26 protein-coding genes and 4 pseudogenes are annotated in these 50,544 nt (G+C 69.4%); 17 read left to right on the top strand and 13 right to left on the bottom strand.

Annotation, left to right across the window (positions count from 1 at the left end):
- Nucleotides 1–112 precede the first annotated feature (112 nt).
- Entirely contained in the window at nt 113–1,135 is a 1,023-nt protein-coding gene (locus ACZ470_RS36230; protein WP_468434194.1) for a LacI family DNA-binding transcriptional regulator, read from the bottom strand.
- Between the two features lie 200 nt (nt 1,136–1,335).
- Here ACZ470_RS36230 and ACZ470_RS36225 point away from each other — a divergent pair.
- Nucleotides 1,336–1,674: pseudogene (locus ACZ470_RS36225) on the top strand (ATP-binding protein); the annotation flags it as partial.
- A gap of 487 nt (nt 1,675–2,161) precedes the next feature.
- Nucleotides 2,162–3,278 (top strand): annotated as a pseudogene (locus ACZ470_RS36220) (IS630 family transposase).
- Nucleotides 3,279–3,987: 709 nt separating this feature from the next.
- On the opposite strand, the pseudogene ACZ470_RS36215 reads toward ACZ470_RS36220, so the two are convergent.
- A pseudogene (locus ACZ470_RS36215) lies at nt 3,988–4,162 on the bottom strand (IS256 family transposase); the annotation flags it as partial.
- Between the two features lie 494 nt (nt 4,163–4,656).
- On the opposite strand from ACZ470_RS36215, the gene ACZ470_RS36210 reads away from it, so the two are divergent.
- The gene (locus ACZ470_RS36210) at nt 4,657–6,255 is read left to right on the top strand and encodes a hypothetical protein (RefSeq protein WP_468434193.1); all 1,599 of its coding nucleotides are present in this window, start codon (nt 4,657–4,659) and stop codon (nt 6,253–6,255) included.
- A gap of 65 nt (nt 6,256–6,320) precedes the next feature.
- Here the strand turns inward: ACZ470_RS36210 and ACZ470_RS36205 are convergent, their stop codons facing one another.
- From ACZ470_RS36205 to ACZ470_RS36185, 5 genes are all read right to left on the bottom strand, one after another.
- Nucleotides 6,321–9,611: an AAA domain-containing protein gene (locus tag ACZ470_RS36205; protein WP_468434192.1), complete on the bottom strand. Its 3,291-nt coding sequence runs from the start codon at nt 9,609–9,611 to the stop codon at nt 6,321–6,323.
- Nucleotides 9,612–10,010: 399 nt separating this feature from the next.
- Entirely contained in the window at nt 10,011–10,679 is a 669-nt protein-coding gene (locus tag ACZ470_RS36200) for a nucleotidyl transferase AbiEii/AbiGii toxin family protein (protein ID WP_290007681.1), read from the bottom strand.
- 5 nt (nt 10,680–10,684) lie between these two features.
- Entirely contained in the window at nt 10,685–11,077 is a 393-nt protein-coding gene (locus ACZ470_RS36195; RefSeq protein WP_468434191.1) for a hypothetical protein, read from the bottom strand.
- A 190-nt stretch (nt 11,078–11,267) separates the two neighbouring features.
- Complete coding sequence (locus ACZ470_RS36190; protein ID WP_468434190.1) at nt 11,268–12,797, bottom strand: UDP-N-acetylglucosamine 1-carboxyvinyltransferase; 1,530 nt, start codon at nt 12,795–12,797, stop codon at nt 11,268–11,270.
- A 64-nt stretch (nt 12,798–12,861) separates the two neighbouring features.
- The gene (locus ACZ470_RS36185) at nt 12,862–13,068 is read right to left on the bottom strand and encodes a DUF4236 domain-containing protein (RefSeq protein WP_468434189.1); all 207 of its coding nucleotides are present in this window, start codon (nt 13,066–13,068) and stop codon (nt 12,862–12,864) included.
- A gap of 307 nt (nt 13,069–13,375) precedes the next feature.
- Between ACZ470_RS36185 and acnA the strand changes: the two genes are divergently transcribed.
- A complete protein-coding gene (acnA, locus tag ACZ470_RS36180) occupies nt 13,376–16,099 on the top strand; it encodes an aconitate hydratase AcnA (protein WP_468434188.1) in 2,724 nt (907 codons plus the stop codon).
- Between the two features lie 126 nt (nt 16,100–16,225).
- On the opposite strand, the gene ACZ470_RS36175 is transcribed toward acnA, so the two are convergent.
- Nucleotides 16,226–16,804 carry a hypothetical protein gene (locus ACZ470_RS36175; RefSeq protein WP_468434187.1) on the bottom strand — a complete coding sequence of 193 codons (579 nt, stop codon included), beginning with the start codon at nt 16,802–16,804 and terminating at the stop codon, nt 16,226–16,228.
- 369 nt (nt 16,805–17,173) lie between these two features.
- On the opposite strand from ACZ470_RS36175, the gene ACZ470_RS36170 reads away from it, so the two are divergent.
- Nucleotides 17,174–26,206: a golvesin C-terminal-like domain-containing protein gene (locus ACZ470_RS36170; protein WP_468434186.1), complete on the top strand. Its 9,033-nt coding sequence runs from the start codon at nt 17,174–17,176 to the stop codon at nt 26,204–26,206.
- A gap of 98 nt (nt 26,207–26,304) precedes the next feature.
- On the opposite strand, the gene ACZ470_RS36165 is transcribed toward ACZ470_RS36170, so the two are convergent.
- Nucleotides 26,305–27,396: a hypothetical protein gene (locus tag ACZ470_RS36165; protein WP_468434185.1), complete on the bottom strand. Its 1,092-nt coding sequence runs from the start codon at nt 27,394–27,396 to the stop codon at nt 26,305–26,307.
- A gap of 226 nt (nt 27,397–27,622) precedes the next feature.
- On the opposite strand from ACZ470_RS36165, the gene ACZ470_RS36160 reads away from it, so the two are divergent.
- The 3 genes from ACZ470_RS36160 (at nt 27,623) to ACZ470_RS36150 (ending at nt 30,870) form a co-directional block, all read left to right on the top strand.
- The gene (locus ACZ470_RS36160) at nt 27,623–28,027 is read left to right on the top strand and encodes a hypothetical protein (protein WP_468434184.1); all 405 of its coding nucleotides are present in this window, start codon (nt 27,623–27,625) and stop codon (nt 28,025–28,027) included.
- 14 nt (nt 28,028–28,041) lie between these two features.
- Nucleotides 28,042–29,586, top strand: coding sequence for a caspase, EACC1-associated type (locus ACZ470_RS36155; RefSeq protein WP_468434183.1), 1,545 nt, complete (start codon nt 28,042–28,044; stop codon nt 29,584–29,586).
- 189 nt (nt 29,587–29,775) lie between these two features.
- A complete protein-coding gene (locus ACZ470_RS36150) occupies nt 29,776–30,870 on the top strand; it encodes a lytic polysaccharide monooxygenase (protein ID WP_468434182.1) in 1,095 nt (364 codons plus the stop codon).
- 61 nt (nt 30,871–30,931) lie between these two features.
- On the opposite strand, the gene ACZ470_RS36145 is transcribed toward ACZ470_RS36150, so the two are convergent.
- The gene (locus ACZ470_RS36145) at nt 30,932–31,924 is read right to left on the bottom strand and encodes an acetylxylan esterase (RefSeq protein ID WP_468434181.1); all 993 of its coding nucleotides are present in this window, start codon (nt 31,922–31,924) and stop codon (nt 30,932–30,934) included.
- Nucleotides 31,925–32,191: 267 nt separating this feature from the next.
- Here ACZ470_RS36145 and ACZ470_RS36140 point away from each other — a divergent pair, with 267 nt between their 5' ends.
- From ACZ470_RS36140 to ACZ470_RS36115, 6 genes are read left to right on the top strand one after another with little or no spacing between them, the layout of a single operon-like run.
- The gene (locus ACZ470_RS36140) at nt 32,192–33,184 is read left to right on the top strand and encodes an ABC transporter permease (RefSeq protein WP_468434180.1); all 993 of its coding nucleotides are present in this window, start codon (nt 32,192–32,194) and stop codon (nt 33,182–33,184) included.
- The gene (locus ACZ470_RS36135) at nt 33,178–34,059 is read left to right on the top strand and encodes a carbohydrate ABC transporter permease (protein ID WP_468434179.1); all 882 of its coding nucleotides are present in this window, start codon (nt 33,178–33,180) and stop codon (nt 34,057–34,059) included. Before ACZ470_RS36140 ends, ACZ470_RS36135 begins: the two co-directional genes overlap by 7 nt.
- Before the next feature lie 51 nt (nt 34,060–34,110).
- Nucleotides 34,111–35,772, top strand: a complete 1,662-nt coding sequence (locus ACZ470_RS36130; RefSeq protein ID WP_468434178.1) for an ABC transporter substrate-binding protein — start codon at nt 34,111–34,113, stop codon at nt 35,770–35,772.
- Nucleotides 35,769–37,286, top strand: a complete 1,518-nt coding sequence (locus ACZ470_RS36125; protein ID WP_468434177.1) for a GH39 family glycosyl hydrolase — start codon at nt 35,769–35,771, stop codon at nt 37,284–37,286. Before ACZ470_RS36130 ends, ACZ470_RS36125 begins: the two co-directional genes overlap by 4 nt.
- Nucleotides 37,283–37,966, top strand: coding sequence for a hypothetical protein (locus tag ACZ470_RS36120; RefSeq protein ID WP_468434176.1), 684 nt, complete (start codon nt 37,283–37,285; stop codon nt 37,964–37,966). The genes ACZ470_RS36125 and ACZ470_RS36120 overlap by 4 nt, the downstream gene beginning before the upstream one ends.
- Entirely contained in the window at nt 37,963–40,074 is a 2,112-nt protein-coding gene (locus ACZ470_RS36115; protein ID WP_468434175.1) for a beta-galactosidase, read from the top strand. The genes ACZ470_RS36120 and ACZ470_RS36115 overlap by 4 nt, the downstream gene beginning before the upstream one ends.
- On the opposite strand, the pseudogene ACZ470_RS36110 reads toward ACZ470_RS36115, so the two are convergent.
- The 3 genes and pseudogenes from ACZ470_RS36110 to ACZ470_RS36100 all read right to left on the bottom strand — a co-directional run.
- Nucleotides 39,989–40,471: pseudogene (locus ACZ470_RS36110) on the bottom strand (NUDIX hydrolase); the annotation flags it as partial. The gene ACZ470_RS36115 and the pseudogene ACZ470_RS36110 sit on opposite strands and share 86 nt — an antisense overlap.
- Before the next feature lie 20 nt (nt 40,472–40,491).
- Nucleotides 40,492–42,456: an alpha-glucuronidase gene (locus ACZ470_RS36105; RefSeq protein ID WP_468434174.1), complete on the bottom strand. Its 1,965-nt coding sequence runs from the start codon at nt 42,454–42,456 to the stop codon at nt 40,492–40,494.
- Nucleotides 42,457–42,612: 156 nt separating this feature from the next.
- A complete protein-coding gene (locus ACZ470_RS36100; RefSeq protein ID WP_468434173.1) occupies nt 42,613–46,410 on the bottom strand; it encodes a GH92 family glycosyl hydrolase in 3,798 nt (1,265 codons plus the stop codon).
- A gap of 673 nt (nt 46,411–47,083) precedes the next feature.
- On the opposite strand from ACZ470_RS36100, the gene ngcE reads away from it, so the two are divergent.
- The 3 genes from ngcE to ACZ470_RS36085 are packed head-to-tail and all read left to right on the top strand — an operon-like array spanning nt 47,084 to nt 50,401.
- On the top strand, nt 47,084–48,427 hold the full coding sequence (gene ngcE, locus ACZ470_RS36095; RefSeq protein ID WP_468434228.1) for an N-acetylglucosamine/diacetylchitobiose ABC transporter substrate-binding protein: 1,344 nt from the start codon (nt 47,084–47,086) through the stop codon (nt 48,425–48,427).
- A 7-nt stretch (nt 48,428–48,434) separates the two neighbouring features.
- Nucleotides 48,435–49,496 carry a carbohydrate ABC transporter permease gene (locus tag ACZ470_RS36090; protein WP_468434172.1) on the top strand — a complete coding sequence of 354 codons (1,062 nt, stop codon included), beginning with the start codon at nt 48,435–48,437 and terminating at the stop codon, nt 49,494–49,496.
- On the top strand, nt 49,493–50,401 hold the full coding sequence (locus tag ACZ470_RS36085) for a carbohydrate ABC transporter permease (protein WP_468434171.1): 909 nt from the start codon (nt 49,493–49,495) through the stop codon (nt 50,399–50,401). The genes ACZ470_RS36090 and ACZ470_RS36085 overlap by 4 nt, the downstream gene beginning before the upstream one ends.
- Nucleotides 50,402–50,544: the final 143 nt, after the last annotated feature.

Raw genomic sequence — 50,544 nt, 5'->3', positions numbered from 1 at the left:
CCCCCCCTCTCCTCCCCCCCCCCCCCCCCCAACACCCCCCCCCCCCCCCCCCCCCCCCCCCCCCCCCCCTCCCCCCCCCCCCCCCCCCCCCCGGGCCTGCCCTTGCCGCCGGTCAGGCCGTGGCCCGGCGGACCAGCGTCGTCGGGGTGATCACGGAGGCCGGCACCTCCTCGCCGGGCGCGTCGAGCAGACGCATCAGCAGCTTGACCATGATCCGGCCCATGTCCTCGATGTCCTGGCGGACCGTGGTGAGGGGCGGCTCCGCGGCCCGGACCACGGAGGCGATGTCGTCGAAGCCGACCACGGCGACGTCCTGCGGCACCCGCATCCCGCGCTCGCGCAGCGTGCGCAGCGCGCCCAGGGCCATCGTGTCGTTGGAGGCGAAGACCGCGTCGACGTCGGGACGGCGGTCCAGCAGCTCCGCCATCGCGCGGGCCCCGCTCTCCGCGGTGAAGTCGCCCTCGCACAGCAGCAGCGGATCGGCGTCGACCAGGACATCGCGGTAGCCGTGGATCCGGTCCATCGCCGAGGTCTGGTCGCGCGGACCGGTGATGTGCGCGATGTGCCGGCGGCCCAGGCCGACCAGATGACGCACCGCGTCCCGGGCACCGCCGCGGTTGTCGCAGTCCACGAAGGGAATGCCCAGGTCCTCGCCCCCCGCCGGACGGCCCCCGAGCACCGCCGGCACCCCGGTCCGGGCGATCAGGGACGGCAGCCGGTCGTCGTGCAGGGAGAAGGCGAGCGCGCCGTCGACGTGCCCGCCCCCCAGATAGCGTGCGATCCGCTCGTGGTCGCCGGAGCCCTCCGCCCACAGCAGCACCAGCTGCGCGTCGTGCGCGGTCAGCTCCCGGCTGATCCCCCGTATCTGCTGCTCGAAGAACGGATCGGCGAACACCCGGAACTCGGGCTCCGCGATGATCACCGCCACCGCGCCGTTGCGCCGGGTGACCAGGGTGCGGGCCGCGTGATTGGGCACGTAGTCCAGTTCCTCGACCGCCCGGCGCACCTTGTCGACCAGCGCGGGCCGCACTCCCGCTCCGCCGTTGACGACCCGGGAGGCCGTCGCACGGGAGACACCGGCGCGCGCCGCGACGGCCTCCAGCGTGGGCCGAGGCCTCACGGTCTGCTCCGGCACGACGTGCGCTCCTCCGGTTGTGCGTCTGCGATGGATCAGGCATCCGAACCGCCACGAATGCGTGCACTCCACAATAGACGCACGTCGGCAGCGATGCCTGAGAGCGCTTCCACGACGACGCGCCGCGGACTTCCTGGCGAAGTCGGGTTGCACGATTCTTGTCCAACTGGACTTGGACGAGCTGCCCCCGTAATCCAGGCCCCGGCCCGGTCGGCACCACCGAGGTGGCCGACCGGGCAGCCCGCGCCAAGCACGAGGTCGACGTCATCGCCCTGGCCCTGGGCGAGCGCCCGCAGGCCCCCCGCGCCCGGATCGCCCTCCTCGGCGAGGCCAAGGCCACCGCCGCCCGCCGCGGCACCGGCGACCTGCGACGCCTGGAACACATCCGCACCCTGCTCACCGACCAGGGCCACGACACCACGGGCACCACCCTGGCCCTGTTCTCCCCGCACGGCTTCCACCCGGACCTGATCGAGTCCGCGACCGACCGCGAAGATCTGCTCCTCGTCGACCTGCCGACCCTTTACGGGCTCGGGTAGCCGTCGGCCCTCAGCGAGGAGAGCGAGGCGAGCGCCTTCACGGCAGGATCCGCCCTATGCGCCGGTCACTTGTTCGCTCCGCCCCCGGATGGCCTGCTGTGCCGGTACTTCAGCGGCGGGGCTCGCGTAGGCGGGAAGTCGCACAGGTGCCGCCGCACCCGCCCCTGACCGCACAGCCGTAGGTCAGGAAAGGCACGACGGCACCGTCGCGTCAGATGTCCCGGGAGAGACCGGCCAGCGCGGTGACCTGCGGCGATGAGAGGGATTCGGTCGCTGACCTGGGAGAATGGTCTTTCAGTTGTTTCACGTTCGTGCCGGTTGATGAAGTCGAAAGTCCCAGAAAAGTCCCAGAGGGCTACCACTGCTCGTAGGGACTCTTTCGGCTAGTGCTGTGACTGGATAGGTTCACCGGGTTGCTGGTGGCTTTCTGGGGATCTGGCGCGCTTGGATGTCTGGGGACGTGCAAGTGCGGTGCCGGGAGGCGGGAATGGCGGAGCCGGTCAGGGTCTGGAGGTTGACCGACCAGGAGGGCCAGCAGTTACAGCGGATCGTGCGCCGGGGCAGCACCAGCTCGGTGCGTTACCGGCGGGCGATGATGCTGCTGGCGTCGGCCGGCGGGAACCGCGTGCCGGTGATCGCGAAGCTGGTCCAGGCCGACGAGGACACCGTCCGCGACGTGATCCATCGGTTCAACGAGATTGGCCTGGCCTGCTTGGACCCTCGGTGGGCGGGAGGCCGTCCCCGCCTGCTCAGCGATGACGACGAGGACTTCGTCATCCAGACGGCCACCACCCGCCCGCGCAAACTCGGCCAGCCCTTCACCCGCTGGTCCATCCGCAAGCTCGCCGCCTACCTGCGGAAAGTCCACGACCGGGTGATCCGCATCGGCCGTGAGACCCTGCGCCTGCTGCTCGCCCGCCGCGGAATTCCAGCGCACCAAGACCTGGAAGGAGTCCACCGACCCCGACCGCGACGCCAAGCTGGACCGCATCGAGCACGTCCTGGAACACTTCCCCGACCGGGTCTTCACCTTCGACGAGTTCGGCCCCCTGGGCATCCGCCCCACCGCAGGATCCTGCTGGGCCGAACGCGGCCGTCCCGACCGCATCCCGGCGACCTTCCACCGCACCCACGGCGTGAGGTACTTCCACGGTTGCTACTCCGTCGGCGACGACACCCTGTGGGGCGTCAACCGCCGTCGCAAAGGCACCACCAACACGCTCGCGGCACTGAAGTCGATCCGCGCCGCCCGCCCGGACGGGACCCCTATCTACATCATCCTGGACAACCTCTCCGCCCACACCGGCAACAAGATCCGCCGCTGGGCGAAGAAGAACAAGGTCGAGCTGTGCTTCACCCCGACCAACGCCTCCTGGGCCAACCCGATCGAGGCGCACTTCGGGCCACTGCGGCAGTTCACCCTGGCCAACTCCCACCACCCCAACCACACCGTCCAGACCCGCGAACTCCATCGTTACCTGCGCTGGCGCAACGCCCACGCCCGCCACCCTGACGTCCTGGCCGCCCAACGCCGCGAACGCACCCGCATCCGCAGCGAGAGAGGCATCCGCTGGGGAGGCCGCCCTGGCCCTCGGGCAGCCTGAACCGCACCTCATCCCTCGGGCAGCAACCGCCCTTGACAGCGACGAACCGCATCATCAACCTCCGAGGTCAACAGCGTCGGCAGCAGCCGACGCAGAGCCTCCGCCTGCTGCCGCAACCGCTTCGCCATGGTCCTTCCGTTGACGGCTGACGTGGGCACATCCTGAAGCGTCCCGCACTCGAAGGCCACCCAGAGGCAGTCAAGTGACGCCGAGCGCGGAGTGTCGCAGTCCCTCGACACGCGAATTCTCGTGGTCACTTCCGGTTCACGCGGTCCCAGGTAAGAGATTGCGATCTGGAGCCCTGAGCGGTGGTGGTAAACCAAGCCGGACTCAAGCACATCAGGCCCAACGAACCCCCCGTCCGAGACCAAGAACGCGAACAGATCGCTACCCTCACGCCGCACTATCTCCCGCGGATCAACACGCCGCCCCATCCTGCGAGTGTGCACCCCCGGCCACTCGCACGGAACAACGCCAGCCCCAAGACCCCGGCGAATCTATGCGGTCACAGCACTAGCGCACGGCGTACGAGCGCGGTGTGGGCTGATGCGCGCGTATCGGTGGTCTGCCCTGTGTGAAGGGAAACGCGCGTTTCACGAGCGGGTTCGCGGCCAGTGAGGATCACGCGGCTTGGAAGCCGGGTGACTGGCGTCGGCCTATGATCTACGCGGCCGTGGGCTGGGTGATGTCCTTCTGGTGGTGTAGGCGATCAGTCGTTGGATGTGGTCGGCAGGACGGTCGGGGTGTCGGGTGTAGAGGGCGTTCATGCTCTCGTTGGAGACGTAACGGCGGGGGAAGGCGATCCATTCGTCGTGGAGTTCGGCGAGGCCCGCGGTCGCGAGGCGGAGGACTGCGGGTGGGTTTGGGAACGCGAGTACCAGCTCACCGAGTGGGGCCACCCGCACGGCACCGAGGCACACGACACCGTCATCCTCGTCGTTGCCGAACTCGCGGCGAACGCCGTACTCCACGGCCGCGTTCCCGGGCGGGACTTCGCCCTCTTCCTCTCCCACGACGAGAACCGGGGCGTCGTCCGGATCGAGGTGACCGACACCCATTCCGCCCAGCCGACGGAGCCGCACCCCCGATACGGACGACAACAGCGGTCGCGGCCTGCTCCTCGTCGACGCGCTCGCTGCGGACTGGGGCGTACGCGACCGCCTCGGCCCCGGCAAGACGGTCTGGGCCGAGTGCGCGACAGCTCCCCGGACCTGACGGCACAAGATCGGCCGCCGGGGCCGTCTGAACCTGAACAGGCAGCGTTCGGCTGCCCACTTCGTCGGGGCGGTATTACGGTGGCTCTCCGAGCGGTGCCCTGACCGTGTTCGGTGGGGGACCCGGTCCGCTGCACAGGGCATCCGGGGTGAGGGGAGCCACCGTGCAGCCGCTGTATGCCGTCAGTTTCGACGTCCAATCCGCCCAGGAGCAACCGGACCACGTCTATCAGCGTCTGCGTCGTCATCTCGCCGACTGGCTCTGTGACCGCGGACGCGTCCCGGCACCGTCCTCGGCCGATCTCGACCGGGATGGCCGGGCGGTGCTCCCCGGAAGGATCCCCGGCCACGGTGATCGCACGGTGAGCTGGGAGGTGCTGGGGGATGAGCGCACACACGCCCTGCGCACGACCATCCGCCAGCCGCTGTCCGACGGCAGCCCGGCCGAGTTCGTTACGCGCATCACGGTCTCCCGGGCGGAGGAGGGCGGTGGCGGACTCAGGGTCGTCATGGGCCGGGAGATACCCGACGGCTGGATCGCTCCGGTGCGGGACCCGCGGCTCAAGCGCCCCAACCTGCTGCGGGAGGTGCTCAGGGATCCCGAACTCGAGGTACGGGTGCTGGGCCAGGTGGCCACCGGGCGGTACGAGCGAATCCGGGACGAACAGAGCGCGGTCGTGCTCCTCGACTCTCTCGCGCTGAGCACGCGCCTGCCCATCCTCCTGGTACAGCCCCGGGACCAGGCGACGTGGAACACGGCGGCCGACGCCTCGGGCCAACTCGCCGGACTCGCCCAGGTGGTGACCCTGAACTACCTGACCGTGCAAGCGGTCCGCCGGGTGCACGGCCAGCTGGCCGTCCCCAGCGGTGGCGCACTGCTGGTCTGGCCCGACCTTGGTCTCGAGCATCCCGCGTACTCGCGTGAGGAGGTGTGCGAAGCGTCCTTCGTGGAAGGTCGGCTGATGTCCTCGCTCGGTCACCTCTCCGTGATCGCCCGGGGCACCGACAGCGCGTGGGAGCGGGCCCGGCAGGCCTCGTACCGGGCGGCTGCACGCCGGGCGGCGGAGCAGCTGTCCCGCGCGCAGGCCGCCGACGACAAGGCCGGTCAGCTCAGCGTGCTGAACGACCGGGTGCAGGATCTTCTGAAGCAGGTCAAGACCTGGCAGGACCTCGCGCAGAGCTACGTGGAGGAGCGCGACAAGGCCCAGTCCGAGGCCGCTGACGCCAAGACACTGCGCCAGGACCGCGACTACTGGAAGGGCCAGTACCTGGACCTGTCGAAGGGCGGGAGCGGACAGAAGGCGACGCTCGACGTCTGGAGCGCAATCCCGGTCCTGGGGGCCACGGACGCGCTGCCCACGTTCGAGGCCCTCACCGAGGCGTCGGAGCAGCACATCGTGTTCACGGCGAGAGCGGCGCGCGCGTGGAAGGAGTCCCGTTATCCGTACCGCCAGGAGATGACCGACCAGTTGACCGCTCTCGCGCAGGCCGCGATGGCTCTCTACACCAAGCCCGGCAGGATGCCGAGGCTGACCCAATGGTTCTGCGACAACCACGGGCTGAAGTACGCGCCCAACGACGAGAAGCTCAGCAAGGACAAAGATAAGCGCTACTTCGCGTTCGATGGCAACCCGCGCTGGGATGGACTGGGGCACATCAAAGTCCGGGACAACGTGCCGCCCAACGAGGTCGGACGGATCTACTTCGCCCTCGATCCCGACGGGAAGCGGTTCATCGTGAACCACGTCGGACTTCACCTGTAGCCGGCTGCGCTGTTCACCCGCCCGCGGACTGCGCGTCCGCGCAGTGCCGCCAAAACGCGCAAGCCTCAGCCTCTCCCCCCACCCACCCTGATGTCCTGGTTCCAGGCGTTGCTCCGGCCGTTCCGTCCCGTCTTGCAGACCGTGTCGTAGCAGCGCCAAAACCAGATCCCGTTCCTGCGGCGACGCAGTTCGATGCTCGTGCCGCCGCAGCGGCCGCACTTCGGCGGGCGGGTGAACAGCTCGGCGTGCTCGTGCTCCAGGAGCTTGCGGGCGAAGTGGCCGCCGCGGATCGTCAGCATGACCTCGCGGGTCCACGACTGGGACAGAGTGTTGAGGCTGCCGAGCATCACCGTCCGCTCGTCGATCACCGCGATCTTCTGGTGCATGACGTTGACGGGAATGACCGTGTGGACGACGGCCCGGAGGTCCGCGATGAGGCTCTGACTGTCCGGGCGGGCCTGGAGATGGTCCGTGTCGTCGCGGATGAACACGCTCACGCGCACGCCGCGACCGGCAGCCTCGCGCAGCAACGGAAGGATGCCGCGCACCCGGTTCGCGACCCACGGCGCCCACAACCAGACCGAGGTGCGGGCCGTGCGGATCTCGTCCTCGAAGGTGCTGAAGAACGTCGTCTCGTCGTCGATGCCCGTGATCTCGACATGCCGGGCGAGTACGTCGGCGAGGGCGGCACCGAACTCCCCGCGGCTCGGCGCGTCCTCGTGCGGCGGCGTGATCAGATGGCCGGCCCGTAGACGCCGTACGCCCGGCGTGCCGACCAGGGCGGCCAGGTGGGAGAAGGCCGTGCCCTTCTTCGCGGAGCTGACGCGCTCCCAGCTGCCGATGACGTACAGGCGGGTCTGGACGCGGGTGGCCGCCACGTTGAACAGGCGCACGCCGCTGCGCGCCCAGTCCGACGCGCCCGGCTCCCGGTGCGCCAACGACATCCACAGTTCCCTGCCGTCGGCGCCCTCGACCGTGTCGAAGACGACGATGGGGAACTCGCGGCCCTGGAAGCGGTGCGCCGTGCCCACCTCCGCGAGCGGGCCGCCACCGCTCTCCACGTCCCGCAGCGCCTCCAAGGTCGCCTCCGCCTGGACGCCGTAGGGGGTGACGATGCCGGTGTCCTCGCCACTCGCGCGGTGGTAGTCCACCAGCGCCCTGGCGATCAGGGACCCGGCCGGCCACCAGCCGCTGCGGCTTCCGGTCAGGTGGGGCCTGGCCAGTTCGTGCAGGCCGTCGGTGTCGACGAGGACGATCTCCGGGTCGTCGAGGGGCCGCGGTGCCGCGGCCTGCTTGCCGCCCCGCAGCATTCCCCCGTACGCCAGCGAGTTCGCCAGGCCCATGACCGCCGGACCGAAGCGGTGCTGCTCGGTCAGGGTGACGCAGGCCGGGTGCCGTCGGGCGTCCTCGGGGTCCTGGATGCCGCAGTGCTGGAAGACGTCCGGGAGGAGCCAGCGTTTGACGTCCGGGCGGTCGAGATCCTTCAGCCGCTCCTCGACGACCGGGCCGAGCTGCATGAAGTCGCCGAGCAGGACAGCCGTCCGGGTCGCCTTCGCCGTCGCGAGGATCACTTCGGGCAGCGTCGCCGCACCCGCCTCGTCGACCAGGACCACGTCGTACGGGCCCTCGAAGACCGCCTTGTTGGTGCGGAACCGGGCGAGGGTGGTGGCGACCAGTTTCGCGCTCTTGACGATCTCGCCCTCGGCGTTGCGGGCGAGGCGTTCGTACTCCTCCTGGACCTGCTGGAACTCCTCCTCCAGCGCGGCACGGCGGGCGGTGTCGGCCGTCACCCGGGGCCGTAATCGTTCGGCGTGGGCATGGCGGGCGGGCCAGTCCTGCTGTTCGGCGCGGGCGGTGAGTTCCGCGGCGTCCAGAGCGCGGACGACGGCCCGTTCCAGCCGGGCGGTCTCCTCGCGACGGTCGGCCACGAGGTCCAGGGCCGACCTGTACACGGACTGTGCCGAGGCCAGCGCCTGTTGCAGGGTCGCGATCTCCTCGGGAGTGTGGGTGACGCCGGCAACGAGGTCCGCCACTTCCCGCTCCAGCGCGACGACGTGTGCCTCAGCCGTGGCGAGTGCGGCCTGGGCCGCCCGGCGGGTACGGGCGACGTCCTCCTCAGTGTCGGCCAGCCGCTCACGCAGCTCCTGTCGTTTCTCCCGGGCGCGCCACCGGGCCACCGACCGTTGGGCGTCCAGTTCCTCCAGTTCTTCGCGCAGGTCGCGAAGGTGGTCCTCGGCCGTCAGGGCGTCGGCCTGCTTGCGCTCCGCGGCCTTGAGGACGCGGGACTGCTCCTGGCGCAGCCGTTCGACTTCGGCCCACTTCCGGAGCGACTCCTCCGCCGCGTCCCGGCGACGCTGGGCCGCCACGGCGGCTTGCTGCACCGCGTCCCGGGCCGCCACGGCCTCCTCCAGCAGGGCCGCCGCAGTCTCCGCCCGCGTCCGCACGGACACCGGATCCTGGCCGGGCGTGCGCAGCAGCTTCAGCGCGTCGAAGTACGCGGCAGGATCGAAGCGGACGAGGGAGGCTTCCAGCGCGGCCAGCTCCGCCGTGCGGGCCCGGACGCCGACCAGCGCAGCCTCGATCCCGCGCCTGCGCTCCGCCGTCTCGGCCAGGCGCTCGCGCACCATGAGCGGCAGTGACACCCCGGGGTCGTCGGCGACCTCCCGCAACTGGGGCGGCCCCACCCGGACGATGTCACCCGGACCGTGCCTGCTCTCCTTCATCACCCCCAACAGGGCGTTGTCCACGGCGATGTTGGTGGCGGACACCAGCAGCACCCGGTCGCCGCGTGCGATCAGGTCGCCGATGGCACGCTTCAGTACCGTCGTCTTGCCGGTGCCCGGCGGACCCCACACCAGATGCGTGCCCTGGCCCAGGCACGCACGGTAGGCGTCCCCCTGCGCCGGGTGGAACCCCGGAGGGTCCGGGAGGGGAGCGGACGTGCCGCCGATCGAACCCGCGGCCAGAGCACCCGCCAGCGGCGCCTCGCCCAGTCCGGCGATGCCGTCGCGCAGAGCGGTGACGAGGAAGGTCGGCGGCTGCTTGAGCAGCCACAGATACGCGTCCGAGAGGTCGGCGAACTCGGCGACCTTCAACGTGAGCAGGGAGCCGTTCTGCACCGTCTCCGAGACGGTGAAGCCCTCCGTCTCGATACCGCCGGACTCGGGCCCCGCGAGACGCAGCGCGTCCAGCTGGTCCGGCCCGATGTCGGAGCCGCGCAGGTCCACCGCGTACCAGCCGGCCTCCTTGGTGCGGGTTGCCCTCCCCACCCGGTGCCAGCGCGGCTGCCTGCTGGTGCCGCCCATGATCGTCACCAGTTCGCCCAAGGCCGCGGCGATCTCCTCGCGCCACCCCACCCGTCGTCGCCCCCGCTCCCCGTACCGCCGACAGAACCCGCGCCGACCCTACCCAGCGGAAGCTGTCGGTGATCCTGTGGGCACCGTGCGGTACGGAAGATTCCGCACCGAGGGACATACGTGTCGGTGCCGCCTGGCAGGATGGGGAGGCACTGAGAAGGGCGCGCGTCGTGCGGCTGGGCCGCGAGCCGAGAGAGGGAATGACCGCCTGATGCCCACGAGTGAGCTCCTGCTGAAGGACGTCATCGAGATCAAGGAAGACGTCCACGCCAGCGACTTCAACGTCCTCGTCGACCTCTCGGGCGCCCTCCAGCGCGAGCGCACCGGCCTCAAACTCGCCCAGGAACTGCTGCGCCGCCGCCGCGTTCACCCCCCGGCTGCGGACGGACTCGAACCCGACTATTCGATGTCCACATCGTTGGCCCCTTCGAGGAGGCGGGCCGCGAGGTCATCGGCCCACTTCAAGGCCCAGGCGCGGAGGGCGGTGATGGCGGCGTCATCGAGGCCGTAGGCCGAGAAGGCTTCGTCGTCGGTCCACTCGGCGCCCGTGAGGTTCGCTTGCAGGTCCTCGCGCTCGAAGCGGCCGCGGGCGTGGCGGTGGCCGAACTCCTCGAGCTCGGCATTGGTCCAGCGGCGGGAGGCGGCGAACACGTCGATCAGATCGCGGGGCGCTCCGCGGTCGGCGAGGGCACGGACCTTGGTTCCGACCACGTCCTCCTCCGCGAGGACGGGCCCGTACGGGCTCTGGGCGACGGGCCGCCAGAAGTTCTCCTTGAGGATGTCGACCTCGCAGTCCTGCCCGGTGGCCGGGTCGGACACGGTGAAGCGGGCGGACAGCGGGGCAATTTCCAACGCGTGCACTTCCCAGCCGCGGGCTTCCAGGCCGGCGCGGAGCGTGGTGGCGATGTCGGCCATCGGCGCCGGGTTCTCAGTGGCGACGTCGAGGTCCTGGCTGGGGCGGTTGACAAGGTGGTGCGCCCGCACGGCGTACCCGCCGGTGAGAACCAGCGGGTACCGGGAGCCGAGGGCGATCACATCCGCCAGAAGCCGCGTGTGCAGCTCGGGCATGTCCGTCACGCGGCTGCCCGGGTGCGGGAGGCAAGCTGAGGGAAGGCGTCTTCCCATACGGCGCGCACGCTGCGGCCGACGAGGGTTCGCAGTACCGGCCACAGCTCGAGGAGCAGGTCCTGGTTGAGGTAGCGGGGCAGGTCGTCGTCCAGGCCCTCGTGTAGGACGGTGCGGTACAGGCCCATGCGCTGGCGCGGTTTACCCAGGTCGTACGAGGTTATCCCCGACCAGGCCACGTGCAGCGGCAGATCCACGACACCGTGCGTCGGCCCGCGCAGCTCGTCCAGCGACTTCGGCAGACGGCGGCGGAACTTCTCCCGGTACAGCGCGAGATCCTCGGCGACCGCGTCCGAGAGGCCGCTCGGCGCGGGTGCCGGGTGCTGTGGGCTGGAGGACATGCCTCCATTATGACGGCCGGGGAGCGGTAAGGGGCAGTGCCGGGGAATTCGCCCGCCTGCCCCTTACGTCGGCAGTATCCCGGCCTGGCCTAAATGCCCCTGAGAAGTCCCACAGGCGAAGCCGAGTCCCCTCCTGGCTCGCATGCGTGCAGGTCAGGAAGGGGATTCGCGTTACCTTTTCTTAGAGCTTTCAGATGTCCCGGAAGATCTCGATCTGTGCCCCGATCGAGTTCAGCCGTTCCGCCAGGTCCTCGTAACCGCGGTTGATGACGTACACGTTGCGCAGTACCGACGTGCCCTCGGCGGCCATCATGGCCAGGAGGACGACCACCGCGGGGCGGAGGGCCGGTGGGCACATCATCTCGGCGGCGCGCCAGCGGGTCGGGCCCTCGACCAGGACGCGGTGCGGGTCGAGGAGCTGGAGGCGGCCGCCGAGGCGGTTGAGGTCGGTCAGGTAGATCGCGCGGTTGTCGTAGACCCAGTCGTGGATGAGGGTCTTGCCCTGGGCCACCGCCGCGATCGCCGCGAAGAACGGGACGTTGTCGATGTTCAGCCCCGGGAACGGCATCGGGTGGATCTTGTCGATCGGCGCCTCCAGCTTGGAGGGGCGGACGGTCAGGTCCACCAGGCGCGTGCGGCCGTTGTCGGCGAAGTACTCCGGAGTGCGGTCGTGGTCGAGGCCCATCTCCTCCAGGACCGCCAGCTCGATCTCCAGGAACTCGATGGGGACGCGGCGGACGGTCAGTTCCGACTCCGTCACCACGGCCGCGGCCACCAGGCTCATCGCCTCGACCGGGTCCTCGGAGGGGGAGTAGTCCACGTCGACGTCGATGGTGGGCACGCCGTGCACGGTGAGCGTGGTGGTGCCGATGCCGTCGACCTTGACGCCCAGCGCCTCCAGGAAGAAGCACAGGTCCTGGACCATGTAGTTGGAGGACGCGTTGCGGATGACGGTGGTGCCGTCGTGCCGCGCGGCGGCGAGCAGCGCGTTCTCGGTGACGGTGTCCCCGCGCTCGGTCAGCACGATCGGACGGTCGGGCGCGACCGAGCGGTCGACGACCGCGTGGTACTGGCCCTCCGTGGCGGCGATGTCCAGGCCGAACCGGCGCAGCGCGATCATGTGCGGCTCGACGGTGCGCGTCCCGAGGTCGCAGCCGCCGGCGTACGGCAGCATGAAGCGGTCCAAACGGTGCAGCAGCGGGCCGAGGAACATGATGATGGAGCGGGTGCGGCGGGCGGCGTCCGCGTCGATGGCCGGGAGGTTCAGCTCCGCGGGCGGCACGATCTCAAGGTCGACGCCGTCGTTGATCCAGCGGGTGCGCACGCCGATGGAGTTCAGCACCTCCAGGAGGCGGTAGACCTCCTCGATGCGGGCGACGCGGCGCAGCACGGTGCGGCCCTTGTTGAGCAGCGAGGCGCACAGCAGTGCCACGCACGCGTTCTTGCTCGTCTTGACGTCGATGGCGCCGGAGAGCCGGCGGCCGCCCACCACACGCAGATGCATCGGACCGGCGTAGCCCAGCGAGACGATCTCGCTGTCGAGGGCCTCGCCGATCCGGGCGATCATCTCAAGGCTGATGTTCTGGTTGCCGCGCTCGATCCGATTGACGGCGCTCTGGCTGGTATTGAGCGCCTCGGCGAGCTGCGTCTGCGTCCAGCCGCGGTGCTGCCGGGCGTCGCGGATGAGCTTGCCGATGCGTACGAGGTAGTCGTCTGACATGAGGTTGAGGCTATCTCAGATATGAGATGGCGCCTCCCGGGGGGCCCGTTCGAGTGACGTGACGTCAGTGTCCCCTGGTGCGGCGGGTTCCGCGAGTCCGGCGCCATCCGAAAGGTCCCGGCAAATCCACCGATGTCGTACGACGTCCCGTACTGCTACGGGTGTACCGGGGGCCCTTCCCGCCGCCGGTGGTGATGGACCACGACCGCTTGTTGATGTTCAGTCGCACCCCCGGAAGGATCCGAAAGCTCTTGCGAAACGTGAGCGGCATCCCTGTCTCCCTGTCGGCCGTACCTGGAACTGACTCCGTATCAGTCGGTTACCCCGCTCGGGCGCCCTGATGGCATCCGTGACGGCATGGCGGGAGGGTGGAGGGGAGAGGAGGGCGCGCCGGGGCCCGGGCATGACCATTCGGGGCCGGTGTACTAGAGTTATCTCGACATCGAGATATCTGCCGAGGCGCACCGCAGCCGCCACCCTGGTGAGGGTTACCTAACTTAGCCTTACCTTAGCGGATCGGCCAGGGCGGCGTGGCGGCAGGATGCGGTGGTACGCGCACATCAATGAAGGAGACTGTCGTGTCGGCGAACAGCTTCGACGCCCGCAGCACGCTGCAGGTGGGCGACGAGTCGTACGAGATCTTCCGGCTGGACAAGGTCGAGGGCTCCGCGCGCCTTCCCTACAGCCTGAAGGTGCTGCTGGAGAACCTGCTCCGCACCGAGGACGGCGCGAACATCACCGCCGACCACATCCGCGCCCTGGGCGGCTGGGACTCCCAGGCCCAGCCGTCGCAGGAGATCCAGTTCACGCCGGCCCGCGTGATCATGCAGGACTTCACCGGCGTGCCCTGTGTCGTGGACCTCGCCACCATGCGTGAGGCCGTCAAGGCGCTGGGCGGCGACCCGAACAAGATCAACCCGCTCTCCCCGGCCGAGATGGTCATCGACCACTCCGTCATCGCCGACAAGTTCGGCACCCCCGACGCCTTCAAGCAGAACGTCGACCTGGAGTACGGCCGCAACCGCGAGCGCTACCAGTTCCTGCGCTGGGGCCAGACCGCCTTCGACGACTTCAAGGTCGTCCCGCCCGGCACCGGCATCGTCCACCAGGTGAACATCGAGCACCTGGCCCGCGTCGTCATGACCCGTGACGGCAAGGCCTACCCCGACACCCTGGTCGGCACCGACTCGCACACCACCATGGTCAACGGCCTCGGCGTCCTCGGCTGGGGCGTCGGCGGCATCGAGGCCGAGGCCGCCATGCTCGGCCAGCCGGTCTCCATGCTGATCCCGCGCGTCGTCGGCTTCAAGCTCACCGGTGAGCTCAAGCCCGGCACCACCGCCACCGACCTGGTGCTCACCATCACCGAGATGCTGCGCAAGCACGGCGTCGTCGGCAAGTTCGTCGAGTTCTACGGCGAGGGCGTCGCCGCCACCTCGCTGGCCAACCGCGCCACCATCGGCAACATGTCGCCGGAGTTCGGCTCCACCGCCGCGATCTTCCCGATCGACGACGAGACGCTGAACTACATGCGCCTGACCGGCCGCAGCGACCAGCAGGTCGCCCTGGTCGAGGCGTACGCCAAGGAGCAGGGCCTCTGGCTGGACCCGAAGGCCGAGCCGGACTTCTCCGAGAAGCTCGAGCTGGACCTCTCCACGGTCGTCCCGTCCATCGCCGGCCCGAAGCGCCCGCAGGACCGAATCGTCCTCGCCGACGCCAAGGCCCAGTTCGCCCAGGACGTGCGCAACTACGTCAAGGACGGCGGCGACATCGACGAGGCCGGCCAGGAGTCCTTCCCGGCCTCCGACGCCCCGGCCATCTCCAACGGCGCCCCCTCCCACCCGGTCGAGGTCACCGCCCCCGACGGCACGACCTACACCCTCGACCACGGCGCCGTGACGGTCGCCGCCATCACCTCCTGCACCAACACCTCCAACCCGTACGTCATGGTCGCCGCCGCGCTGGTGGCCAAGAAGGCGGTGGAGAAGGGCCTGACCCGCAAGCCGTGGGTCAAGACCACCCTCGCCCCGGGCTCCAAGGTCGTCACCGACTACTTCGAGAAGGCGGGCCTCACCCCGTACCTCGACAAGGTCGGCTTCAACCTCGTCGGCTACGGCTGCACCACCTGCATCGGCAACTCCGGCCCGCTGCCGGAGGAGGTCTCCAAGGCGGTCAACGAGCACGACCTCGCGGTCACCTCGGTGCTCTCCGGCAACCGCAACTTCGAGGGCCGGATCAACCCCGACGTCAAGATGAACTACCTGGCGTCCCCGCCGCTGGTCGTCGCCTACGCGATCGCCGGTTCCATGAAGGTGGACATCACCCGCGAGGCCCTCGGGTACGACCAGGACAACAACCCGGTCTTCCTGAAGGACATCTGGCCCTCCGAGGCCGAGGTCAACGACGTCGTCGCCAACGCCATCGGCGAGGACATGTTCTCCAAGTCCTACTCCGACGTCTTCGCCGGTGACGCCCAGTGGCAGGCGCTGCCGATCCCGACCGGTGACACCTTCGAGTGGGACGCCGAGTCCACCTACGTCCGCAAGCCCCCGTACTTCGAGGGCATGGGCATGGAGCCGGCCCCGGTCGAGGACATCTCCGGCGCCCGCGTGCTGGCCAAGCTGGGCGACTCGGTCACCACCGACCACATCTCCCCGGCCGGCGCCATCAAGGCCGACACCCCGGCCGGCAAGTACCTCACGGAGCACGGCATCGAGCGCCGCGACTTCAACAGCTACGGCTCGCGCCGCGGCAACCACGAGGTCATGATCCGCGGCACGTTCGCCAACATCCGCCTGCGCAACCAGATCGCGCCGGGCACCGAGGGCGGCTACACCCGCGACTTCACGCAGGACGGCGGCCCGGTGGCGTTCATCTACGACGCCTCCCGCAACTACATCGAGCAGGGCATCCCGCTGGTCGTCCTGGCCGGCAAGGAGTACGGCTCCGGCTCGTCCCGCGACTGGGCCGCCAAGGGCACCGCGCTGCTCGGCGTCAAGGCCGTCATCGCCGAGTCCTACGAGCGCATCCACCGCTCGAACCTCATCGGCATGGGCGTCCTGCCGCTCCAGTTCCCCGAGGGCCACACCGCCGAGTCCCTCGGCCTGACCGGCGAGGAGACCTTCTCCGTCGCCGGCGTCACCGAGCTGAACGAGGGCACCACCCCGCGCACGGTGAAGGTCACCACCGACACGGGCGTCGAGTTCGACGCGGTCGTCCGCATCGACACCCCCGGTGAGGCCGACTACTACCGCAACGGCGGCATCCTGCACTACGTGCTGCGCCAGCTTGCCGGTTCCTGACCTGATGTGAACGAGCGCCCCGCCCCCGCGTCTCGCGCGGGGGCGGGGCACTGGCGCTCGACGGCGCCTACGACGACGAAGAACCCCGCACCTGGGACCAGGTGCGGGGTTCTTCCGTGGGGAAGGTCAGTCGGACGCCTCGGGTGCCGGCGCGGGCAGGGGCGCGGAGCAGGTCGCCCGGCCGAACTCACCGCTGGCCGTGGCGCTCTGCACGTGCCGCCCGCGCACGGCGACCGCGCAGCGGGCCTGACCGCCCCGCTCACCCAGAGTGATGCTGATGACGGGGTTCTGACCGAGAGGCACCTCGACCGTCTTCTTCCAGGGCAGGCGGGCGCCGGAGACGGTCTCCGCCGTGCCCTGCTCGCTCGCCCCCTGGTAGCTGAGGTTGGCGGTCCCCTCGCCGGTCACCTCGTACGTCACCGGGGCGGTGGGGACCTCGGGCTCGGCCTTGTCCTCGTCGCCGCCGCGCACCACACCGAACAGCACCACGCCGAGGCAGAGCACGAGGAAGCCGACGGCCGCGATCAGAACGGGGCGGTCGGAGGAGATCCTGCGGTTGCCGTCCTCGGTGCCGGCCGGGGGAGCCCCGCCGTCTCCGTCGCTCCCGGCGTCGTCCGTCCCGGTCGTCTCCGGAGCGTCCGCGCCCGCCTCCGCCTGCTCGAGGGCAGGCGTGGAAGGCCCCGCCTCGCGCGTCTCGCCGCTCATCCGAACTCCCCTCAACCGTAGGCCCGGACGGGCCCCGCCCGATCCAAGAGCCGTGGGGAATCCTCTGTCAAGCGATCTTGGCGCAACGGTCAGGGTTGGCCTGATCCATCGCGTCGCTTTGCGGGACGATTCCGCGACGAAGAGGGAAAGGCGCAGCTCAGGCGCAACTGACTGCTCTTATGGGTGAGTTGTGTAAATAGTCCGTGCGGTTGACATGGACAGGTCGCCCTCTGTTAGGAATCTCGGCTGCCAACTGCCGTCCGGCAGCTGGTTATTGGTTCCTCCGAAGGGAAACCGATGTACAGACCACGGGCCGTAAGGCTCTTGGCCTCGAGTGCGGCGCTGGCGGTCCTCGCGACCGTCGCACCGATGACACCGGCATTCGCGGCACCACCCGACACCGGACGGCTCGCCGACAGCCTCCGCGGTCTCTTCGGCGACGGGGACGCCGAACCGGCCGACCCGCCACAGCTCCCCGACACCGACGTCCCGGCCAGTGACAAGCTCGCCAAGGCGCGGAACGCGCCGAAGGCCAAGCGCGTCAAGGAGCTGACGGACCGGCGGACACCGTACTCCCGTCACTGGCGCATGTCGGACGGGCGGGTCCAGTCCGAGGTCTCGGCCATGCCCACCGCCTACGAGACGGGCAAGGGCAAGGACGCCGAGTGGAAGCCGATCGACACCGCGGTCACCGACACCGACCGCAAGGGCTTCGAGAAGGCGAACACCACCAACCTCGCCCGCACCTACTTCGGTTCACGCCCGGGTGAGCTGGTCCGCTTCGAGCTCGACAAGGGCCACTGGGTCGCCATCGGTCTGAAGGACGCCGGTGCCGCGAAGCTGACCCCGGCGGTCGACGGCAACAAGGTCACCTACAAGGACGCCCTGGGCCAGGGGATCGATCTCTCCTACACGGTCGGCAACGGCAGCGTGAAGGAGGACATCGTCCTCAACGAGCGGCCGAAGGGCACCCCGTCCTTCGAGTTCACGCTCACCACGGGCGGCCTGACCGCCAAGTCGGAGAAGAACGGCACCATCTCGCTGTACGGCGAGAACTCACCAATCGGCGCACCCGCTCTCGTGATCCCCGCGCCGTTCATGACGGACGCGAAGAAGAACGCCGGCTCCGCGTACGGCACCAACGGCACCGACGCCGTCCGCCAGGCCCTGTCCGGCAAGGAGGGCTCGTACGGCATCAGCCTGAAGCCGGACGCCAAGTGGCTGGCGGCACCGGAGCGCCAGTACCCGGTGACGGTCGACCCGACCGTCACGATCGCGCCGACTCCGTCGCAGTCCGCGGACGCGATGATCTCCTCGGACGATCCGAGCGCCAACTACGCGGACCTCTGGCGCCTGTCGGTCGGCAACACCAGCACCGGTACGTCGCGTGCCCTGCTGAGGTTCGGGCTGTCCGGCATACCCGCCGGCACGCGGCTGGATTCGGCCGATCTGAAGCTGTACTACGACCAGACGCACACCACCGGCGCCACCGAGGTCCAGCTGGAGGCCCACCGGGCCACCGCGGCGTGGACCGAGGCGGGCGCCACCTGGAACAACGCCAACGGCATCACCGGTGAGCTGTCCGGCACCTCCGTCCTCGTCGACGACGGCGACTCGGGCACCACGGCCGCCCAGGGCGCCTGGCCCACCTCCGGGAACACCGCGTACACCCAGTACGCGATCGGGCAGGACTACCGGTACAACAAGGACGCCACGGCGGGTGACAAGTACACCTGGCGGCCGAGCCTTCCCGAGGACGGCGAGTACCAGGTCGACGTGCACTACGTCCCGGCCTCCGACCGCGCCGGCAACGCGCCCTACACGGTGACGTACGACGGCGGCAGCAAAACCTACCAGGTCGACCAGCGGGCAGGCACCGAAGGCGTCTGGAAGCCGCTGGGCAAGCACCCGTTCAAGGCCGGCACCACCGGCCAGGTCGTGCTCGGTGACGGCCCCGCCTCGACCTCCACGGCCGTCCTCGCGGACGCGGTGCGCTTCACCAAGGGCGGTGTGGTCACCAAGCAGCCGCAGGAGTCCAACACCTGGCACTCCTTCCCGGTGACCAAGACCGTCCAGCAGTGGCTCGACGGCACCTACGACAACCACGGCTTCGTGGTGAAGGCCGCCGACGAGTCCGCGAGCGCCCCCAAGGGCGGCCCGCGGTACGAGGCCGCCGAGTACGCCTACAAGGGCGAGGTCGCCAACTACCCGAAGCTGGTCCTCACCTGGGGCGACCGGGGCGTCGACGTCAATCCGCCGAAGGTCATCCACTCCACCGGTGCCGAGCTGAGCTGGCCCGCGTACACCGACCCGTCGACCTCGCCGGGCGACGACATCGCCGAGTACCAGGTCCACCGCAGCGTCTTCCAGCACTTCACGCCGTCCTCGCAGACCCTGGTCTCCCCGGTCGACGAGGACACGCGCACGTACACGGACACCTCGGCCCGGCCGACCCCGGTCGACTCCGCCGAGGAGTTCGGCGACGCGTACTACTACATGGTCGCGGTGAAGACCCGTGACGGGCGGATCCTCCCGTCCGTCACGGAGCTGGTGCGTCTGCCCAAGGCAGGCCGCACCACGGTGGTGCTGCAGTCCGGGCAGAGCGACACCACGCTCTCCTCGGCGCAGCCGTCCACCGGCCACGACACGCTCACCGACGCGGGTGTCGCACACCCGTGGCTGTCGGTGGGCAACAACTCGGCCACGTACGGAAACACCCGTGCCGTGCTGAAGTTCCCCGGCGTCGGCGAGATCCCGGGCAACGCCCGCGTCCTCGATGCGCAGCTCAACATGTGGGGCTTCCAGACGTCGACCGACTCCAACGGCGCGATCTACGAGGCGCACGGTCTGACGCGCGACTTCGACGAGGCGACCGCGTCCTGGACGAAGGCGAACTCCACCACCTCGTGGACCACCGCCGGCGGCGACATGGACGCCACCGTCTCCGACACGGTCGGCACGGTCACCAACGACCCGGCACGGCAGTCCTGGTCCATCACCTCGCTGGCCCAGAGCTGGATATCCGACCCGGCCGGCAACCACGGCGTCGCCGTCAGACTGCGCGACGAGTCGACGAGCGGACCGCGCGAGCGGACGCTGTTCCTCTCCTCCGAGGCCGAGGAGCCGCAGCTGCGCCCGCAGCTGGTCGTGACGTACCTGACGAAGTCGACAGAGGCGACCTATCACGCCCCGTACACGCCGTCCCGGATGATCCCGGGCGACGAGTACACCGTCGACGTCACCCTCACCAACACCACCACCAGCACCTGGGCGGCGGGCAGCCATGCCCTGTCCTACACCTGGTCGCTCCCGGACGGCACCGACGCCACCACCGGCGGCAACCAGCTTCAGACGGCGCTGCCGGACGAGGTTCTGCCCGGCGACTCGGTCACCGTGCCGGCGAAGCTGAAGGCCCCGATCAACTCGGACTCGGGCAACAAGCGCCTGGACTACGTGCTGAAGTGGGACCTGAAGAACACCACCACCGGCACCTGGCTGTCCCAGTCGGAGTCCATCGCCCCGCTGGCGCAGAACGTCCGCACCGAGGACCCGACGTCGAACCAGCTCGGCCTGGAGAAGTACTACTCGTACGCGGGCAAGAACACGGGCGCGGGTTCGTCGTTGATGACGAACCTGTACGCGGGCAACAGCGTCTGGCAGTACAACGCGTTCTCCAACCCGGGCCGGGGCATCTCCACGTTCGCCCGGTTCGCGTACAACTCCCAGGACACCTCCGACACGGTCCTCGGCCACGGCTGGTCGGCTCAGACCGCGATGCCGCTGCGTCTCGGCGCCGCGCTGGACTTCCACCCCAACCCCCACCCGACCGAGGTCACACTCCCCGACGGTGACGGCACCGCCCACGTCTTCCGCAAGCAGGAGGACGGGACGTGGCTGGCGCCGGCGGGTGTGCACTACCTGCTGCGGCAGGGCACCGGCGTGGACTGCACACCGGACAAGGACGGCGACCCGAAGGCCTGGTCGCTGACCCGGCCGGACCGCACCCAGTTCTTCTTCGACTGCGACGGCTACCTGACGTCGATCGTCGACAAGAACGGCAACACGCAGACGTACACGTACGCCGAGCGCAAGTCGAACAACAAGCCGGTCAAGTTCCTCACCTACGTCGAGGACCCTGCCGCGCGTCAGTCGCTGACGGTCGAGTACTACACGAAGGACGACACCACCAGCCCGAAGATCATCGACCACGTCAAGTCGATGACCGACATCTCGGGCCGGAAGGTCACCTTCGAGTACTCGGACAAGGGCCTGCTCACCACCCTCACCGACGGTGCGGGCAGCGCGCAGCCGAAGGTTTTCCGCTTCACGTACGACATGGAGCAGGGCAACAAGAACGCCAAGCTGGTCGAGGTCACCGATCCGCGCGGCAACTCCACCTCACTGGACTACTACTACCCGAGCGAGGGCGACGACCCGAAGTTCCACTGGAACACGCAGACGCTGACGGACCGCCTGGGCGGGACCACCGGCTATGTGTACACCGATCCGGACGGCACGTCGGGCTCGGTCGTCAACACCAAGGTGACGGACGCCGAGAACCACGACACGCAGTACGTGCTCGACGGGTACGGCCGCGCCACCCAGATGACCAACGCCAAGTCCGAGACCACCAGGACGGCCTGGGACACCGACAACAACGTGACGCGCCTGGAGGAGGCCAACGGCGCGGTCACCACGTGGAAGTACGACACCAGGACCGGCTATCCGCTGGAAATGAAGGACGCCGAGGCCAACAAGAACGGCACCGCGGCGCAGACCCTCACGTACTCCTACGGGCTCGACGGCCATATCGCGGACCTCTTCGAGAAGAAGTCCCCGGAGGGCCGCACCTACCGGTTCGGCTATGACACCAAGGGCAACCTGACCTCGGTCACCGACCCCAAGGGTGTCGCATCCGCCACCGAGGGCGACTACACCAGCCGTACCGAGTACGACCAGTACGGCCAGGTCACCAAGGAGACCGACGCCAACGGGCACGCCACGCAGTACGGCGAGTTCGAGGCGGTGGGCTACCCGAAGACCATCACGGACGCGGCCGGCAACCCCTCGCACTTCGTCTACGACGTGCGAGGCAACGTCACCAAGGTGACCAACGCCCAGGGCGCCGAGGTCACCCAGGCCTATGACGCGTTCGGCAGACCGCTGGAGAAGCGCGAGCCCAAGGACCAGAAGGCAGGCGAGTTCATCGTCACGCCGGAGCCGGTCTACGACGCCAACGACAACATCACCAAGGCCTTCGCCCCCAACGGGACCGAGACCACGGCGGTGTTCGACAAGGCGGACCAGCGGATCGAGTCGGTCAAGCCGTCCGACGAGCCAGGCGGTCCGGTGCGCAAGTCCACCTCCGTCTACGACAAGGTCGGCAACCTCGTCTCCGGTACCGGCGCACAGGGCAACCTGACGGCGACCGAGGGGGACTACACCGCCACCACCAAGTTCGACGCGATCTACCAGCCGATCGAGATGGTGGACGCCGAGGGCAACAAGGCGACGGTGGAGTACGACAACGTCGGCAACGTCGTCAAGGTCGTGGACGCGCGCAAGAACGCCACAGCGAACCCCGACGACTACACCACGCGCTACGAATACGACCTGAACCACCGGGTCAAGCGCACGGTCGACGCCCTGGGGTGGGCCACCTCGGTCCGCTACGACAAGGACGGCCTCCAGATCGCGCAGACCGACGCGGAGGGCAACGAGTCGCTCGCGACGTACGACGAACGCGGCGCGCTCGTGGAGTCCAAGGTGCCGGTCAAGGAGGACACCTCCGGCGACATCACCTACCGCACGACCAAGTACGCCTACGACCAGGTCGGCAACCGTACGAAGACCATCACCCCGCGCGGTGTCGCCACCGGTGACGACGACACGGACTTCATGTCGGAGACGGTCTACGACGAGCTGAACCGGGTCAAGGAGGAGCGCTCGCCCTACGACAAGGACGACGCGGTCTACGCCTCACCGGACTCGGTGTTCTACGAGTACGACTCCGTCGGCAACCTGAAGTCGGTCTCGGCTCCCCCGTCGGACGGCCAGACGGTCCGCAACGTCACCGAGTACACGTACTTCGACAACGGCTGGACACGTACGACCAAGGACCCGTGGGACATCACCACGGCCTACGAGTACAACAAGCTCGGCCAGCAGACGAAGAACACGCTGACCTCGGCAGGCGGCTCCCAGCAGCGCACCATGACGTGGGACTACTACCCGTCGGGCAACAAGAAGGCCCGCTCGGACGACGGTGTGCCGGTCGGCAACCAGGTCGTCCTGGTGGACAGCTCGGACTTCAACAACACCGCGACCCAGGGCAACTGGTCGCGGACGCAGGCCGAGCAGCAGTACGGCTACGACACGTACTCGCACCCCGCGGGTACCGGCACCTCGTCGCTGTCCTGGCAGTTGAACATCCCGCAGAACGGCACCTACGAGGTGTTCGTCCGTTACCCGAAGATGACGGGCGCCGCCTCGGACGCCAAGTTCAAGGTCGACCACGACGGCGGCAGCACCACCAAGACCGTCGACCAGACCGCGAACACCGGCACGTGGGTCTCACTCGGGTCCTACGCGTTCGTGGAGGACGGTCCGCAGAAGGTCACGCTGACCGACGCCGCCAATGGCACGGTGCTCGCGGACGCGGTGAAACTGGTCCGCTCGAACTCCGGTGAAACGGACAACGAGAAGAAGGACTTCACCTACAGCTACAACGCGAACGGCAACATGACCGAGGTCCGTGACCTCTCGCCGGGCGCGAAGATCGACACGTACAAGATCTCGTACGACGGCCTCAACCACATCACCAAGGTGGAGGAGTACGCGGGCGGCACGGTGAAGAACACCACCTCGCTGACCTATGACGAGAACGGCAACCCCGTCACGTCCACGCACGATCTGACCTGGACGAAGATCGAGTACGACGAGCGCGACCTGGTCAAGAAGGTGACCAACGCCGATGCGCCCACCGCGGGCGATCAGCAGATCACCACGATGACCTACACCGGGCGCGGCCAGCTCCTGAAGCAGACCAAGCCCAACGGCAACACGCTCGACATGCGCTACTACCCCGACGGGTCGGTGGAGCAGTCGCTCGAGAAGACCTCGGGCGGCACCGTGGTGGCGCAGCACGACCTGGAGTACTCGCCCAACGGGCACCGCTCCAAGGACGTCCTGAAGCTGATGAACGCCGATGACAACTCGGCCTACATCCACAACACGTACACCTTCGACTACGACCCGCAGGACCGCATCACCAAGGTCACCAAGAGCGGCGACGACGCGTCCACCGAGTCCTACCGCTACGACCGCAACAGCAACATCGTCGAGCAGACGGTGGACGACGTCACCACGACCCAGCGCTACGACCGCAACCGCCTGTTGTCGGCGAGTTCGGGCGGGGTCACGTCCACCTACAACTACGACCCGCTGGGCCGGCTCGACACCGTCAGCACCGGCGGTCAGACCGTCGAGAAGCACTACTACGACGGCTTCGACCGTGAGGCGAAGGTCCGGCAGGGCGTGGGCGCCACCGCGGTGACCACCTCGTACGTCTACGACCCGTTCGACCGGACGGTCTCCCAGACCACCTCGGGCGACCAGGGCAAGACCACGGCGTTCACCTACCTCGCCATGGACAAGACGCTCCTGCGCGAGACGGTCGACGGCAAGGCGGACAAGGACTACCAGTACATAGCCGGTGGTCAGCGCGCCACGCAGATCAAGCACAAGGACGACGGCAGCAAGGAGGTCTCGCAGTACGTCACGAGTCCGCGCGGTGACGTCGAGGCGATCACGAAGGAGGACGGCAAGACCCGTTCCACGTACGGCTACACGGCCTACGGTTCGGACGACTCGTCCCAGATGACCGGTGCGGACAAGCCGGACGGTGGCACCGAGGGCAAGAGCGACTACAACTCGTTCCGCTTCAACTCCTCGCGCTGGGACGGTGCCTCGGGCACGTACGACATGGGCTTCCGCAACTACGACCCGGGGCTGAACCGCTTCCTCACCCGGGACTCGTACAGCGGCGCCCTGGCCGACATGTCCCTGGCCACCGACCCGTTCACCGGCAACCGGTACGCGTTCGCCGGCGGCAACCCGATCAGCTTCGTCGAGCTCGACGGGCACCTGTTCGGTCTCTCGCTCTCGGACATCGGCCATGCCGCGCTCGACGTGGTCGGCCTGGTCCCCGTCGTCGGTGAGGTCGCCGACGTCGCCAACGGCATCTGGTACGCGGCCGAGGGCAACTATGTCGACGCCGCACTGTCGCTGACCTCGGCGATCCCGCTCGCGGGGTACGGGGCCACCGCCATCAAGGCCGGCCGCTACGTCGAGAAGGGTGTCGAGGCGGTGGACTCCGCCAACGACGTGCGCAAGACGGTGGACAACACCGGTGACGCGGCGAACGCCGCGAGCGACACCCGCAAGGCGGACGGCGCGGACGCCCCGACGACGAAGTCGCCGGACAGTCCGCAGGCATCCGCCTGCAAGGTGAACAGCTTCTTGCCGGGCACCCAGGTCGTCCTCGCGGACGGCACCACCCGGGCCATCGAGAAGCTGGAGGTCGGCGACCTGGTCGTGGCCACCGACCCGGAGACCGGGGACACCCGGGCCCGGGTGGTCACCGAGACGCGTGATCACGAGGGCACCAAGGACCTCGTGACCCTGACCGTCGACTCCGGCGGCAAGGGCAAGGCGCTCAAGCTGACCTCGACGGCCGCGCACCTGTACTGGCTCCCGGACTTCGGCAAGTGGGTCCCGGCCAAGGACCTCAAGTCCGGTATGTGGCTGCAGACCTCGGCCGGTACCTGGGTCCAGATCAGTGCGGTCGACACCGCCCACCGCTCGGCCAGGGTCTACAACCTGTCGGTCGAGGGCGTCCACACGTACTACGTGGGGTCGGGTACCGCCGCGGTCCTGGTCCACAACTGTGGCTACAAGGACGAGGCGGTCAGGGCGCAGCAGCGCGCCCAGGAACTCGCCGGTCAGCTCCACTTCTTCAAGGAGTCCATGGTGACCGTCGCGGTCATCGGGGTCCGGAAGAAGGGCACCAACGACATCATCGAGAAGGTGGGCATGAGCTCCGGTCAGAAGGGCGACCTTCTGGAGCTCTTCGACGGCCAGTCGTTCGTGCCCGGCAACCTGGTGCCCGGACGTGTGACCAAGAAGGGCAATCCCGCCTACGAGCACGCCGAGGAATCGGTGTTCAGGTGGCTCGAGGAGAACCCGGACTACGAGGTGCTGTACGGCGGCACGTCGAAGAACGTGTGCTCCGACATCTGCGCACCACTCGTCGAGCAGAGCAGGATGAAGCTCGACGGTGAGGTGTTCGGCGGAGCGGCCGACAAGACCGACTTCCGGACGTTCTGGCGCTTGAGGCGCTAGGAGACACCGGCGCCACCTCCAGTGGCGCCGCCGGACACGCAAGCAGGACGCCCGGCCGGGGAGCCTCCCCGGCCGGGCGTTCGCGTCGCGGGACGCGCTCAGCCCGCGTCGGCCAGACTCCACAGGTGCACGGCCGTGCGGTCCTCGGCGAGGGTGGCCCACAGGCCGGGGCCGGCCGGCCATGGGCTGCCCGAGACCGGCAGGGAGTAGACGATCCGCCCGCGCAGGGCGAGTGCGCCCGGGTCCACGAGCCAGTGACGGGGCTCGGCGGTGTGCCCATCGGTGCTGACGACGGCACCGTCCTCGTAGGGGTAGGCGCCCTCGTAATCCCAGCGCGCCATGTCCTCACCCGGCGCGGGTGGCACGACATCCCTGGCGTTGAGGCGTCCGTCCTCCTGCGCGCCGGGGGACTCGTGCAGATACAGCGCCCACTGGCCGGGATCCGTGCACAGGAAGTGCCCGCCGGACGGACTGACGTCCTGCAGCAGCACCCCTTCGATGCGTTCGAAGCCCAGGTCGGCACCGTCCCAATGCCCCCACAGGGAGGGGGAGTCCTCATGCCCCTCGCCGACGGTCAGTCCCATGTGCGAGCCGTCGGGGTGCGGGAAGTGGGCGGACGCCGAACCCACGGTCGAGGTCCTGGTCCGGCCGAGCACCGACCCGTCGGCCGCGTCGAGGACCAGCCACTCCTCGTGCGGCCAGTCCTGTGCGTGCCGCACATGGGCCCACACCAGCGTGCCGTCCGGGCTGAACGCGGCGGAACCGCGGCCCGCGCGCCGATGCCGCGGGTCGTCCGCGTACTCCTCGAACGAGGCATGGACCGCCGTGCACTTGGCGGCGGACCAGCACCCGTGCGGGAGCTCCCAGTGGACCTTGCCCGTCCGGTCCACGGCCCGTACGGCGTGCACGCCGCTGAACACGGCGAGGTCGCCCGTGGGAGAGACGGTGACATCGCCGAAGGGCCGGGGCCAGGGGGCGGGGAAGCGGAACTCGGCGCCGTGCTCCTGTCCTGTCGGGCCGAGCCCGACCACGGCGAGCTCGTCGTCCCCGCGCTGGACGAGCAGCCTGTGGCGGGGCCCGTACTGGATGCGCGGAGCGTCGGCGTCCGCGGCGCCGAGGGGAGTGGGGACCGTGGCAACGAGGCGGGCCGCGTGTGCCACAGCGGCCGCGTCAAGGGGATCGGTGGACATGGACGGCATGCTTCCACACCCGAGTGGCAGGCGGCGTGCCGTCATGCACCAGGCGACAATGACACGCTGACTCGCCGTGCCGCGCGTGTTGAGGTGCTGCGTCGGCGGTGGGAGAACTCGGCCGAGATCCCGCAGAACCACCGTGCGGTGGGAGCACGTCGCAGTACATGCTGCGCGGCGTGCTCCCCGTTGTACGCTGGGGCACCACGAGGTGACGGGGGTGGCGGTGAGCCGCGGTACACAGCGCATGCGTCTCGTCCTGACCGGGCGTCAGGACAGCGACCAGGAGGAACTCGACGAGCTGACGCTTCGGTTGCGCGAGCGACTGCTCGACCTGGACGTGGACGACGTGGAACCGAGCCGCTCCGGGGACATCCCCGCCGGCGCCAAGCCGGCCGACGCGATCGCCGTCGGAGCCCTCGTGGTGACCATGGCCCCGATCGCGCTGCGCTCGGTCCTGGACGTCGTACGGACGTGGATCGAGAACCGTCCCGTGCGTACGGTCGCCCTCACCCTGGGCGAGGACAGCCTCGAACTGGAGGCCGTCTCCTCCGCCGATCAGCAGCGCCTCATCGAGGCGTTCCTGGCCGCGCACGGCGACGGCGAGCCGGAACCGGGCCAGGGCGACTGAGGGAACGTACGACCGTGTCCGCAGGCCGCTACGCGCTGCTCGTCGCGACGGGCCGGTACGACAACGAGGCCCTGCGACAGCTGCGTTCACCCGCCCGGGACGCCCTTGCGCTGGCGGAGGTGCTCGGGGACCCGAAGATCGGCGGCTTCGAGGTGAGCATGGTCGTCGACGGCCGCCACAGGGACGTGACCCAGGCCATCGAGCACTTCTTCCTCGACCGCCGCCGGGACGATCTGCTCCTGCTGCACATCTCCTGCCACGGCCTCAAGAACAACAACGGCGAACTGCACTTCGCCGCCGCCGACACCGATCGCCGGCTGCTCGCCTCCACCTCCGTCCCCGCCCTGTTCGTGCACCAGCAGATGCGCTCCTGCCGGGCACGGTCGATCGTCCTGCTCCTGGACTGCTGCTACAGCGGCGCCTTCCTGGCCGGCGCCAAGGGCGACACCACGGTCCACGTCAAGGACGAACTGGCCGGACACGGCCGAGCGGTGCTCACCGCCACCAACCGCACCGAGTACGCCTTCGAGGGCGAGCGGGTCACCGAACTGGACCCGGAGCCCTCGCAGTTCACCGCGGCCGTCGTCAAAGGGCTCCGCACCGGAGAGGCGGACCGCGACCGGGACGGGCTGATCGGCGTGCACGAACTGTACGACTACGTGTACGACGAACTGCTCGGCGCCCGCGCCGCGCAGCGCCCGCAGATGTGGGCGGAAGTGGAGCGCGGGGTGGTGGTGGCGCGGTCGGTGCTGCCGGCCCTCCCGCGGGGGCGCGAGGCCGGCGAAGAGCCTCCTCCGCCCGTTCCGCCGGCGTCCCCGGGTCCCGACTCCGTTCCGCCGGCGTCCCCGGGTCCCGACTCCGTTCCGCCGGCGTCCCCGGGTCCCGACTCCGTTCCGCCGGCGTCCCCGGGTCCCGACCCCGCTCCGCCGGCCTCCCCGCGCCCCGACCCCGCTCCGCCGGCGACCCCGCCCCCCGACCCCGTTCCCAGGCGGCCCCGGGCCCCGCTCGCCGCCCTCACCGAGGTGATGACCGGGCTGACGTGCATGGAGGACGCGGCCGGCCGGCAGCAGTTCGCGGCGGTCCTGGGTGAGCACTTGGGCCGCCGGGTCGACGTGCGAGGAGTGAGGCTCCGGGAGGACGTCGTCGCGATCGTGCGGACGGCACTGAGCCGGCCTGGTGGAGAGTACGTGCTGCTGTCGGCCGTCGAGGTCTTCGAGGGCGCGGCGGCGGCCGCCGAGGTGCGGCGCGTGCTCGAGCCGGAGGACGTCCCCCCGAAGAGCCTCGGCCCGAGCCTGCTGATCCGGGTCGCCGACGCGCTGTGCGAGCTCTCGTGCATGGAGGACGCGGCGGGCCGGCAGCAGTTCGCGGCGGTGCTGGGGGAGCAGTTGGGCCGCCCGGTCGATCTGCGGGGCGTCCGGCTCCGGGAGGACGTGGTGGGCGTCGTGCGCGCCGCGATCAACGTCCCGGGCGGGGTGCGGGCGTTGGTGGAGGCGGTCCGGCTCTTCGAGGGAGGGCAGGCCGGCGACCACGTCGAGCGGGTGATCGGCGCCTCCGGCTGACTGCCCATCAAGTTTCCTGTGTGCCAGCCGTTTACAACCGCGCCGCTCGGCGCTACCTTCCCCTCACGAGCGAGGTGGGAGCGCTCCCATACTCCGGTGGACCGGAACCCGCCGTCGGGGCACTCCCACCTCGCCCTCCACGCACCCCTGCGCACGACCGTTTCCCCCGCAGCGACGGACAGGTGTGTCATGATCACAACAAGAACCGGGAGTGGTCCCGTCCCCCGATCGGCGCTCCCCACCCGCACCCGAGCCCTCTTCCTCGTCCTGGTCTCCCTGCTCGCCACCGTCCCGGCCATCGGCCTGGTCGTGACGGCGGGCGCCGAGGCGGAGGCCCACGGCACGCCCATGAAACCCGGCAGCCGCACCTTCCTTTGCTGGCAGGACGCGTTGACCGACACCGGCGAGATCAAGCCGGTCAACCCGGCGTGCAGGGCCGCCGCACAGGTCAGTGGAACCACACCCTTCTACAACTGGTTCTCCGTCCTGCGCTCCGACGGCGACGGCCGCACCCGCGGCTTCGTGCCGGACGGGGAGCTGTGCAGCGGCGGCAACACCAACTTCACCGGCTTCAACACCCCCAGCGCCGACTGGCCGCTCACCCATCTGACCTCGGGCGCGACCGTCGACTTCTCCTACAACGCCTGGGCCGCGCACCCGGGCTGGTTCCACGTGTACATCACCAAGGACGGCTTCGACCCGACGCGGACGCTCACCTGGTCCGACCTGGAGGAGCAGCCCTTCCTCACCGTCGACCACCCGCCGCTCAACGGCTCCCCGGGCACCGTCGAGGCCGACTACCGCTGGAGCGGGCAGCTTCCGGAGGGCAAGTCCGGACGCCACGTCATCTACATGGTCTGGCAGCGCTCGGACAGCAAGGAGACCTTCTACTCGTGCTCCGACGTCGTCTTCGACGGCGGCAACGGCGAGGTGACCGGCGTCAAGGACCCCGGTGACGGGACCGACCCCGACCCGGTCCCCGGCGAGTGCACCGCCACCCGCCGCACCACGGGCAACTGGAGCGGCGGCCACCAGTCCGAGGTGACCGTCACCAACAGCGGCGACGTGCCGATGCTCGGCTGGATGGTCGACTGGACCCTCCCGGACGGCCAGCGGGTCGACAGTCTGTGGAGCGGCGACGCCACGTACGACGGCCAGGACGTGATGGTCCACAACGCCGGCTGGAACGGCTCCCTCGATCCGGGGGAGAGCACGACGTTCGGCTATGTGGTCTCCGGTGCGGGCGGTGACAGTACGACGGCCCTGCCCTGCCGGGTCGGCTGAACCGCCCCGTGGGCGGCACCGATGGCGTGTCCGGTGGCCATCGGCGCCGCCCACGCACCGTTCAGGTGTCCAACAGCGCGGCGAGCCACTCCAGTTGGCGTCGTACATGCACCGCGTCCCCGCCCTCGTGCCCGTTGAAGGGATAGGCGTGGAGCACCTTGGCAGGGTCCCCGGCGGTCCGTTCCGCGTACCGGTTGAACGCCGCGTACGCCCCGCTCGGCGGGCAGACCGTGTCGCGCAGCCCGACCCCGAAGTGGGCCGGTGCGTGGGCGCGACGGGCGAAGGACACGCCCTCGACGTAGGAGAGGGTGCGGTAGGCGGCCCCCTCGGCGCCGCGGTGCACCGAGAGGTAGGCGGTGATCTCGCCGTACGGGGGCACGTCGGTGAGGTCCAGCGCGCGGTGGATGCCGCACAGCAGCGGGGCGGTGACCAGGACCGCCGCCAGGTCCGGCACGAGGCCCGCCACCGCCAGCGCGAGACCGCCGCCCTGACTGTTGCCCACGGCGGCGACACGGGAGGCGTCCACCCCCGGCAGCGCGCGTACGGCGGCCACCGCGCGCACCGCGTCGGTGATCAGCCGGCGGTAGTGGTAGTCCCTCGGGTCGAGCAGGCCCCGGACGGCGGGGCCGGGGCCGCCCGGCGCCAGGGCGTGCGGATCGGGGGTGTCGCCGCCGCAGCCGTACTGGTCGCCCTGGCCCCGGTTGTCCATCAGCAGATGCGCGTACCCGGCGTTCACCCACGTCAGCCGTTCGTGCGGCAGCCCGCGTCCGCGTCCGTAGCCCGCGAACTCCACGACCGCGGGCAAGGGTTCGGCCACTCCCGCGGGCAGGCTGAACCAGGCGCGCACCGGATCGCCGGCGAAGCCGCGGAACGTCACGTCCCAGGTCTCGGTCAGCCGCAGCCCGTTCTCCACCGGCCGCACGGAGACCAGCGGATCGCCCTCGGCCGACGCCTCCTTCAACGTGCGCTCCCAGAAGGCGTCGAAGTCGGCGGGCTCCTCGATGTCCGGGCGGTGGCGCTCCAGTTCAGCCGGGGGCAGGTCGAACGCGGGCACGGGGCACCTCGCAGAGTCGAAGTGGAGTCGAATGGGCAGCACGGCCGATCGTTGCGAGCACGCACCGGAAAGTTCCGGGGACGTTAACAGATCCGGGCCCGCTTCCACAGCCGTCCGTACGGGTTGGCTCATCGCCGCGACCTGTCAAATTTCGGCTGTGCGGCACCCATTGACAGCGCTTACTGGTGCTCATAGGTTGCCGCGAAGTTACCGGTAGGGGCTCGAAACTTTCGGTTCCGCGCCCTACGCACGGGAGGCCCCCGAGTCATGACCACCCCCACCAGGTCGGCCCCGCCGCCCGGTACTCAGGACCCGCCGCCGACGAAGCCGGCGCCCCGGCGCACCCGTTCGCCCGCCCGCATCGGCTGGCGACGCGCACTGCGCAAGGACTGGCAGTTGTACTCGCTGGCGGTGCTGCCGCTGCTGTTCTTCCTGGTGTTCCGCTATCTGCCGATGATCGGCAATGTGATCGCGTTCCGCCGGTTCGAGCCGGGCGGTTCGATCCTCGGCGAATACTGGGTGGGGCTGCGCTACGTCGAGATGTTCCTGTCCGACCCGACCTTCTGGCAGGTGTTCAGGAACACCCTGTGGATGGGCGGACTCACCCTCGTCTTCTGCTTCCCCATCCCGATCGTGCTGGCCCTGCTGCTGAACGAGGTGCGCCGGAAGTCGCTGAAGCGGTTCGTGCAGTCGGTGTCGTACCTGCCGCACTTCCTGTCGATCGTGATCGTCGCGGGCATCACGCTCCAGATGCTCGCCACGGACGGCCCGATCAACCACGTCCTCGGCTGGTTCGGACACGATCCGATCCGGTTCATCCAGGAACCCGACTGGTTCCGCACCATCTACGTCGGCTCGGAGATCTGGCAGACCGCCGGCTGGGGCACGATCCTCTACCTCGCCGCGCTCACCACCATCGACGAGGACCTGTACGAGGCCGCCCGCATCGACGGCGCCAACCGCTGGCAGCAGATCTGGCACGTCACCCTGCCCGGCATCCGCCCCACCATGATCACGCTGCTGATCCTCAACATCGGCACGTTCATGGCCGTCGGTTTCGAGAAGGTCCTGTTGCTCTACAACCCGCTGACATATCCGACCGCCGACGTGATCTCCACCTATCTCTACCGGACCGGTGTGGAGTCCAACAGCTTCAGCTACGCCGCCGCGATCGGCCTGTTCGAGGCGATCATCGGCCTGGTCCTGATCACCTCGGCCAACCAGCTGTCGCGCCGCACGGTGGGGACGAGCCTGTGGTGAGTGTCAACCGGCCGTCCCGCGGCTACCGCGTCTTCCAGGGCGTCAACGGCGTGATCCTCACACTGGTCGTGCTGGTGACGCTGTACCCCTTCGTCAACATCATCGCCCGTTCCTTCAGCGGGGAACGGCAGATCCGGGCCGGCGAGGTGACGCTGTGGCCCAAGGGCTTCAACCTCACCACGTACGAGATCGTCTTCTCCGACTCGATGTTCTGGCGCAACTACGGCAACACCGTCTTCTACACGGTGGTCTCCACCGCCGTCGCCATGGTGCTGACCACCTGCTACGCCTACGTCCTGTCGAAGAAGAACCTCAAGGGACGCGGTGCCCTCGTCGGGATCGCCGTCTTCACCATGTTCTTCACCGGCGGTCTGATCCCCAACTACGTCCTGATCACCAGCCTCGGACTGAAGAACAGCGTGTGGGCGATCGCCCTGCCGAACGCGATCAGCGTCTTCAACCTGCTGGTGATGAAGGCCTTCTTCGAGAGCCTGCCGACGGAACTGGAGGAGGCCGCGCAGATCGACGGGCTCAGCACCTACGGCATCCTGCTGCGGATCGTGCTGCCGCTGTCCAAGGCCGTCGTCGCGACCATGGTCCTCTTCTACGCGGTGTCCTTCTGGAACTCCTGGTTCTCGGCCTTCCTCTATATGGACCGCACCGAACTGATGCCGGTCACGGTGTATCTGCGCAACCTCCTCGCGGGCGCCACCGGAGGCACCGGCGCGGGAGCGTCGACCGAGCAGCTCACCCAGGTCAGCGCCAATATCCAGGCCGTCACGATCGTGCTCACCTCGCTGCCGATCCTCTGCCTCTACCCGTTCGTGCAGCGCTACTTCGTGTCGGGCGTGATGCTCGGCGCCGTCAAGGGCTGACCACCGCACCACCCCTCCCCTCAACTCGCGAACGCACCAAGGGAGTCCCCCGTGAAGAACACCGGACAGCTGTCGCGGCGCCAACTCCTCGGCGCCGCCGGATTCATCGGCCTCGCCGCCCTCACCGGCTGCGGCAGCGGCGGTGACGGCGGCGACGGCGCCAAGGACCTGTCGAAGAAGCGCAACGGCGCCATGAAGAACTACCGCGCCGGCGAGCAGTTCAAGGCCACCGAGCCGCTGTCCTTCTCCCTCCTGCACAACAACAACCCCGTCTACCCGCTGAAGGGCGACTGGCTGTTCTGGAAGGAGCTCACCCGGCGCACCGGCATCACCCTCAAGGCCACCCCGGTCCCGCTGAGCGACTACGAGAAGAAGCGCAGCCTGCTCATCGGCGCCGGCGACGCGCCCCTCCTCATCCCCAAGACCTACCCGGGCCAGGAGACCGCGTTCGTCTCCTCGGGCGCGATCCTCCCGGTCAGCGAGTACGTGGACCTGATGCCCAACTTCCAGGACAAGGTCAAGAGATGGAACCTCCAGCCGGAGGTCGACTCACTGCGCCAGTCCGACGGCAACTACTACCTGCTGCCCGGACTGCACGAGAAGGTCAAGCAGGGCTACTCGCTGTCCTTCCGCACCGACATCCTCGACAAGCACGGCCTGAGCCTGCCCACCACCTGGGACGAGGTGTACACGACCCTCAAGGCGCTCAAGGCGGAGTACCCCGACCTCTACCCGTTCACCGACCGCTGGAGCACCAACACCCCCTTCCCCGCCGGTGCCCTGTTCCAGTACCTCGGCCAGGCGCACGGCGTACGGGCCGGCTGGTCCTATCTCAACACCAGCTGGGACGCCAAGGCGCAGAAGTTCTCCTTCACCGGAGCCACGGACGCCTTCCGCCAGGTCGTCGAGTATCTGCACAAGCTGGTCGCCGAGAAGCTGATGGACCCCGAGAGCTTCACCCAGACCGATGACGAGGCGGTCAAGAAGCTGCTGGCGGAGAAGTCCTTCGCGATCAGCGCCAACCCGCAGGAGCTGGTGCAGAACTACCGCTACAACCTCGAGAAGCAGGTCAAGGGCGCCACCATCGAGATGATCCCGGTGCCGATCGGCCCCGCGGGACCGGTGGTCCTCGGCGGTGCCCGCCTGGAGAACGGCATGATGATCTCCAGCAAGGCCTTGGAGAGCGACGACTTCGTCGCCCTGATGCAGTTCGTGGACTGGCTCTGGTACTCCGACGCCGGCCAGGAGTTCTGCAAGTGGGGCGTGGAGAACACCACCTTCACCCGCTCCGGCCCCGGGCAGTACGAACTCAAGTCCGGCATCACCCTCATGGGCTCCGACCCGGACGCCCCGAAGGACCTCCAGAAGGACTTCGGCTTCTTCAACGGCGTGTTCACCTACGGCGGCAGCTGGGCCCTGGTCTCGTCCTCCTTCAGCCCCGACGAGAAGAAGTTCACGGACGCCATGGCGTCCCGTGAGCCGCTGCCCACCGACCCGCCGCACCCGCTGCGCGCCGAGGAGCAGGAGCAGGCCACCCTCTGGGACACCCCGCTGAAGGACCACGTCACCCAGAACGCGCTCCAGTTCGTCCTCGGCAAGCGCCCGCTCTCCGAGTGGGACGACTACGTCAACGAACTGAAGGCCAAGAACATGGACCGGTTCATCGACCTGCACAACCAGGCGTACGAGCGGTTCAAGAAGGAGAACGCGTGATCCGCGTCCCCACGGAGTCGAACGGCCGGCTGTCCGACGCCTGGCGGACCTGCGTCGGCACCGGCCGCCTCGACCTCGCCCTGCGCCGCGACTACCAGGACTCCCTCGCCCACCTCCAGCGCGACATCGGCTTCCGGTATCTGCGCGGCCACGGCCTGCTCAGCGACGGCATGGGCATCCACCGCCCCTACGAGTGGCAGGGCACCCGCCGCACCCACCACTCGTTCACCTACCTCGACCAGGTGCTCGACGCCTGCCTCGGCCTCGGCATCCGCCCCTTCCTCGAACTGGGCTTCATGCCGAGCGCCCTGGCCTCGGGCGAGGAGACGGTGTTCTGGTGGCGGGGCAACATCACCCCGCCCGCCGACGAGAAGGAGTGGACGGCCCTGGTGCGCGCCGTCCTCACCCACCTCATCGACCGCTACGGCGCCGACGAGGTGCGCACCTGGCCCGTCGAGGTGTGGAACGAACCCAATCTGACCGCCTTCTGGCGGAACGCCGACGAAGCGGCCTACCACCGGCTGTACGAGGTGACCGCGCACACCGTGAAGGAGGTGGACGACCGGTTGCGGGTCGGCGGCCCGGCGATCTCCCCCGGCGCGGACGAGTGGCTGGTCCCGTTCGCCGAGTTCACCGACCGCCACGGCGTACCCGTCGACTTCGTCTCCCGGCACGCCTACACCTCCGGACCGGCCGAGCACGTCCCCTTCGGCGTCCACCAGACCCTGGCCCCGGCGACCGACCTGCTGGACCAGTTCGCCGCTCCCCGCCGCGTCCTCAAGGACACCCGGCTGGCCGGACTGCCCGTCCACATCACCGAGTTCAACTCCTCCTACCGGCCCGACAACCCGATCCACGACACCGCCTTCCACGCCGCCTACCTGGCCCCGGTCGTGGCGGCCGGCGGCGACCACGCCGACTCCTTCTCCTACTGGACGTTCAGCGACGTCTTCGAGGAGACCGGCATCCCGACCGCGCTGTTCCACGGCGGCTTCGGCCTGCTCACCCACCGCGGGCTGCGCAAGCCGACCTACCACCTGTACGCCTTCATGGCGCGCATGGGGGAGGAGCGACTGGCCCGCGGCGACGACCACTTGGTGACCCGGCACGCCGATGGCCGGGTCACCGTCCTCGCCTGGGCGCCCGTCGACCCCACGGGGGAGACGCCCGGCCCGGACCGGCACACCCTGCGCCTGTCCCTGCCGGTCGGCACCGCCCCGCGCGGCGAGGCGTTCGTCCGGCGCTCCTCCGTCGACGAGGAGCGCGGCAACGCGTACACCGCCTGGCGGCACATGGGCAGCCCCCGCTCACCGAAGGCCGGGCAGCTCGACGTCCTGCGCGAGGCGTCCGAGCCCGCCCGCGCCCACCACCGGCTGCCCGTCGAGGAGGGCCGCGTCGAGCTCGATCTGACCCTGGCCCGCCACGAGATCACCCTCGTCGAGCTGACCCCGGTCGACGACGAGACCCCGGAGTGGTGGGACGAGCGGCGGCTGCTCGGCCGGGAGGTGCCGTGAGCACCGCACGGGCCGACGCGTTCGGCACCGGGACGCTGTCCCGGGCCGCCGCGCTGATCCACACGCTCCTCACCGTCGAGGCCCTGCTGCTGCTCACCGCGGCGCCGGGCCTCGCCGGCCTCTTCCTGCTCGCCCCCGACCCCGCCAACCTGCCCCTCGCCGCGCTCTGCCTGCTGCCCCTGGGCCCGGCGACATCAGCCGCCCTCTACGCCCTGCACCACCGCAGCCGCGACCTCACCGAACTCCACCCGGCCCGCGCCTTCCTGCGCGGCTGGCGGCTGGGCGCCGTGCCCACGCTGAAACTGTGGGCGCCGCTGCTCGGCTGGCTCACGGTGATCGCCTTCACCCTCACCCACTTCTCCGCCACCGGACTCCCCGGCTGGTGGGCGCTGCTCCTCGCGCTGATCGGCACGGGCTCCCTCCTGTGGGGCGCGCACGCCCTGATCCTCACCACCCTGTTCACCTTCCGCGCCCGCGACACCGCCCGCCTCGCCGCCTACTTCCTGCTCCGGCACCCGCGCGCCACCCTCGGCGCCCTCTCGCTGCTGGTCCTCACCGCCGCCGGGACCGCCCTGCTGACCGAGGCCCTGCCCGCCCTGCTCGCCGCCCCCCTGCTGCTGTCCCTGCTGCACAGCGGCCGCCCGGTGATCGCCGAGACCCAGGAGGAGTTCACCGCATGACCCCGCCCCGCACCCCGAAGATCCCCTACGGCGGCGACTACAACCCCGAGCAGTGGCCGGAGGAGGTGTGGGACGAGGACCACCGCCTGTTCACCGCGGCCGGCATCGACACCCTCACCGTCGGGGTCTTCTCCTGGTCCCTCACCCAACCCGCCGAGGACACCTACGACTTCACCGTCCTGGACCGGATCGTCGACCGGGCGGCGGCCGAGGGCCGCCGGGTCTGCCTCGCCACCGGCACCGCGGCCCTCCCGCCCTGGATGGCCAAACGGTACCCCGAGGTCAACCGCACCGACTTCGAGGGCCGCCGGCACCGCTACGGCCAGCGCCACAACTTCTGCCCCAGCTCACCGGCGTACCGTCGGCTCTCCACCGCCCTGGCCGGCCGCCTCGCCGAACGGTACGCCGGCCATCCCGCCGTCCTCGCCTGGCACATCAACAACGAGTACGGCGGCGTCTGCTACTGCGACCTTTGCGCCGACGCCTTCCGCGCCTGGCTGCGCGACCGGCACGGCACCCTCGACGCCCTCAACGACGCCTGGTGGACCACCTTCTGGTCGCACCGCTACACCGACTGGGACCAGATCGAGCCGCCCAGCGCGCTCACCGAGCACTGGCGCGGACCCGACCACACCGCCTTCCAGGGCATCACCCTGGACTACCACCGCTTCACCACCGACGCCCTGCTCGGCTGCTTCCTCGCCGAGAAGGAGGTGATCCGCGCCCACGACCCGGACACACCCGTCACCACCAACTTCATGGGCATGTTTCGCCCCCTCGACTACCACCGCTGGGCGCCCCACCTCGACTTCGCCTCCTGGGACAGCTATCCGCCCCTGGACGCCCCGCCCACCGTCGCCGCCCTAGCCCACGACCTGATGCGCGGCCTCAAGGACGGCGCCCCCTTCTGGCTGATGGAGCAGACCCCGTCCACGACCGCGTGCCGTGACGTCAACCCGCTGCGCCGCCCCGGCGAACTGCGCCTGGCCACCTTCCAGGCCGTCGCCCACGGCGCGGACGCCACCCTGTACTTCCAGCTGCGCGCCTCACGCGGCGCCTGCGAGAAGTACCACGGCGCGGTCATCGGCCACGCGGGCCGCGACGACACCCGGGTCTTCCAGGAGGTCGCCGCACTGGGGGAGGAGCTGACGGTCCTGGGCGACGCGAGCCTGGGCGCCCGCACCCCCGCCCGCACCGCCCTCCTCTTCGACTGGGACAGCTGGTGGGCCCTGGAGATGTCCGACGGCCCCTCCCGGCTCGTCCGCTACCAGGAAGTGGTCCACGCCTACTACCGGGCCGCCCGCGAGGCCGGCGCCGACGTGGACGTCGTTCCGGTCACCGCCGACCTCACCCCGTACGACGTGGTCCTCGCCCCCGCGCTGCACATGATCAAGGACGACCTCGCGGCCCGCCTGGAGGCCCTCGCCGCGCGCGGCGGCACCGTGCTGGCCACGTTCCTCTCCGGCCGGGTCGACGAGCACGACCGGGCCTTCCCCACCGACGTGCCCGGCCCGCTCGCCCCGCTGATGGGCATCCGGATCGACGAGTGGGACGCACGCCAGGAGGAGGTCGTGAACCCCGTCCACCTGGGCGACTTCACCGCCGACGCGCGCCTGGTCTTCGAGATCGTACGACCGCGCGGCGCCGAACCCGTCGGCACGTACGGCGCCGACTTCTACGCCGGCACCCCCGCCGTCACCCGCAACCGCTTCGGCGAGGGCGAGGCGTGGTACGTCGCCACGGCCCTCGACCGGCCCGGCGTCGACCACGTGGTCCGCCGCGTCCTCCACCGGCACGGCCTCGTCGGCCCCTACGCCGACCACACCGCCGTCGAGACCGCGACCCGCGTCGCCCCCGACGGCACCCGCCTGCTCTTCCTCCTCAACCACGCCACCGAACCGGCCCACCTGACCGCCCACACCACCGCCACGGACCTGCTCACGGGCAAACACACCGAACAGAACGAACCGTTCACCCTCGACCCGCTCGGTGTGGCGGTGCTCCGGATTCCTCCGCCCGGCGCAGCCGCCGATACCGGTCGAACGCCTCACGCGCGTCCGGAACGAACCCCCGCCGCCGCACCAGGGATTCGAGTTCCCGAGCGGTGACCCAGCCGTGCCAGGCGACTTCCTCGGCATTAGGCCGGACGGGCGTCGTGAGGACGACCTCGTGCAGCCCCATCCAATAGGGGCTGATCACCCCCGCGCACAGGAACTTGAGCACGAAGCGCGGGGCGGCACGCACCCCCGCCTCCTCCGCCAGCTCCCGGGCCGCGGCCTCGGCGTACGACTCGCCGGCGTCGACCGCGCCGCCCAGCATCCAGTTGTACTGGCCCGGGAAGCGGGAGTCGTCGTCCGGCCGGCGGTGGACGAGGAACCGCCCGTCCCCGTCCCGGCACACGATCGTGGCGATGCGGTGGAGCCAGCCCCGGCGGATCGCCTCGGCCCGGTCGACGACTCCCAGCACCCGGTCCTGCTCGTCGACGCGGTCGACCCGTTCACCCATGGGACACACGATGCCGGAGGTCAGTGGATCGTCCGCCCCCGCTGGTCCGGCACCCCGGACTTGCGGAGGAAGTAGCTGTTGACCTGGTCGCGCCACTCGCGGGCGCTGCGGAGCTGCTCCTCGTAGCGCTCCGCCACCCGGGCGTGGCGCGCCGGGTCCACCAGGTCCGCGAGGCCCGCCCACACCCGGCGGGCCTCCTCCACCTCCGCCACGCCCTCGAAGTGCGTGTCGTAGATGTGCTGGATCACCGTCTTCCCGCTGTGCAGCACATGCCCGTACGGCACATGGTGGAAGAACAGCAGCAACTCGTCGGGGCAGGTGTCCGGCGACTCGTACACCTCGGCCCACGGCTTGGCGTACTGACCGGCGTACCCGGTGCCGGTGGCCGTACTGCGGTCGACGCCGATGCCATCCCGGTCGGCGAAGTGGTAGGTGCCCCACGGGCTGTACTCGTAGCCGTCGACGCTCGGCCCGTAGTGGTGCCCCGGCTGCACCATGAAGCCCACCCCGAGCGGGGCGGTGTACTTCTCGTACGTCGGCCAGGAACCGTCGAGCACCGCGTGCAGGCCCTCGACCAGCCGTTCCTCCGCCCCCGGATGGGTCAGCGCGATCCACTCGCCGAGGACCGCACGCGGGTCCGCCGCCGGGTCCCAGGCCAGCCGGCCGAAGGCGTAGAGGTTGGCCTGGGCGAGCGGATGCCCGGTCCAGAACGGGTCGTCGCCGGCGTTCGACACGGCCACGAGCCCGTCCGCGAGCCGTCCGGCACTCACCTCGCCGTCCGGCCGGAACCGCAGCGCCTCGCTCCACATCGGGCCCAGCCAGCACACGTGCCGCTGCTGCCCGGTGTACTCCTGGGTGACCTGGAGTTCCACCGCGAGCCGGGTCCGGGGCATCGCGCCGATCAGCGGGGACACCGGCTCGCGCACCTGGAAGTCCATCGGCCCGTGCTTGACCTGGAGCACCGCGTTCGCGGCGAACTCCCCGTCCAGCGGGGTGAAGTGGTCGTACGCGGCCCGCGCCCGGTCGGTGCTCCGGTCGCGCCAGTCCTGGTGGTGGTCGTAGACGAAGGCCCGCCAGTGCACCGTGCCGCCGTACGGCTCCAGCGCGGCGGCCAGCATGTTCGCCCCGTCGGCGTGCGAGCGGCCGTAGGCGAACGGGCCGGGCCGGCCCTCCGAGTCGGCCTTGACGACATACCCGCCGAAGTCGCCGATCGCCTCGTACACCGCGCGCGTGGCCCGCGCCCACCAGTCACGCACCGTCCCGTCCAGCGGGTCGGCGGTGGGCAGTCCGCCCAACACCATCGGCGCGGCGAACGTCACCGACAGATGGGTGCGGATGCCGTAGGGGCGCAACGCGTCGGCGATCGCGGCGACTTCACCGATCCGGTCGGTGAGCAGCCGCGCCTCGGTCCCGTGCACATTGACGTTGTTGACGGCGACGGCGTTGATCCCGCACGCGGCCAGCAGCCGACCGTACGCCCGCACCCGCTCCAGGTCGCCGCGCGCCCGGCCGTCGGACCAGAACAACGAGCCGCCCGAGTAACCGCGTTCGACCTGGCCCATCACGGGGTGCACCGCCACGTTGTCCCAGTGGTCCAGCATGCGCGAGGCGAACGCCGGGCGGTGCTCCTCGCGGGCCCGCTCACCGCGGAAGGCGTCCTCACCGAGCCGGACGACGTGGAACAGCCCGTACAGCAGCCCGCGTTCGCCGGACGCGGTGACGGTCGTGGTCCCGTCGCGGCGCGCCAGCGCGAACCCCTCGTCGCCGAGCCCTTCGGCGTCGGTCAGTTCGAGGACCAGTTCGGCGTCCTCACCCCCGTCGCGTACCACCCGGCCGCCGAACCGCTCGCAGGCGTCGGCCAGTTCGCCGTGCACCGTGTCCGTCAGCAGCCCGTCGGCGGCCCGTATCAGCGAACGCCGGCTGCCGACCGCCCGGAACGCTGCCGGCGGCAGCCAGGCCGCGTCGAAGTCCCCCGAGTACGTCATCCGTGCTCTCCCCTTGCCAAGGACACGCCGCCCGGAGAGCACCGGGGGCCACCCTCATTCTGGTGCACCAGTGACCCGAGAGGTACCTGTTGGCCTGCGGAAGTCCATGGAAAAGGCGGGCCCGGACCAGGTCCGGACCCGCCATGTGAGCAGCGGTCAGCTCAGCAGTTCCACCTCCGTCAGCGCGGCCTCACCGGTCAGCACCAGCCGGTAGTGGCCGTAGGACGCCGGCCGGTCGACCGAGAAGGCCCGCGTCTGCCGGTCCCAGCGGAAGGACTCGCCCGTCCGCTCGTCCAGGTCCGTCCACGTCGTGCCGTCGGCCGAACCCTGGAGCACCCAGCCGGTGGGCGCCTTCGCGGCGTCCGAGGACGTCAGCGTGTACTGCACCGCCTTCGTCGCGCCGGTGACGGGCAGCTCCACCGTGGAGACCGTGGCGCCGGTCGCCGACGTGTTGTCGAACAGGGCGCCCTCGCCCTTCAGGGCGTCCTTGCGCGGGGCGGGCACCTCGTCGTCCTGGGTGATCGACACCGGCGCCGCGTCCTTGCCGGTGCCCCACGACGACGGACGCGGGCCCATGTCGAACTCCAGGACCCCGCCCCGGGCGATCACCGAGTGCGGCAGCGCGGTGGAGTTCCAGCGCTTGCCGTTGACCTTCAGACCCTGCACGTAGACGTTCTTCGCGCTGTTCCTCGGCGCCTTGACGACCAGCTCGCGGCCGTTCTCCAGGTGCACGGTCACCTTCTTGAACAGCGGGGAGCCGATGGCGTACTCGCCGCTGCCCATCACCAGCGGGTAGAAGCCCAGCGAGGAGAACAGGTACCAGGCCGACTGCTCGCCGTTGTCCTCGTCGCCGTGGTAGCCCTGCCCGATCTCGCTGCCGGTGTACAGACGGGACAGCACCTCGCGCACGTTCTTCTGCGTCTTCCAGGGCTGCCCGGCCGCGTCGTACATGTACAGGGCGTGGTGGGCGACCTGGTTGGAGTGGCCGTACATGCCCATCCGGACGTCCCGCGCCTCGATCATCTCGTGGATGACGCCGCCGTAGGAGCCCTTGAGGTCCGGGGAGGCCGTCTCGGGGGTGGACAGGTACTCGTCGAGCTTGTCCCCGAGGCCCGCGCGACCGCCGTACAGGTTGGCCAGACCGCGGCTGTCCTGGGCGGCGGTGAAGGCGTAGCCCCAGCCGTTGGTCTCGGTGTAGTCGTGGCCCCACACACGCGGGTCGTACTTCGAGGACTCCACCCGCCAGTCGCCCTTGGCGTTCTTCCCCTGGAAGAACCCGGCCTCGGAGTCGAAGAGGTTGACGTAGTCCCGGGCGCGGTCGAGGAAGTACGCCGACTCCTCCTGGTAGCGCTTCTCGCCGGTCTTCTTGTGGAGCGCCTCGCCCATCTTCGCGATGCCGTAGTCGTTGAGGAAGCCCTCCAGCGCCCACGACAGGCCCTCGTGCGTCTCCGTGCTCGTGTAGCCGAGGAAGGGCGAGGTGGCCATGCCCTTGCGGCCCACACCGGACGACGGGGGCACGACGGTGGCGTTCTTCACCGCCGCGTCGTACGCCGCCTCCGCGTCGAAGTCGACGCCCTTGACGTACGCGTCCGCGAACGCGACGTCGGAGGAGGTGCCGGTCATCAGGTCGGCGTAGCCGGGGGAGGACCAGCGGGAGGTCCAGCCGCCGTCCTTGTAGTGCTGCACGAACCCGTCGACCAGCTCACCGGCCTTGGACGGGGTCAGGAAGGAGTACGCCGGCCAGGTGGTCCGGTAGGTGTCCCAGAAGCCGTTGTTGACGTACACCTTGCCCTCGACGATCTTCGCGCCGGTGTGCGTCGGGGTGTCCGGCTGCGGCATCTTCGAGAACGGGGAGGCGTACTTGTACGTTCCGTCGACCTTCTCGAAGCCCGAGTTCGGGTACAGGTACAGCCGGTAGAGGCTGGAGTAGAGGGTGGTCAGCTGGTCCGGTGTGGCGCCCTCGACCTCGACCTTGCCGAGGATGCGGTCCCACTGGCGCTGGGCGCTCTTCTTGACCGCCTCGAAGCCGCGGCCCTCGGGGATCTCCTGGCGCAGGTTGTCCTTTGCCTGGTCGACGCTGATCAGGGAGGTGGCGAGGCGGAGCGTGACCCGGCGGTCGTCGCCCGCGTCGAAGCGCAGATGGCCCTTGACGCCGTTGGCGGCGCCGTCCGTGACCTTCTTGTCGAACTCGCCGTACACGAACATCCGGGTCGCGCCCGTGGACAGCCCGGACTTGACGTCCGAGTAGCCGCTGAAGGTGCCGTTCTCCTTGTCGAGGGTCAGCCCGGCCTGGTCGTTGACGTTGTCGAACAGCACGCTCGCGTCGTCACCGGGGAAGGTGAAGCGCATCATCGCGGCGTGGTCCGTCGGCGCCATCTCGGCCTTCACGCCGTTCTCGAACCGCACCCCGTAGTAGTACGGGCGCGCGGTCTCGTTCTCGTGCCGGAAGGCCAGCTCGCGGGCCTCCCGACCGGTGTCCGGGGTGCCGGAGGCGGCCGAGGGCATCACCTGGAAGGTCTGCCGGTCACCCATCCAGGGGCTCGGCTCGTGGCTCGCGCTGAACGCCTGGATGGTGGTCAGGTTGTCGTCGTTGTTGCCGCTCGCGTAGTCGTACAGCCAGCTCGTCGAGCCGGCGTTGGTGACCGGGGTCCAGAAGTTGAAACCGTGCGGCACGGCCGTCGCGGGGAAGTTGTTGCCGCGCGAGAAGCTGCCGCTGGAGTTGGTGCCCCGGGTCGTCAGCGCGTAGTCCGACAGATGGGCCTTCGGCCGCTCGGGCGCCACGCGCTTCAGCGCCACGTCGTCCAGCCAGCCGCGGAACTTCGCCGGGCCCTTGGGGGAGTCGTACGCCACCAGGATCCGGTCGACGGTCTTGCCGGCGGCCACCGAGCCGATCGCCGACCGCACGCTGTTCCACTGGTTGACGTACAGCACCTTGGAGTCGCCCTGGCCGCGCGGCGTCAGCGGGAAGCCGTGCTGGTCCGTCGCCCCGAGGCCGCTCAGAGACGTGCCGTCGGTGAAGACCAGGTCGACGGAGACGTTCGTGGCGTCGTAGTCGAGGTCCCGGTCGGCCATCGACGGGAAGATCTTGTACGACAGCTCCGTGCGCGGCTCGACCTTCACGTCGACGTCGAAGACCTTGTTGTACGAGTACGCCCGGCCCTCGGCGGTGTGCCGGCCCGCGTAGCGCAGGGCCCGCTTGCCGGTGAAGCCGGCGTCCGCCTTCGCGGTCGGCGAGCCGGCCGGGCCGCGGTCGACGAGGGAGAGCATGTCCTCCGGTATGGGGTCGGCGATGCCGGTGGACAGCTGGATGTCGGCGAGCTGGAGGGCGTCCGACGCGCCGTTGTTCTTGGTGAACTCGATCCGCCAGTGCCGGTACTCGGCCGCCTCGGCGAGGTCGTACGTCTTCGTCTGGAACCGTTCGGCGAAGGACTCCCCGGAGCGGGTGTCCAGCGTCCGCCAGTCCTCGCCGTCCGTCGAGCCCTTCAGGGTCCAGTCCACGGGGTCGCGTTCGTCGTGGTCGTTGGCGGAGGTGAGCGCGTACTTGACGATCTTCGCCGGCTCGTCCAGGTCGAACTCGATCCAGCCGGTCGGCGCGAAGGTCAGCCACTTGGTGCTCGACTCGCCGTCGAAGAGGTTGCCCTTCACCTCCTTGGCGCCGGTGTTCTCGCCGCTGGCGCGGACGTCCGTGACATGGTCGGTGACATTGCCCGGGATGCCGGAACTGAACCCGCCGTCCACCCCCGAGGCGCGCTTCTCGCCGCCCCGGGTGGTGTCGACGGTGTTCAGCCAGTCCGGGGCGGGCTCCCCGGACTCGAACGACGAGGCGAACTCACGGTCCGCCTTCGGCGGCGCCTGGGGCAGCGCCACCGCGACGCCCTGTGAGCCCGCGGCCAAAGCGAAGGCGGTCGCCGCGACGACCGCCGATCCCCATCTGTGCCGAACCCTGCTTTGCATGCGTGAGCACCCTCCCTGCGCCGGACAACGTTGTCAATAAATGCGCAAGGTCTAGTAGTGGGTCAAGTGGCCCGTGGTGTCAAGAGAGTTGAATGCGGCATTCCAGTCCAACGGCAATGATTCTTCCGCCGGGGAACGCGTCGGAGGCCGATATTTCCGCGAGGTCTCAACTCGGAAAAGACCAGAGGTGAACCTTGCATTCGATCTTGCTCCGTCGGCGTGAAGTGGACTATACCTGTCGGCACTCCGGGGCATCTTCACCGCACCCGACCAGTACCAGCCGCACTTCCTGCACGACCCAGCTTGACCCGAACGCGGTGCCGGGGAGGATCCGGTTCACCGCCTGAGTCCTGGAGAAGGCGAGGACTTGAGCATGGGATCCACCACCGGCGTAGGCCATCGCGATCTGATCAGGCGGAGCGCGACCGCCGCTCCGGCCCCGGCGACTGTTGTGCCGGCATCGCTCAGCTGATCATCGGCGCCGCACCGCGGCTCCGAGACGACGGCGACAACGCCCCCCGTGCGGCCGGCGCAGAACCGGTCCGGCCACGGCGGGCGCACACGCAGCACACCCGTACAGATCCAATCGATCAGTGAGGATGCAGAGATGACCATTCGTGCCGGCTCTCTTGACAGGCGGACGCTCCTGCGCGGGGCCATCGCCACCGCGGCGATGGGCTCGTTCGCGGTCGCGTGCAGTTCTCCCTCCAGCAAGGACAACGACGGCGGCGGCGGCCCGAAGGGCGAGAAGAGCGCCAACAACCCGTTCGGTGTCGCCGCGAACTCCACGGTCGAAGCGGCCATCTTCGACGGCGGCTACGGCACCGACTACGTCGACTACACCAACCAGGTGCTGGGCAGCCAGGTCAAGGGCCTCAAGGTCCAGGTCAAGCCGGTCGTCGACATCGCCCCCGAGCTCCAGCCCCGCTTCGTCGGCGGCAACCCGCCGGACCTCATCGACAACTCCGGTGAGGACCAGATCGGCTTCCTCGGCATCCTCGACCAGTTGGAGGAGCTCGACGACCTGTTCGAGGCCAACACCTACGAGGGCAAGAAGATCGCCGACATCGTCTACCCCGGCGTCAAGGCCCCCGGCACGTTCAAGGACAAGTTCGTCGCGCTCAACTACGTGATGACCGTGTACGGCGTCTGGTACTCGAAGACGCTCTTCGAGGAGAACGGCTGGACCCCGCCGAAGACCTGGGACGAGGCGCTCGACCTCGGCCAGGAGGCGAAGAAGAAGGGCAAGTACCTCTTCGTCCACGGCAAGGAGGCGGCGACCTACTACCGCACGCTCCTGATCGACTCGGCGATCAAGGAGGGCGGCGACGAGGTCCGGCTCGGCCTGGAGAACCTGGAGAAGGGCTGCTGGTCGCACCCGGCCATCCAGGGCGTCATCAAGGTCATGGAGACCATGGTCAAGCAGAAGATGTTCGTCCCCGGCGGCTCCGGCACCCAGTTCCAGAAGGCGCAGGCGATCTGGAGCAACGACCAGAAGGCGCTGCTCTACCCGTCCGGTGGCTGGATCGAGAACGAGATGAAGAAGGCCACCAAGGCCGACTTCCAGATGACCGGATTCCCGTCGATGACGCTCACCGACAAGCCGGCGCTGCCCTACGAGTCGCTCCGCGCCGCCGCCGGCGAGCCGTTCATCGTGCCCAAGCAGGGCAAGAACCCGGCCGGCGGCAAGGAAGTGCTGCGGGCGATGCTGTCGGAGAAGGCGGCCGCCAACTTCTCCAGGACGAAGCTGGCCCCGACGATCGTCAAGGGCACCGTGCCCGCCGACGGTTACGGATCGACGGCCCTCGTCTCGCAGACGACGATGCTGGAGGCCGCGGGCACCAACATCTTCAACTACATGTTCGTCGAGACCTACGGGATGAACACCGACCAGCTGGTGCCGTGGAACTCGTTCCTCGCCGGTGACCTCGACGGCAAGGGGCTGACCTCGGCCCTGCAGAAGATCTCCGACAAGGTCCGGGAGGACGACTCCGTCGACAAGGTCAAGGTCAGCTAGCACCGCGATGAAGGACACGATCCCCACTGCCGAAACCGCGAGCCGCCGGCCCGAGCCGGCCGCTCGCGGCGGGCGGCCACGGCGCCGCAAGCTCACGTTCGACCGGGTGACGTTCTTCCTCGCGTTCCTCGGTGTCCCGCTGGCCATCTTCGTGATCTTCGTCCTGATCCCGTTCGGCCAGGCGATCTTCTGGGCGATGACCGACTGGCGTGGCTTCAGCCCGGACTACAACTTCGTCGGCTTCGACAACTTCACGAAGATGTTCCAGGACGACATCTTCCTGAAGGCGTTGCGCAACGTCGCACTCCTCGCGGCCTTCGTGCCGCTGGTGACGCTGACGCTCGCCCTCGGGGTCGCCGTGGCCATCACCCTGGGCGGCCCCAGCAAGGGCCCGGTCCGAGGGATCCGGGGAGCGTCGTTCTACCGGATCATCTCGTTCTTCCCCTACGTCGTGCCGGCGATCATCGTCGGTCTGATCTGGGCGCAGATGTACGACCCGAACGCCGGCCTGCTCAACGGCGTCCTCACCGGCCTCGGCCTCGACCAGTTCGACACGTTCGCGTGGCTGGGCGAGAAGACGACCGCGATGCCGGCCGTGATGTTCGTCATCATCTGGGGGCTCGTCGGGTTCTACGCGGTGCTCTTCATCGCCGCGATCAAGGGCGTTCCCGCCGAGCTGTACGAGGCGGCGAGGATCGATGGGGCCGGCCGGTTCCGCACCACGATCTCGATCACCCTGCCGGCGATCCGGGACAGTGTGCAGACGGCGTACATCTACCTGGGCATCGCCGCCCTCGACGCGTTCGTCTACGTCCAGGCGATGGTGCCGAACGGCGGCCCGGACAACTCGACCCTGACGATCAGCCAGCGTCTGTTCAACGTCGCTTTCGCCAAGCAGCAGTTCGGCTACGCCACCGCGATGGGCGTCGTCCTCGCCGTCGTCACCCTGGTGTTCGCGGCGCTGGTGTTCCTCGTCAACCGCCTCACGGGCGGTGGCGAGGGCGAGAGCAAGAGGAAAGCACCTGGGTCCAGGGCTCGGCGTGCCGCAGTCAAGGGAGGTGCCCGGTGAGCGCCATAGCCGCCGACCGGAAGCCGGCCAGTGACCGGAAACCGGCGAGCGACCGGAAGCTGACGCGCGTCGCCGTGAGCAGCGACCGCAGATTCGCGGCGATCTCGCACGCCCTGCTGATCCTGTGGTCCGTGATCGTGATCGTGCCCATGCTGTGGGTGCTGATGTCGTCGTTCAAATCGACCGGCGAGATCCTTTCGTCGCCGTTCGCGCTGCCGGATCACTGGCGGATCGAGAACTACGCGAATGCGTGGACCGACGCGAACATCGGGAAGTACTTCCTGAATTCCGTGATCGTCGTGGTCTCGGCACTGTTCCTGGTGATGCTGCTCGGCGCGATGTGCGCCTACATTCTCGCCCGGTTCGAGTTCCCAGGCCGCCGGCTGATCTACTACGTGATGCTCGCCGGCCTGACTTTCCCGGTCTTCCTGGCGATCGTTCCGCTCTTCTTCCAGTTGCAGAACTTCGGGCTGCTGAACACGCGTGCCGGACTGATTCTCACCTATGTCGCGTTCGCGCTGCCGTTCACGATGTTCTTCCTCTATTCGTTCTTCCGGTCGCTGCCGCACGACGTGTACGAGGCCGCGCTGATCGACGGTGCCGGGGACTGGCGGGCGTTCTTCCAGGTGATGCTGCCGATGGCCAGTCCGGGCATGGCGGCGGTGGCGATCTTCAACTTCCTGGGCCTGTGGAACCAGTTCCTGCTGCCGGTGGCGCTCAACACCGACCAGGACAAGTGGGTCCTCACCCAGGGCATGGCCGCCTACGCGTCCTCGCAGGTCTACGACATCGACTACGGCGCGCTGTTCGCGGCGATCGTGGTCACGGTGGTGCCCGTACTGATCGTGTACTGCGTCTTCCAGCGGCGGATCGCCGGTTCGGTGTCGCAGGGTACCTTCCGCTGACGCCCACCGCCGCTCCACCCGTCGTACGCAGGGGTCCGGGGGGGGGGGGGGGGGGGGCCCGGGGCGGGACCCCCTTGTGTACCGTCCCATTATCTTGCGTGGGCACAGCCTCGAACACACTCTCTTTCCTGGGTTGCCGTCAC

This window comes from Streptomyces sp. NPDC031111 (assembly GCF_055570675.1).
This window is presented reverse-complemented; position numbering and strand designations above follow the sequence as displayed.

Excerpts from the sequence above, each read along its gene's own strand:
- ACZ470_RS36185 (WP_468434189.1), bottom strand. The coding sequence starts at position 13,068 with ATGCCGCTCACGTTTCGCAAGAGCTTTCGGATCCTTCCGGGGGTGCGA.
- ACZ470_RS36140 (WP_468434180.1), top strand. The coding sequence starts at position 32,192 with ATGACCACCCCCACCAGGTCGGCCCCGCCGCCCGGTACTCAGGACCCG.
- ACZ470_RS36100 (WP_468434173.1), bottom strand. The coding sequence starts at position 46,410 with ATGCAAAGCAGGGTTCGGCACAGATGGGGATCGGCGGTCGTCGCGGCG.
- ACZ470_RS36090 (WP_468434172.1), top strand. The coding sequence starts at position 48,435 with ATGAAGGACACGATCCCCACTGCCGAAACCGCGAGCCGCCGGCCCGAG.
- ACZ470_RS36195 (WP_468434191.1), bottom strand. The coding sequence starts at position 11,077 with ATGTCCTCCAGCCCACAGCACCCGGCACCCGCGCCGAGCGGCCTCTCG.
- ACZ470_RS36190 (WP_468434190.1), bottom strand. The coding sequence starts at position 12,797 with ATGTCAGACGACTACCTCGTACGCATCGGCAAGCTCATCCGCGACGCC.
- ACZ470_RS36165 (WP_468434185.1), bottom strand. The coding sequence starts at position 27,396 with ATGTCCACCGATCCCCTTGACGCGGCCGCTGTGGCACACGCGGCCCGC.
- ACZ470_RS36175 (WP_468434187.1), bottom strand. The coding sequence starts at position 16,804 with ATGAGCGGCGAGACGCGCGAGGCGGGGCCTTCCACGCCTGCCCTCGAG.
- ACZ470_RS36200 (WP_290007681.1), bottom strand. The coding sequence starts at position 10,679 with ATGCCCGAGCTGCACACGCGGCTTCTGGCGGATGTGATCGCCCTCGGC.
- ACZ470_RS36115 (WP_468434175.1), top strand. The coding sequence starts at position 37,963 with ATGACCCCGCCCCGCACCCCGAAGATCCCCTACGGCGGCGACTACAAC.
- ACZ470_RS36105 (WP_468434174.1), bottom strand. The coding sequence starts at position 42,456 with ATGACGTACTCGGGGGACTTCGACGCGGCCTGGCTGCCGCCGGCAGCG.
- ngcE (WP_468434228.1), top strand. The coding sequence starts at position 47,084 with ATGGGCTCGTTCGCGGTCGCGTGCAGTTCTCCCTCCAGCAAGGACAAC.
- ACZ470_RS36170 (WP_468434186.1), top strand. The coding sequence starts at position 17,174 with ATGACACCGGCATTCGCGGCACCACCCGACACCGGACGGCTCGCCGAC.
- ACZ470_RS36150 (WP_468434182.1), top strand. The coding sequence starts at position 29,776 with ATGATCACAACAAGAACCGGGAGTGGTCCCGTCCCCCGATCGGCGCTC.